We start from the raw sequence: 55,464 nt of genomic DNA on the forward strand, positions 1-55,464 counted from the left end.
GACCCTCAGGAGGTGGCCGCCTTCCGCAAGGAGTTCGGCGACATCATCGTCAAGCCGCTCTACGGCAATGGCGGCGCCGGCATCTTCCATCTGCACGAGGCCGACCGGAACCTGGCCTCGCTGCTCGAAATGTTCGGCCAGTTGTTCCGCGAGCCCTATATCGTGCAGCGCTACCTCAAGGACGTGCGCAAGGGCGACAAGCGCATCATCCTGATCGACGGTGAGCCCGTCGGCGCCATCAACCGCGTGCCGGCCGAGCACGATTCGCGCTCCAACATGCATGTCGGCGGCCGCGCCGAGAAGACCGAGCTGACGGAGCGCGAGCGCGAGATCTGCGCCCGCATCGGCCCGGCGCTCAGGGAACGCGGCTTCATCCTGGTCGGCATCGACGTGATCGGCGACTGGATGACCGAGATCAACGTCACCTCGCCGACCGGCATTCGCGAGGTGCAGCGCTTCGGCGGGGCGGATATCGCCGCCCTGTTCTGGGACTGCGTCGAGGGGAAGCGGGCCTAGGCTCGACCGCGCACGCGAGCCGTTGGTGATGCACATCGCAGCGACAGCAAGCACCTTTACGCTTGCCTTGAAGGCATCCTATTTTGCAAGGCAGTAGCCGCTCGTGGGCAAAGAATGTCGGTACTGCCTTTCCTAAGAATTTACGCGCCGCCCAACGCGGTGCTGGCTGCGCCCGGGCTTCTGGCGGTGGCTGCGCTCACGATACCGGACCTGTCCGGACGAAGCAGGCTGGCCCTGGCTGCCGTGCTCGCTGTCATTTGGGGCGCCTATCTCCTGCAGATGGCGGCGACGCTGCTCAAGCGGCGGGCGGGAGACATACGCAACAGGGCGCCGGCAATCGCCATCGATGTGCTCGCGGTCCTGGTTCCACTCGCCGCATTTCTGCTCGTCCGCACGCCCGACTGGAGCCTCTACTGTGCTGTCTGGCTGCTGAAACCGCTGCGCGACTCGACCTTCTTCCCTGTGCTGGGCAGGGTGCTGGCCAACGAAGCGCGCAACCTGATCGGCGTCACCACGCTCTTCGGCGTCGTTCTGTTCGGTGTCGCGCTCGCGGCCTATGTCATCGAGCGCGACATCCAGCCGGTAAAGTTCGGCAGCATCCCCCAGGCCATGTGGTGGGCGGTGGTCACGCTGTCCACCACCGGCTATGGCGACGCGATTCCGCAGAGCTTCGCCGGTCGCGTCCTTGCCGGGATGGTCATGATGAGCGGCATCGGCATCTTCGCGCTCTGGGCCGGCATTCTTGCCACAGGCTTCTATCAGGAAGTCCGTCGCGGGGATTTCGTCCGCAATTGGCAATTGGTCGCCGCCGTGCCGTTGTTTCAGAAGCTCGGCCCGGCCGTGCTGGTCGAGATCGTGCGCGCGCTAAGACCTCGCATGGTGCCGGCGGGCGCCGTGATCTGCCGCATTGGCGAGCCCGGCGATCAGATGTTCTTCGTCGTGGAGGGGCGTGTCAGCGTTGCGACACCAAACCCGGTGGAGCTTGGCCCTGGCGCCTTCTTCGGCGAGATGGCGCTGATCAGCGGCGAACCGCGTATGGCGACCGTCAGCGCCGCAACGGCGGTCTCACTCCTGTCGCTGCACTCGGCGGATTTCCAGATGCTGTGCAGCAGCAGCCCGGAGATCGCGGAAATCATCCGCAAGACCGCGCTCGAGCGGCGCGGCGCGGCACCGACGGCTTGACGGCACCAGGTGCGCGGTCACAGCCCCAGGATCGTCGCCATGCGGCGCCCCTATGTTCCCGTAATGTTCTTGCCTAAATCCGAAATCTGTGATTGTCTCGGATCGATATCACCCGCGGTCCGAGCAAGGGCCGGGGTGAGCCGGTATCCGGGGGCTTGATAGAAGATGGTGGCGCGGGTTCGCACGGTGGCTTTCCAGGGCATCGAAGCCGTGCCGGTCGACGTGCAAGTGATGATCGCGCCGGGCAAGGTCGGCATGCAGATCGTCGGCCTGCCGGACAAGGCGGTGGCCGAGAGCCGCGAGCGCGTGCAGGCGGCACTTCATGCGTCCGGTTTGTCGATGCCGTCGAAGAAGGTGACGGTGAACCTCGCGCCGGCGGATCTGCCAAAGGAAGGCAGCCACTACGACCTGCCGATCGCGCTCGGCCTGATGGCGGCGCTCGGCGCCATTCCGGGCGACATGCTGGCTGGCTATGTCGTGCTCGGCGAGTTGTCGCTCGACGGCACCATAGCTGCGGTGGCCGGGGCGCTGCCGGCGGCGATCGGCGCCAACGCCGAGGGCAAGGGCCTGATCTGTCCGTTCGCCTGCGGGCCGGAGGCGGCCTGGGCCGGCAAGGATTTCGACATCCTGGCGCCGCGCAGCCTGATCGCGATCGCCAACCACTTTCGCGGCACCCAGGTGCTGTCGCGGCCGGAGGCCGGTATCCAGTTGGCGGCGCGCGACCTGCCGGACCTTGCCGACATCAAGGGCCAGGAAAGCGCCAAGCGGGCGCTCGAAGTGGCTGCCGCCGGCGGGCACAATTTGCTCATGGTCGGCCCGCCCGGCTCGGGCAAGTCGATGCTGGCGCAGCGGCTGCCCTCGATCCTGCCGCCGCTGGCGCCGAAGGAGCTCCTGGAAGTTTCCATGATCGCTTCCGTCGCCGGCGAGCTCGGCGAAGGCAAGCTCACCGACCGGCGGCCGTTCCGCGCCCCGCATCATTCGGCCTCGATGGCGGCGATGGTGGGCGGCGGCCTGCGCGTGCGGCCGGGCGAGGTGTCGCTGGCGCATCACGGCGTTTTGTTCCTCGACGAATTCCCGGAATTCACGCCGCAGACGCTGGACGCGCTGCGCCAGCCGCTGGAGACCGGCGACTGCGTGATCGCGCGGGCCAACCACCGCGTCACCTATCCGGCGCGCATCCAGCTGGTGGCGGCGATGAACCCGTGCCGGTGCGGCATGTCGGGCGAGCCCGGCTTTCGCTGCCTGCGCGGCGACCGCTGCCGCACCGAATACCAGGCGCGCATTTCCGGCCCGCTGCTCGACCGCATCGACCTGAGGATCGAAGTGCCGGCGGTTTCGGCCAGCGACCTGATCCGGCCGGACCGCGCCGAAACCAGCGCTTCGGTGGCGCAGCGCGTGGCGCGAGCGCGGACCATGCAGCGCGAGCGGCTGGAAAGGCTGGGCGCTGCCGCCACCACCAACGCGCATTGCCCGCCGGCGATCGTCGAGGAGATCGCCAGGCCCGACGCCGCCGGGCTGACGCTGCTCAAGGACGCCAGCGAAAAACTCGCCTTCTCGGCGCGGGCCTATCACCGCGTGCTGAAGGTGGCGCGCACGCTGGCCGACCTCGACGCAAGCGAAACCGTCGGCCGCATTCATCTCGCCGAGGCGATCTCCTATCGGATGAGCGCCGAGCGGATGGCGCAGGCGGCGTGATCGCAAGAGGCATCGGCAAGCGCACAGGGTCCGCTTTTCCAGGCGACTGTCAGCCGACCGTCGATCGGTCCCCGGGGATCAGCTTCTGCAATGTCGGCGCCAGGATCATGCCGAACGTCAAGGTATCGCCGTAGGCTCGCGCAGAGAGCATTGCGCCATGAACGGTCGCCATGAAGGCCTCCGCCTCGACGCGCGGCGCGGCGGAGATTGTCAATTTCTTCTGCTCGGCGCCGCGCTCGATGACGCCGGCCAGCCACCCTGAGAGAAACCGAAAATACGCCCGGACCTCCACGGCAACCTCCGGCGGAAGAGCGGGAAGCTCGCTGGCGAGCAATGCGCAGACGGCCGGCTTGCCCGCCTAGCTGATGGTGTGCCCAATTAAACGAGCGATAAAGGGCCGAAATGGATTTTGCGACCCCATTGTTATACCGGAGCGTGGGTTAGAGCGGCCTCAAATCAATGAGTCTGTCGAGACAGCTACTCAGCAACAGCACGGAGAAGCAGGCGACGATCATGACGGCGAAGAGAGACACTCAACCCCCGAGCATTCGAGGACCGAGAGCATCAATGCAGTACTGCCATGTCCGCAGTGCCCCAGCGAACGGACGTGGGGCGGATATTTCAGAAACGATGCGTATGACCGATCTCAGAAGTCGGGCCGGATAGACTCTGGGCCAGGGTACCAATACAATCCCAATTGCCCGGCTTCTGAAAGTATTTAACCCACATGGCCGAGACTCGAACCCAACGCCGCCTTGCTGCAATTTTGGCAGCCGATGTTGTTGGTTATTCCCGCCTGATGGAACGCGATGAGGCTGGCACACTAGCCGCATTGAAATCACGTCGGCAGGCCGTGTTGTCTCCATTGGTCGTCCAGCACAATGGTCGCGTAGTCAAACTTATGGGCGACGGTGTGCTTGTCGAGTTCGCCAGTGCAGTTGATGCGGTACAATGCGCGGTTGAACTACAAAAGGGATTCACTGCTGCTAACGAAGGCATTCCCGAAGCCTCGCACATCGTCCTGCGTATCGGCATCAATCTGGGCGACTTGATCGTCGAGGGCAGTGATCTCTATGGCGACGGTGTCAACGTGGCCGCCCGGCTGGAGGGACTGGCTGAGCCCGGCGGCATCTACGTCTCCGCCACCGTGCACGATCATGTCACAGGCAAGTTGGCATTGGCGTTCGACGATCTGGGCGAGCACACACTCAAGAACATCGCGAAGCCAGTGCGGGTTTATCGCGCCGGAACAGGCGGGACCGGCAGACGTGCGGCGCAACCGGCGACTGCACTCCTGAAAAAACCCTCGATTGCGGTTCTGCCCTTTGCGAATATGAGCGGCGATCCCGAGCAGGAGTACTTTTCTGACGGCATCACCGAGGACATTATCACCGACCTTTCGAAAGCGTCCGGACTCTCCGTCGTCGCGCGCAATACCGTCTTTACCTTCAAGGGCAAGGCGGTATTGATCGAGGAGGTGGCGAAGAAGCTGAATGTCGCCTATGTCCTGGAAGGAAGTGTACGCAAGGCTGGAGGGCGAGTGCGTATCACGGCTCAGCTAATCAATGGTCGTGGTGGTGACCATATCTGGGCCGAGCGGTATGACCGGACGCTGGACGATATCTTTGCCCTTCAGGACGAGATATCCAAAAGCATTGTCGACGTGCTCAAAGTGAAGCTGTTGCCCGAAGAACTGGCGACAATTACAAACCGCTCGACCGACAACCCAGAGGCTTACGAGACGCTGTTGATGGGCAGGTCGTTCCTCAATAGGGGAGTCGAGACCAAGTTTATCAAAACAGCGCAGCGACTGTTTGCCAGAGCTGTTGAAATTGACCCAAATTATGCGCGCGCTTATGCCGCTTTGGCTGATTGCGAGTGGCTTCTGTTGACCTGCAACGATCCCGATGCCAGCTTCGAGGCAGTCCTTTCCAACAGTGCACGGGCGCTGGAACTTGAGCCAGGTCTCGCCGATGCCCACGCATCCCGTGGCGGGGCCTTGTTCGTAAGTGGCCGGTATGCCGAGGCGGAAGTGGAGTTCGAGCGAGCTTTAGAGTTAGACGCCAGTTCTTCCGATACCTATTTCTCTTACGGCCGGAATTGTTTCATTCAAGGTCAATACGAGAAAGCTGCCGCTCTGTACCAGCGTGCTGCATCGTTGTCACCGGAGGACTATCGGGTCTGGATCAATCTAGGGATGGTCTATGTTTCACTTGGCCGCAGCGACGACGCCAAGGAAGCAGCAAGGCAAGGTGTGCTGGGAGTGGAAAAGGAAGTCAAAGCGCACCCCGACAATGCCACCGCGCTATGTTACGGCGCCACGATGCTGGCGGAAATTGGCGAGATTGAACGCGCGCTGTCGTGGGTCTCCCGTGCTGAAATGTTCGCCGGAGACAATATTGCGGTTCAGTACAACATAGGCTGTTTTTATGCAAAGGTGGGCAAGACGGAGCAGGCTATCGATTGCCTGGAACGGCAGCTAACTGCATCACATGCCTACATCATTTTGCGCTTGCCTTGGATGCGTCAGGATAGCGACCTCGATTCGCTCCGCGCTCATCCCCGTTATGTCGCGCTTGTCAATCGGATGGAGGCCCAAATAGCCGCGACTGGTGTTCGAATATCAGCAGGCCACGAGGAGAATGAAGCAATAACTCTGAATATGAAGCCCGGAAAATGAGCTGATTGAGCGCAGGTCCGTTCCTGGCCCTGCTGCAACATGATAAGGGGCGCAGAATAGGGCTGCTGAGGGCCAGGGAGCCGATGTCGAACCGGGTCAGTTTTGCCCGGATACCAGCTGTGGGCGTTGGCATGGCTGGCCGAAACAAGACATACCCAGGCTAAATACCGCAGAAACCGACCCATGGTTTTGCCCCCTCATGCTCAGCCTATAGCATATTAGTGGGAACTATGTTTGGCTAAGGTCGCATAGCTCGGCGCAGAGGTCCGACCAAAACCCCCCGCAATCACGGTATCCGCAACCCGGCGGGCACAATCTGCTCATGGTCGGCCCGCCCGGCTCGGGCAAGTCGATGCTGGCGCAGCGGCTGCCCTCGGTCCTGCCGCCGCTGGCGCCGAAGGAGCTCCTGGAAGTTTCCATGATCGCTTCCGTCGCCGGCGAGCTCGGCGAAGGCAAGCTCACCGACCGGCGGCCGTTCCGCGCCCCGCATCATTCGGCCTCGATGGCGGCGATGGTGGGCGGCGGCCTGCGCGTGCGGCCGGGCGAGGTGTCGCTGGCGCATCACGGCGTTTTGTTCCTCGACGAATTCCCGGAATTCACGCCGCAGACGCTGGACGCGCTGCGCCAGCCGCTGGAGACCGGCGACTGCGTGATCGCGCGGGCCAACCACCGCGTCACCTATCCGGCGCGCATCCAGCTGGTGGCGGCGATGAACCCGTGCCGGTGCGGCATGTCGGGCGAGCCCGGCTTTCGCTGCCTGCGCGGCGACCGCTGCCGCACCGAATACCAGGCGCGCATTTCCGGCCCGCTGCTCGACCGCATCGACCTGAGGATCGAAGTGCCGGCGGTTTCGGCCAGCGACCTGATCCGGCCGGACCGCGCCGAAACCAGCGCTTCGGTGGCGCAGCGCGTGGCGCGAGCGCGGACCATGCAGCGCGAGCGGCTGGAAAGGCTGGGCGCTGCCGCCACCACCAACGCGCATTGCCCGCCGGCGATCGTCGAGGAGATCGCCAGGCCCGACGCCGCCGGGCTGACGCTGCTCAAGGACGCCAGCGAAAAACTCGCCTTCTCGGCGCGGGCCTATCACCGCGTGCTGAAGGTGGCGCGCACGCTGGCCGACCTCGACGCAAGCGAAACCGTCGGCCGCATTCATCTCGCCGAGGCGATCTCCTATCGGATGAGCGCCGAGCGGATGGCGCAGGCGGCGTGATCGCAAGAGGCATCGGCAAGCGCACAGGGTTCCGCTTTTCCAGGCGACTGTCAGCCGACAGTCGATCGGTCCCCGGGGATCAGCTTCTGCAATGTCGGCGCCAGGATCATGCCGAACGTCAAGGTATCGCCGTAGGCTCGCGCAGAGAGCATTGCGCCATGAACGGTCGCCATGAAGGCCTCCGCCTCGACGCGTGGCGGGGCGGAGATTGTCAATTTCTTCTGCTCGGCGCCGCGCTCGATGACGCCGGCCAGCCACCCTGAGAGAAACCGAAAATACGCCCGGACCTCCACGGCAACCTCCGGCGGAAGAGCGGGAAGCTCGCTGGCAAGCAGGGCGCAGACGCAGAACGGCCGGCTTGCGTCCTCGATGCACCGAGCCCAGAAGCCGGCGTAGGTTCGAAGCAGCTCTGGCGGCTCAGGCACATTGCGCTCAAGCTCTCCCATGCCCGTGACGGCATCCTCGAGGTAACGCCTGACCAGCGTTTGCACCAGGTCGACCTTGCTGGGGAAGTGGTGATGGATGCTGGCTTTGCGGATACCGATCACCTCGGCGATATCCGCGTAGCTGAACCCGTTGTAGCCGCCGGCGACGATGAAGGTTCGCGCGGCGGCCAGGATATCATCGGCAGTGTGCGAAGGCTTGTTCATGGACATGCCTAACGTCCAGCGGAGGAAAGCTCAACTCACGCCTTGCGGCGACTTCCGCACGATATCGCTTACCGAAAGCCACACCGCGGACACGAGGAAGTAGAAGGCGCCGAAACCGGCATAGGGCGCAACGTTGGCGATGCCGATGGCCTCCGTGCCGCCCGCCATCTTCACGAAGAACAGGCCGGCCAGCGCCGACTGGGCACCGCTCAGGATCATCGCCCACTGGGCGCCGTTGGTTTTCCAGCGACGCGCCGCGGTCAGAAGCTGAAACGCGCCGGAGACGACGGCCCAGACGCCATAGACCGCAAGCACCGCGTTCATGCTGCGGCCAAGCGCGACGGCGACCGCAACCGCGGTGACGATACTGGCGACGACGTTGAGCAGCTGCGACCTGTTGCGGCTGAGCCCGCCGGTGCGCTGCGCGTCGACATAGTTCGCGAGCGCGTCCCACACAGGGTAGGCCACCAGCATGACCGCAGCGAGCGGCGGACTGTCCTTCGCGACGGTGAAAGCCGCGGCAACCCAGGCCGCCGATACGGCAAACCGCAGATAGTAGTAGCTTTTGAGCCAGGCGTTCGAAGACCGGGCGCGGCTGTGATCGTTCATTTGTCCAGACATGGTGGGATCTCTCATTTAGCCTACCTACCAACTAGTAGGTAGATCGGGAGCCGTCAAGACGTTGAAGGCCGGTCGGCGATCACCTCGACATCTCATTTATGTGATCGGCGCTCACTGCCCCGCGGCTGGGCGACGGCAGTTTCGCGCACGAAGGTCGCGCACGATACGGTGGCGCGGATCCGGTCGGGGCATGGCGATGATTTCAGTTTTACCGGCGCGCAGCGCCGAAGAATTCGAGACGCTGGCAGAACTCTGCCGCAAGCTTGCGCAATGGGATGTCGACGCTTCGGCGCCCCATGGCGTCTCGGCAGAGGATGTGAGGGCTCTCTTTCATCCCGAAACAAGCGGTCTTCAGTTGGCGGCGCAGTTCGGCGCGTCGGACGCCATGGCATTCATTGCGCGATCGGCGGGCCTGCCGGCCGGCTGCCTGGCCTTCGACCAGTTCGGCGACAACACGGTGGAACTGCACCGGTTCTTCGTCGACGCATCCTTCCGCGGGCAAGGCATAGGCCGCGCGCTGATGGGCGCCGTGCTGACGGAGATCGAGAAAGGCCCGGCCCGCACGGTGCTGATCCACACGACCTACTACATGAGCAATGCCATTGCCGTGTACGAGGCGTTCGGCTTCAAGCCTTGCGCTGCTTTCCGCGAGACGCCAGAGCATGTCAGGCACACAGACGTCTTCCTGTCGCGTTCGATTCCGGGCGCTTGACGCGACGGTCGATCGACGCGTTGCACGAACCCCTCAGCGCGCCTTCGCCTTCAGCTCCAGGCGCCGCGCGTGCAGCACAGGCTCGGTGTAGCCGTTGGGCTGAACCGTCCCCTTGAACACCAGGTCGCAGGCGGCCTGGAAGGCGATGGAAGCGTCGAAGTCCGGCGCCATCGGCCGGTAGAGCGGGTCGCCGACATTCTGGCGGTCGACGATGGCCGCCATGCGCTGCAGCGAATCCCGGACCTGGATTTCCGAGCACACCTTGTGACGCAGCCAGTTGGCGATGTGCTGCGAGGAGATGCGCAGCGTCGCGCGGTCCTCCATCAGGCCGACATCGTTGATATCGGGCACCTTCGAGCAGCCGACGCCCTGGTCGATCCAGCGCACGACATAGCCGAGGATGCCCTGCGAATTGTTGTCGAGCTCGCGCTGGATCTCGTCCGGCGTCCAGTTCGGCCGCACCGCGACCGGCACGGACAGGATGTCGTCGAGCTTCGCCTTCGGCCGGCTCTTCAGCGCCGCCTGCACGGCTTGCACGTCGACCTTGTGGTAGTGCGTGGCGTGCAAGGTCGCCGCCGTCGGCGACGGCACCCAGGCGGTGTTGGCGCCGGCCTTCGGATGGGCGATCTTCTGCTCGAGCATGGCCGCCATCAAATCGGGCATCGCCCACATGCCCTTGCCGATCTGGGCATGGCCGGCAAGCCCGCATTCGAGCCCGATATCGACGTTCCAGGCCTCGTAGGCGGAAATCCACGCGGCCTGCTTCATGTCGCCCTTGCGGATCATCGGACCGGCTTCCATCGAGGTGTGGATCTCGTCGCCGGTGCGGTCGAGGAAGCCGGTGTTGATGAACACCACGCGCTCGCGTGCAGCGCGGATCGCCTCCTTGAGGTTGACGGTGGTGCGCCGTTCCTCGTCCATGATGCCCATTTTGATGGTGTTTTTCGGCATGCCGAGCAGCGCTTCGACGCGGTCGAAGATCTCGATCGCGAAGGCGACTTCCTCCGGCCCGTGCATCTTGGGTTTCACCACATACATCGAGCCGGCGCGGGAGTTGGCGCGGCGGCCGTTTTCGCCGACATCGTGCAGCGCGATCAGCGCGGTGAGCGCGGCATCCATGATGCCTTCCGGCACCTCGTGGCCGTCGCGGTCGGTTATCGCCGGATTGGTCATCAGGTGGCCGACGTTACGCACCAGCATCAGCGAACGTCCAGGCAAAAGCAGCTGGCCGCCATTCGGCGCCGTGTAGCGGCGGTCCGGGTTGAGCGTGCGGACAAAACTGTTGCCGCCCTTGGTGATCTCTTCGGCGAGATCGCCCTTCATCAGGCCGAGCCAGTTGCGGTAGACGACGACCTTGTCCTGCGCATCCACGGCGGCGACCGAATCCTCGCAGTCCTGGATGGTGGTCAGGGCGGCCTCGAGCACGACATCGGCGATGCCGGCCGCATCGGTCTTGCCGATCCCGCTGGCGCGGTCGATCACGATCTCGATATGCAGGCCGTTCTTCACCAAAAGCACGGCCTCCGGCGTGGCGGCATCGCCGCGATAGCCGACGAACTGTTTCGGGTCGGCAAGCGTGGTGGCGCCGGCGCCCTCGCCCACTTTCAGCGCCCCGTTCGCCACCGAGAGCCCGTTGACGCCGGCCCATTTGCCGGAGGTCAGCGGCGCCGACTGGTCGAGGAAATCCCTCGCCCAGGCGATGACCCTGGCGCCGCGCGCCGGATTGAAACCCTTGCCCTTCTCGGCGCCGCCGGTCTCGGGAATGGCGTCGGTGCCGTAGAGCGCGTCGTAGAGCGAGCCCCAGCGGGCATTGGCGGCGTTGAGCGCATAGCGCGCGTTCATCACCGGCACCACGAGCTGCGGCCCGGCGACAACCGCGATCTCGGGATCGACATTTTCGGTCGAGACGCTGAAGGCCGGACCCTCGGGCACCAGATAGCCGATCTCCTTCAGGAAGCTCTTGTAGCCCTCCATGTCGACCGGCGCGCCGTTCTGGCGATACCAGCCGTCGAGCTTTTCCTGCATGGCATCGCGTTTGGCGAGCAGCGCCCGGTTCTTCGGCGCGAGGTCGTGGACGATGGCGGAAAAGCCGGTCCAGAACTGTTCCGGGTCGATGCCGGTGCCGACCGCTGCCTCCTCGGCCACGAAGTCATGGAGCTCCCGGGCGATCTGCAACCCGGCGATCTCGATGCGGTCGGTCATCAGGGCTTCTCCAACTGGTAGGCTTTGGCCTTGCTAGCGGGGGCCTTTGGCATGTTTGGGGTTGCGGGGTCAATTCGGCTTAGGGTGAAGGATGGCGCCCGCTTTCCCTTCTCCCCTTGTGGGAGAAGGTGGATCGGCGCGCAAGCGCCGAGACGGATGAGGGGTGTTCCGGCGGAGTGAGACGCTGGCTTTCCCTGGAACACCCCTCATCCGTCGCCGTCGGCGACACCTTCTCCCACAAGGGGGAGGCTGCGCTCACACCGCAATCCGCGGCCTGCCCGAGGCCACCGCCACCACATGCGCCTCGATGAACATGCGCTGTCCCTCGATGGTCGAGACCTTGAACTCGGTGGCGACGTCGATCTCGGCGCTGTCGGTGCCGGCATCCTTGGCGCGCTCCGCCGCGATCGCCCGCACATCGGCTTCGGCTGCCGCGATGGCCTTCGCCTCGTCGGTGAAGTCGCGCACCGTCTGCCCCGAGGCGAGGCGGAACAGCCCTTCCTTGGGCTGGCTGACGCGGGCTTCGGCCGAGACGCGCACCTGGCCGACGACGGCGCCGAGCGCATTGGCGACGTCGGTATCCTCCGGCACGATGCAGCCATTGCCGACCAGCGCGGCCAGGCCGGCGTAATGCAGCGGCGCCGAGGCGCCGAGGCCGATGACCGGGCGGTCGAGCGCGACGGTGAGCCGGGCGATGCCGGGATGGGCGTCGACCGCGCGCTGCACCAGCGCATGGGCGACGGTTGCGGCGCCGTCCAGCCCGTCCTCGGCGAAGGCGGTTTCGAGGATATATTCGGCCGACCAGCGGGTCAGCGTGACCAGCACGCGCGCGGCGAGCACCTCCGGCGTCGCGGCGATCGCCTGGCCGCGGCCGTCGCGCCGGCGGGAGAACAGCTCGGCGCCGAGGCGCGCGGCGGCGGGGTCCCAATTGGCCTGCTTGCCGAGCACATGGGCGGCGTCCGACGGCGTGAAGCCGCAGATATGCACGAGGCCCCGCGCCACCAGCCGGTTCAGCGTGGCGTTCTGGGCATTGGAAGTGAGCAGCCGGTCGAGCGCCAGCGGCACCGCGCCGATCGCCTCGTAGAGCTTCGCTTCCGGCGCGGTCAGCCCCGCGGCGAGGCGGTCCGGCACGCCGGTGCGCACGGCGAAGCGCCCGTCCATGCGGCCGGGATTCGGCGCGCGGAGCTGTCTTTCCAGTTCGACAATTACCGCCTCGCCATGCACCAGGCCGGCCAGCGCCAGCGGCACCAGGCGGCGGGGTCCGAGCAGGATCTCCGGATCGAGCGCGCCGTCCTCCAGCGCCACTTCGGAATCGCCGCCGAGGCCGAAGGTGCGCATGGCGACAGCTTCCACCATGGTGCGGAAGCCGCCGACGGTGGCGCCTTCCGGATCGAGCCTAGGCCGGCCGCTATCGAGCACGGCGACATCGGTGGTGGTGCCGCCGATGTCCGAGACCATGGCGTCGTCGAGCCCGGTCATGTGGCGGGCGCCGACAAGGCTGGCGGCCGGGCCTGACAAAATGGTCTCGATCGGCCGCTGGCGGGCGAAGGCCGCCGACACCAGCGCGCCGTCGCCGCGCACCACCATCAGGGGCGCCGCGATGCCGCGCTGACCAAGAAAGCCTTCGGTCGCCGCCACCAGCCGGTCGATCATCGAGATCAGCCGGGCGTTGAGCAAAGTGGTGAGCGCGCGGCGCGGGCCGCCGAGCTTGGCCGACAATTCGTGGCTGGCGGTGACCGGCAGGCCGGTCTTTTCGCGGATCAGGTCGCGGGCCGCGAGCTCATGCGCCGGGTTGCGGGTGGCGAAGTAGGCGCAGACGGCGAAGCCCGACACCGAACGTCCAAGCTCCGGGAGTGCTGCCTCGAGGCCGGAGAGATCGAGCTTGGCGGCATTGCCGTGCACGTCATGGCCACCGGGGCAGAACACCACCGGATCGGTGCCGAGCGCCGTCTTCAGCCCGTCGCGGGCAAGGTCGGCCTCGGAAAAGCCGATCATGACCAGCGCCACGCGCCCGCCCTGGCCCTCGACCAGCGCGTTCGTGGCCAAAGTGGTCGACATCGACACCAGCTTGATCGCGGCCGGATTGGTCCCGGCCTTTTCCAGCACGGCATCGACCGCGCCGGAAATGCCGACGGCGAGATCGTGGCGCGTGGTCAGCGCCTTGGCCTTGGCCAGCACCTTGCCCTTGTTCGGCGTATCGAGGGGGCCGCCTTCCTCCGACCACAGCACGGCATCGGTGTAGGTGCCGCCGGTGTCGATGCCGAGGAAGAGGGGGGTGGGCTTGGCGGTCATTTTTGAAGGCAGTCCGGGGTCGAGGGCTTTGTTACGAAGCCCTTAGCCGATACGGGGTTGCGGATAAAGACGGGAGAGATGGGCCAAGGGAGGTGGAGAGCGTGATCTCCCCCCTCGTGGGGGAGATGGCCGGCAGGCCAGAGGGGGGCGCTGTCCCGCCGACCCTCCATTCGTCATCCTCTGGCTTGACCCGAGGATCCATGCCGTGAGCTTTGGCGTGGAGTGCAACGGTGCGGAATTCTGTAACCGCTGCAACGCCTTAACGTCACGGCATGGATCCTAGGGTCTGCGCGCGTCGCTTCGCTCCTTGCTTCGCCCTAGGATGACGAATTGCGAACGCCGCGTTCCATCGCTAGCCACCGCGACCGCCTACCCCACAAACCCCACCCTCTTATGCGACCCATCGCAGAACGGCTTGTTGGCCGAATGGCCGCAGCGGCACAGAAACACCTTTGTGGTGCGGGCGATGGTGTGGCCGGTGCCGGTGACGATCTCGGCATTGCCTTCGAGCTTCAGCGGACCGTTGGCGGTGGGCCTCACGTTCAGCGGGCCGTCCGGAGCCTCCAGCGCCTGCGCTTCCTTCAGCGGCGGCTCGCCGGTGGCGGAAAAACCGGCCTTGATGTGGCTGTTGTCGCAGAACGGCTTGTTCTGCGACAGGCCGCAGCGGCAGAGCGTGGCGCGATGGAAGGTCTCGCCGCCGAGCACGATCTCGGCATGGACCGCGAGCGGGCCGTTCTCGCGCAGGCGCACGGTGTTGACGACCGGCGGCTTCTCCTGCGGCCCGCCGTCCTTGCGGCTGTAGGTGATGGCGCCCGACGGGCAGTTCTCGGCCAGTGCCACGACCTTCTCGACGCTTGCCGCATCGGGGTGGATCCATTCGCCCTTGGCATTGGGCACGAAGACATGCGGGTTGCCGAGCACGCAACTGCGCGAATGGATGCAGCGCCTGCCGCTGAAGGAAACGTCGATCTTCTCGCCTTCGACCGTGCCTGCCATTTGAGTGGGGTCTCCTGTTGGGTGGAGACGAGGCTAGGGCGGCGGTGGGAAAGGCGTCAAGCTGGGCTTCTCCTTCTCCCCCTGTGGGAGAAGGTGGCTCGGCGCGCAGCGCCGAGACGGATGAGGGGTGCTCCAGCCTGGCAAGGACGCGTGTGCACCGTTACCGCCAGGGCTGCAAGCTCTCATCCCGCACATAGGCAATGATGGTATCGCACACCGCATCCAGCTCTTTCAGAACGTCGTCGTTCCAGAACCGGAGCACGCGAAAACCCCTCGCCTTCAGTTCGGCGTCGCGTTCCTGGTCATGGCGCGACTCGGCATGCTGGCTGCCGTCGATTTCGACGATGAGCCGAGCCTCGGCACAGACAAAGTCGGCCACGTATCGGCCCATCGGCACCTGACGCCGGACCTTGATGTTGTCCAGACGGCGGCCGCGCAGCTCCTGCCACAGACGGTCTTCCGCCTCCGTCGGCTCGCGATGCATAGCGCGAGCAAAGTTCCGTTTGGCTGGGGCGACGGGTTGGTGCGGCATGGTGGGGATTGGACACTCCTGGCGATTACTCAAACATCCGGCGCCTCACTCCGCTGGAGCACCCCTCATCCGGCCGCTTCGCGGCCACCTTCTCCCACAAGGGGAGAAGGAGAGGGCGCCACCTCACTCCTCCAGGTTGATCTCCTCGGTCTGGCCGCCGCTGCAGGTGTAGCAGCAGTCCTCGCAGGTTTCCTTGTTGTTGGGGCCGACGCCCCAATAGGTCTCCTCGTCGCCGTCGACCCAGGCGCCGTAGCAGATCTTCTCGCCCTCCTCGCAGGAGATCGGCAGCTCCTTGGTCTCGCCGTCGTCGAGATAGAAATCCTTGCCGTTGCCCGGCCAGACATAGTCGCGGTCCTGGCTGTAAAGCTCGACGCGCATGGCGTTGGGGTGGCTGTTCCTGATCTGGAAGGTGACGTCGCCGGCATGAGCGGCGGGCGTGAGCAGGACGGCAAGCGAGAGCGCGGCGGCGACGCGGCGCGCGATGGTGATGGACATGGAAGACCCCCGAGGTCGAATCGGCCCCCACGGCCGATTGCGGGATGATGGCATGGCGCGAGCCGATGCCAAGGGGTGGCGACAAAAATAGCTGACTGAATTTGCGGGAACGGAGGCCCCTCATCCGGCCGCTTCGCGGCCACCTTCTCCCACAAGGGGCCTGTTGCATAATTGGCTGGTTGTGATTCTCTGAGTTGGAACTCGGAGGGAATCGCGATGGCGGTGAAGCGGACGGGTCAGTTGAGCCTGGCGGAAGCATTTCTGGGCCAGAAGCTTGCTGGTGGATCCTCGCCGCTCGATCGGCTGTCCGGTCTGGTGAAGTGGTATCGCTTCGAGAAGGTGCTCAACCCGCTACGCGATGGCGGCCCGGGACGTGCGGCTTGGCCTCCGCTGGTTCTGTTCAAAGCACTGCTGCTGCAATCGCTCTATGGGCTATCGGATCGCGAACTCGAGGAAGCGCTGGGCGACCGGCTGTCGTTCCGGCGCTTTGTCGGGCTTGGCCTTGAGGAGAGCATTCCCGATCACTCAGTGCTGTCGCGCTTCCGCAACCTGCTTGTCGGCGAAGGGCTGATGGAAAGGCTGTTTGGCGAACTGGATCGGCAGTTGGAGAAGGTCGGCGTAATCCTGAAGCGCGGCACGATGCTGGATGCGACGCTGATCGATGCGGTCTCGGCGCCGCCGACAGCCGAGCGGCCCTCGAAGGATGCTGATGCCCGTCCCGTGCGGCGGGGCAAGGGCGGCTTTACCTTCGGCTACAAGGCCCATGTTGGGGTCGACGAGGGCTCTGGTCTGATCCGCACGGTGATCACCACGCCGGCCAACGTCAACGACACGGTAATGGCCGATCACTTGATCCGAGGCGACGAGAAGACGGTGTGGGCGGATGCCGCCTATGACACGCATGCCCGGCGTGCTCGGCTCAAGGCCGAGGGCAGGAAGCCGCGCATTGCCCGCCGCCCCAATAAGCACCATTCGCTGCCCGAGCGGCTCAAGCGCTACAATCGCCTGATCGCACGACGGCGGGCGGCGGTGGAGACGACCTTCGCCACGCTCAAGAACCGCATGAAACTGACCACAATCCGCTATGTCGGATTGGCCAAGGCCGCAGCCCAGGTGACACTTGCCGCGATCGCTTTCAACATGCGCCGATGGGCGGCAATCACAGGATAGGTGCGCCTAGCATCCAGCCTAAGGCCGCCCGCCACCATCAAACTCCACCCCAAAAGCCAAAAATGAGCGAGACCTCACGGGCCAAACCGCCTCGCGGGTCTGTTCGCGCTAACTGCGCAACAGGCCCACAAGGGGAGAAGGGAGAAGCGCCGCGCTACTCCGCCAGATCGACCGTCTCGGTCGAGTGCTCCACGCAGATGAAGCAGCAGGTGTCGCAGGCGCGGTCGTTGTCGGGGCCGACGCCGGCGGTGACGGAATCGTCGCCATTCACCCAGGCGCCCCAGCAGATGTGCTCGCCATTGTCGCAGGAGATCGGCACGGATTTCTTCGCCCCCGGACGGATGAGGAACACCTTGTCGCCGCCCGGCCAGACTTTTTCGCTGTCGCGGCTGAAGAGTTCCAGCGCCACGCCGTCCGAGCGCTGGTTGCGGACGAAGACGGACATGTCGGCGGCGAAGGCCGGCGTGGAAAGCAGAAGGGCGGCGAGCAGAGCGCGAATCATGGCAAGGTTCCCGGAGGGAGTAGAGCACGGGCGGAGAAGCCGCGCGACCTCCCCTTCTCCCCTTGTGGGAGAAGGTGGCCGAGCGAAGCTCGGACGGATGAGGGGTGCTCCAGGGGAAGCCAGCGTCTCACTTTGCTGGAACACCCCTCATCCGTCTCGGCGCTGCGCGCCGAGCCACCTTCCCCCACAAGGGGGGAAGGAAGAATCAGCGTCGCACCACCACATGCGGCGCGAATTTCCGCACCGCATCGACCATCTCTTCCCCGCGCGCGTCGAGCGAGGATATCTCCATATGCACGATGGTCTTGCCGAAGGGCATCAGGCCAAAGGCATTGGCGGCGGCATATTTGATGGCGTCGGGCGGCTCCTCGGTGAGCTCGAAATTGAGCATCGCCGCGCCCTTGCCGCCGGCGGCGAGGCGCACGCTCCGCACCTTCGCCCACGGCACCAGCACGTCGCCGGCGCGAGCATCGCGGAAGCCCTGGCTGTTCAGAACCACCTTGACCGAAGTGTCGAAGGCGCCACGCACGATGAAGAAGCCGAGCGCCAGGCACGCGGCGCCGAGCAGCGCGATGATCAGCACATGCCCGCCACTCGCGCCGGCAGCCAGGCCCTGCAGCGCGCCGAAGCCGAAAATGCCGCCGATCAGGAACGGCCCCAGCGCCGGGAGGATTTTTCCGGTGGGGCTGTTGCGGATTTCGAGCGGCGCGGCCATTTCCGCCCCGCTCACGGTTCCGATTTCAACAGCGTCCAGATCCAGCCGATGAAGGTGAGGACCAGGAACGGATAGCCGATCGCCGGCAGGGGCGAGGAGGTGGGCAGAAGCGGCGCGCCCCACAGGATCATCGCCGCCGAGACGGTGAAGAGCAGGGCCGCCACGAAAGCGGTGAGCCGTGTCCACAGCGCGAAGGTGCTTTGGGCGCTGACCATGACCAGCCCCGCCGCCCAGAGCGCAATGCCGCCGACATAGGACGGCACGCTCGCCTGCAGGCCTGCCGCATTGCCGGCCAGAAGCAGGGTCTCGCCAGCCAGGAAGGTGAGGAAGCCGGCGGCGACGAGGTCATTGGCGAGCCGCTGGTATTTCAGGGTGAGCAGCGCCGCCGCCACGACGATCGCGACGCCGTCGATGGTCCACAGCGTCTCGCGCAGCGCATCGCCGGCGACGAACGTGCCCGCCATGCCCAACGCGCCGCCGATGGCGAGGCCGATCGCGGCGACCGTGTCGAGGGTGGAGCGCATGTGATGTCTCCCCAAAAGGGGTGTACGATACTGCAGCGCGAGGCTTTCTCCAATCACGGCCCGACGCAACACGGAACTGGGCATCAATCACTGTGCTTCATAGTCAACGCCCGGGGAACCGTCCGATTCGCCATTTGCGCTACGCAAAAAGCGGAGCTGACATCACCTATCCACGCCAGCAGCGATCAAGTTATTTATAGTTAATCTGGCCAACCTTGTATGACAATCTACGCCATTCGGACGTTGTCACCAAAGTCGCCAGTTTTGCTCGTAGCTCCACGAGAATTGGATCTGAGAAATTTTTCAGCAATCTCTCGGTTTCATGGAAATATTTCTTCGCTGACGTGATGGCTTTATCCACCTGTCCATGTGACATCAAGGCATCGATGTGGTAGTACCCAAGAGTAACTATCGGGTATTCGTCCAAAGTGCCCTTCAACCTTTCCGCGCCCATTGCGACATGGCGTTCCATCAAACTAGTAACCGCTTCGTCGACAAGCCTCTGCGTTGCTGTGTTAAACGCGGTATGTTGGGCGGCAACGATTAGCTTTTGCTGGGCAAGCGCGTGTTGCGCAAACTTGTTGCCAGGGTATGCCTGAATTGACCGACCAAGCATCTCCAATGCCTCTTTCTGCCTTCCAAGGCGCCGCAGCAGAAGTGCATATTGAAGCCAGAAGTGCCCATCTAACTGGAGCGATATCTCGAAATTTGTGTAAAATTTGACGGCTCTGCCCTTATCGCCCGAGTTAGCGAAAATTTGGTATATGTTATTATTGTTCAATAGATACTTGAACAGCTGCCCATCATGCTCAGTCAGATTTCTTATGATCGGTGGCGTGAATTGCACATAGTAATTGACCATCGCAATCAAAACTGCTTCTAAGTCGTTCAAGGACGCATACTTTTGGACAACCTCAGATGCATAAATTTGATGCCTTGCTTGGTACCGGCCAGACTTCGAAATATCCACAATTCCTTGAAGCCCATTCAAAAGCTCGTCAAATGTATGAGGTGAATTCAAGTAACCCAATACAGTAGACGCCATCGATTTGCTGATTCCGACTCGGGGAACCGTCGCTATGGCGACCGTCAAGAAAAATTGTCGTCTATCTTGTTCAGAAATTCGAGAAAATTCGTCTTCAATAATCTCCTCGAAACCCTTTGATTCAGTTGCTTCGAGCATTGCAATGAGTAGTTGCTGCCTGCTCTTTGCAAACCTTTGACGTTTTTCTGCCACGTTTAGTTTATTAAACGCCGGTGCAGCGTAATTTCCTTCAATTGCCTTAATTATTACGTCTATATCGTCCGACTTAAACCTGTCAAATTTGACGATACCGACGTTTCCCATAAATAATTTTTCCAGCCTGTCGTGCCATTCCCCCGTACGCGCGCTCGTCAATATCGTTACACCTTCCATGGAGCGCTCGCCTAAGACTTCTGATATGCTCTCAGCAACGACATGAAGATCATCTATGACTACTAGACAGGTCGATCCTCCCTGAACTTTTTAAGGGAGTACATGACATCCTTGAAGGGCACGCCACTTTCGGTGTATTCAACAACCAAGGGGCTACCCTCAGAAGCGGATAGACGAAGAGCGTAGTCCATAACAAAAGTCGACTTGCCGGACCCCGCCTCGCCAAGGACAACAATTGCCCTTCTCTGATCCCTGCCTTGGTCGATTTCCGACCGAAGCCGTTGGAATTGCCCCAAAGACGCGAAAGAGGACGACGCGATGATTGGCCACGTAGGCCCATATCCCTCGTAAAACCTCCTCCTGTATTTGGCCAATTCGTTGCCATTGTTGGGGAATCTCTTTGCCAGAGCCTTGTGCGATACCGGAAATATGGCTCTGAGCGCTTCGACGTCGGCTCCGGTAAAGCGACTTTTTTGACTTGCTGCCGCTGCCGCACCTTCGGATTCTATGTCCCTTGGCATGAGACCGCCTGGGAAGCGCCGTTCTATTTCGGAGACGAAATTCTCAAGCGTCGCTTTGATATGAACTATGCCCCGATTTTGAAGAGAGCGGCTCTGGATTTCTGTAAGATCGCTTGGCGTTACACAGAAGGAACGTCCCGGGGTGGCGTCTTTGGTCAAAGCAGCCCGCACGCTTTGAAACAGAATATGCTCATTTAGAGACGTCCCGACGAACACCACGGTGTAGTCGATAAAATCCTCTCCAAGCTGTGAATACCACGCCGGATTTTTGGCTGACGCGTCTGCGTATTCAGTGGACGAGAAGATAAAGCCTGCTTCTGGATTCAGCGCACAACCATGCAAGTGCACAACCTGACATTCGGAATACCCACGCCACTCGACGCGCCGATCGCGAAGCGCGTTGTAGAATTGTAGCTTCTGCGACGTCTTCTTTCTTGGAATATTTTCTATGGTGTCGTCTACGTTGAAGGTATAAACTCGACGCCATGGCACGCTGAAAACTTTTACAAGAGCTTCGCTCGGAGTAGTTCCGGTGAAATTGCTTTCGAATATTTTTCTATACTTCACTGACCCGATCGACGCGCCTAGAGCTTCAAAGACCTCCTTTAGGTCTTCTCCGCCGTACGGAAGGTCCCCTGCCTCTGCGACCAGTTTGGCAATCTCGGAGGTACTCGCGATTGGTCGACCAAACTTGTTGGTTGCGTTGATACTTACACCAGCGCCGGTAACCAGTACGGCTCGACCTTCCCGAATATCGGCGAATATTGAATCTGGAAACAAGGCACCCCTCCCCTTTTTGGGTCAGACTGCACGATTCCCATCTCCTTTTCTAGGTGGAAAGATGACGGACTGCCAACGGATCGGCGAATACTGGAGCCGGGAACCTGCATGTACCGGTTGACCATCAGGTCCCGCCTTCTACATGCCGGCCAGCGGCACAGATTTCCCCTCAATCGCCCATCTTCAGCGCCTGGATAAACGCCTCCTGCGGGATATCCACCTTGCCGAACTGCCGCATCCGCTTCTTGCCCTCTTTCTGCTTGTCGAGCAGCTTGCGCTTGCGGGTGACGTCGCCGCCGTAGCATTTGGCGGTGACGTCCTTCCTGAGCGCCGAGACGGTCTCGCGGGCGATGATGCGGCCGCCGATCGCGGCCTGGATCGGGATCTTGAACAGATGCTGCGGGATCAGCTCCTTCAGCTTCTCGCACATGGCGCGGCCGCGCTTTTCCGCCGCCGTGCGGTGCACCAGCATGGATAGGGCGTCGACCGGCTCGTCATTGACCAGGATCGACATCTTCACCAGGTCGCCCTCGCGGTAGTTGGTCAGGTGATAGTCGAAGGAGGCGTAGCCCTTGGAGATCGACTTCAGCCGGTCGTAGAAGTCGAACACCACCTCGTTGAGCGGCAGGTCGTAGGTGAGCATGGCGCGCTTGCCGACATAGGAGAGATCGGCCTGGATGCCGCGCCTGTCCTGGCAGAGTTTCAGGATGCCGCCGAGATAGTCGTCGGGGGTCAGGATGGTGGCGCGGATCCACGGCTCCTCGATCGAGGCGATCTTGACCACGTCGGGCATGTCGGCCGGGTTGTGCAATTCCTTCGTCGTGCCGTCGATGAGGTTCATGCGGTAGACGACCGACGGCGCGGTGGCGATAAGGTCGAGATTGAACTCGCGCTCCAGCCGCTCCTGGATGATCTCCAGATGCAGCAGCCCGAGGAAGCCGCAGCGGAAGCCGAAGCCGAGCGCGGCGGAGGTTTCCATTTCATAGGAGAAGGACGCATCGTTGAGGCGCAGCTTGCCGACGGCGGCGCGCAGATCCTCGAAATCGGCGGCATCGACCGGGAACAGGCCGCAGAACACCACCGGCTGCGCCGGCTTGAAGCCGGGCAGCGCCTTTTGCGTCGGGCGGCGGTCCTCGGTGATGGTGTCGCCGACGCGGGTGTCGGCCACCTCCTTGATCGAGCCGGTGAAGAAGCCGAACTCGCCGGGGCCGAGCTCGTCGACATTGACGCGGGCCGGCTTGAAGACGCCGGTGCGCTCGACGAGATATTTCGCGCCGGTGCCCATCATGCGGATGGTCTGGCCCTTCTTCATCACGCCGTCGATGATGCGCACCAGAACGATGACGCCGAGATAGGCGTCGTACCAGCTGTCGACCAGCATCGCCTTCAGCGGGGCGTTGACGTCGCCCTCGCGCGGCGGCGGCAGCTGGTGGACGATCGCCTCCAGCACGTCCGGAACGCCAAGGCCGGTCTTGGCCGAGATCTGCACGGCGTTGGAGGCGTCGAGGCCGATCACCTCCTCCACCTGCTCGCGGATGCGCTCGGGCTCGGCGGCCGGCAGGTCGACCTTGTTCAGCACCACGACGATCTCGTGGTTGTTGTCGATGGCCTGGTAGACATTGGCGAGCGTCTGCGCCTCGACGCCCTGGCTGGCGTCGACCACCAGCAGCGAGCCCTCGCAGGCGGCCAGCGAGCGCGACACCTCGTAGGCGAAGTCGACATGGCCGGGCGTGTCGATGAGGTTCAGCACGTAATCCTCGCCGTTCCTGGCGCGGTAGTTCAGCCGAACGGTCTGGGCCTTGATGGTGATGCCGCGCTCGCGCTCGATGTCCATCGAGTCCAGCACCTGCTCCTTCATGTCGCGCTCCTCCAGCGCGCCGGTGAGCTGGATCAGCCGGTCGGCAAGCGTCGATTTGCCATGGTCGATATGGGCGACGATGGAGAAATTGCGGATGTGGTCGAGCGGGGTCGTCATGCGGCGCGCTTTAGCAGGGGCAAGGGTGAGGGGCAAGCGGGGCGCCCTTTTCCTCCCCCCTTGCGGGAGAAGGGGCGCCGCAGGCGACGGATGAGGGGTGCTCCAGCTTGGCAAGATCGCTGCCAAGCCATGGGCATGCCACTCACCACCGCCTCATTTCTTCCAACACCCCTCATCCGTCTCGGCGCTGCGCGCCGATCCACCTTCTCCCACAAGGGAGAAGGAGGGTGCCGCGCTCCGCTTAAACTTTCCTCCATCCCTTTAAGGCATAATTCTACCCTCGAGTGTAAGCAGGCTGTGCTGCCGACGGCGTCTGGGGGGTCAAGGAATGTTTTCGTCCGCAAGGGATTTCGTCCGCTCCCAAGACGGCTCGATGATGCCGATCATGGTCATAATGACGATCCCGCTGCTCATCGCGGTCGGCTTTTCCGTCGACTACACCTCGGCGGTGACGACCAGGAGCAACATGCAGAACGCGCTGGACGCCGCGATCCTGTCGATCACCACGATGGAGACCACGACCTCGAAGGCCGACCGGCAGGTCGCGCTGCAGCAGGCCTACACGGCCAACAGCGGGGACGGCACGGTAACGCTGCAGAGCGTCGATGTCGCCGCCGACGGCACGGCGAGCTTCAGCGCCACGGCGGCCTATCCGATGCCGACCAATTTCATGACGATCGCCAACATCAAGACCGTCGCCATCGGCGTCGGCGCGTCGGTGCGCAAGACGCCGGCGCTGACGCAGGCCGATTTCAAGGTGACGAAGGTGTCGGGCTACTGGAACAAGACCATGTATCTCTACGGCACCAAGTTCGCGCAGACGAACGCGCAGAGCCTGATGAAGATCGACTACAAATACGTCCCCTATCAATTCACCTATAAGGTGGGCAACAAGAGCTACACCGTGAGCGAGCCGAAAGGCTACGGCACCACCTCCGTCTACACGGTGAACGGAACCACGCAGACGCAGGTCCAGCAGCAGATCTGCACGACGACCGGCTCGCTCACCGCCTTCAGCAATCCGCCGACCGGCTCGATCCCCGGCAGCGTCAAGGACAGCAAATCCGGCAAGACGATCTACTTCAACACCACCTGCGCGACCACCACCTACCCGGCCAACGGCGCCGGCGCGTCGATCGACGTCAGCCAGATGGACAAGCTCTACCTGCAGATGGACGTTCCCTCGGGCAATCCGCAGACGCTGAAATCGGACGATGCCGCCACCTCGAACCGGCTTTATATCGGCACCAGCGAAACCGACATGCCCGAGGTCGCGACGGGCGAGAAGGTCGACATCTTCAGCGCCGTGCCCTGCAACCAGACCAGCTACCAGGCCTGGGAAGACGGCGGCAACCCCGTGCCGGCCGATGTCAGCAACGCCGACTTCTTCTACAACGTGACCGGCAAGTGCGCCTTCAACAAGCGCCAGTCCGAGACCGTGATGACGCAGTAGCGGCGCCTCTCCTTCCCCCCTTGTGGGAGAAGGTGGATCGGCGCGCAGCGCCGAGACGGATGAGGGGTGTTCCAGCGGAGTGAGACGCTGGTGTTCCCTGGAGCACCCCTCATCCGTCGCCTTCGGCGACACCTTCTCCCACAAGGGGAAAAGGGAAGGCGGCTCCTCAATCACAAACCGGTGAAGCCTGTAACGAAGCCTTCCGCCGCGGCGAAATCAGAGCATTGCCGCAACGGAGACTGCTTCTCATGACTGGACCAAGGACAACGCTCGGCAGGCTCGCCGGCGCCGCTTTTGTCGCGCTTGCCGCCACGACCGGGGCTGCTTCCGCGCAGCCGCTCACCGTGGTCGAACTGTTCACCAGCCAGGGCTGCTCGTCCTGCCCGCCGGCCAATGCCAATCTGATCAAGGTGAAGGACCAGCCGGGCGTGCTGGCGCTGTCCTTCAACGTCACCTATTGGGACTATCTCGGCTGGAAGGACACTTTCGGCCGGCAGGAATTCACCCAGCGCCAGGTCAACTACGAGCCGCCGCTCGGCCATGACGGGCCGTTCACGCCGCAGGTGGTGGTGAACGGCAGCACCGACGCGGTCGGCGCCAAGCCCGGCGAGATCCAGGGCCTCATTGCCAGGGCCGGCCGCGCCGAGGGTCCGGAGGTGTCGCTCGCCGGCGGCAAGGTGAGCATCGCCGCCGGCACCGTTTCCGGCGGAGCGGCCGACATCTGGCTGGTGCGCTACGACAAAGGCGTCGTCGAGGTGCCGGTGGCGCGCGGCGAGAACACCGGCCGCACGCTGCCGCATGCCAATGTCGTGCATTCGCTCGAGAGGCTCGGCCGCTGGACCGGCAAGGCCACGACGCTGCCGCTGCCCGCGGCAACCGGCGGCCTGAGCACCGCGGTGCTGGTGCAGCAACCGGGCGGTGGGCCGATCCTGGCCGCCGCCGCGAACTGATCGATCATCCCTTTTCGCGCGGCGCCGCAGGACGCGGCAGCGCACCATCCGGCCCGCATCGCGCGCCACAACCCAAGGAGACCACCATGACCCGATTCCTGACGGCGCTCGCGCTTGCGCTCGCAACCACGGCTTTCGCCGCCGGCGTCCGCGCCGACGACGCGACCAACGCGATGAAGCCCGCCAATGCGATGGCGACCGACGCCATGAAGCCGGCGACGGACGCGATGAAGCCGGCGGACGCCATGAAGCCCGCGGATGCCATGAAGCCCGATGCGATGAGCACCCAGGCGATGAAGCCGGCGACCGACGCGATGAAACCGGCGACGGATGCGATGAAGCCCGCCGACGCCATGAAGCCGGCGACGGATGCCATGAAGCCGGCCGACGCGATGGCTCCGGTGCAATAAGTCGGCGGCCGGCGGGGCTGACAATCGCAAGGGCGCTCCCCCGCTCCGTCTCGGCGCTGCGCGCCGATCCACCTCTCCCCCATTTCATGGGGGCGAGGAAATGCCAACCGCCGAGGCCGCCGCTGGCCGCCGCACGGCAAAGTGAGAACCCCACGGCGGTTTCCGTCGTATATATTGGAACAACGACAAGGAGGTCAGACATGACCGGGATCGAAAAGAAAACCGAACGGCGATCGCCATTGCTGGCCCCGCTCGCGGCGCTGGTGCTGACGGCGGCGGCCGCCGCCTTCTGGCAGACGCCCGCACGCTCGGCCGAGGACGCGGTGGTGATCCCGCCGCCGGCCCTGGATGAAAAAGCGGCCGGCGGCATGGAGAAGGCCGTCTTCGCCGGCGGCTGCTTCTGGGGCATGCAGGGCGTGTTCCAGCACGTCAAGGGCGTCAGCAAGGCCGTTTCCGGCTACACCGGCGGCAGCGCCGAAAACGCCGTCTACGAGGTCGTCGGCACCGGCCGCACCGGGCACGCCGAATCGGTCGAGATCACCTATGATCCCTCCAAGGTCACCTATGGCCAGCTGCTGCAGGTCTATTTCTCGGTCGCGCACAATCCGACCCAGCTCAACTACCAGGGGCCGGACCAGGGCACGCAGTACCGCTCGACCATCTTCGCCGAGAGCGACGAGCAGAAGAAGGTCGCCGAGAGCTACATCGCCCAGCTCGACAAGGCCAAGGTGTTCGGCAGGCCGATCGTGACGACGCTGGAGACCGGCAAGACCTTCTATCCGGCCGAGGACTACCATCAGGATTTCCTGACGCTGAACCCGACCTACCCCTATATCGTCTACAACGACCTGCCGAAGGTCGAGAACCTGAAGTCGCTGTTTCCGCAGCTCTACAGCGAAAAGCCGGTGCTGGTGCTGGCATCGAGCAAAAGCTGAGCGGGTTGGGGTTGGGGCAGCGATGTCCCCAACCCTTCGTCATCCTAGAGCGAAGCTCCGTCGCGGAGACCCTAGGATCCATGCCGTGACCGCGATGCCATGCTCCAGCGGTGCAAGAAACCGGGTGCCTACCAGCCGGTTCCACGAAAGAGCTCGAACCACTCCGGATTGGCTTTCTCGGATGACGAAGGGAGTGCCTTCCGCGCCCCTACCGCACCCCCTCAATCATACGTCAGATCCGTCGCCTTGCCGCCGAACACCCGGTAGGCATAGAAGGAATAGAAGATGATGATCGGCAGCACGACGACGGTGCCGACTAGGATGAAGGCGAGGCTCTCCGGCGCCGAGGCGGCCTGCCAGATCGTCAGCCTGTCGGGCACCACGAACGGGTAGAACGACCAGGCGAGGCCGGCGAAGCCGAGCGCGAAGATGGCGGCCAAGGTCAGGAACGGCGTCAGCGCATGGCTGTCGTCGGGCCGCGGCAGATGAAAGGTCTGCCGCCACAGCCACAGGAACAGCAGCGCCGACAGGATCGGCAGCGGCGAGAGATAGAGCATCTGCGGCCAGAGGAACCACTTGTCGAAGATGCGCGGGCTGGCGAAGGGCGTGGCCAAGGAGACCGCCACCATGCCGAGCGCCGTCAGCACCAGCGTGACGCGCAGCCAGCGCACGGCCTTGACCTGCAGGTCGCCCTCGGTCTTGTAGATCAGCCAGGCGGAGCCCATGGCGGCGTAAGCCGCCGAGAGGCAAAGCGCGACCAGCGCGCCGAAGGCCATGCCGCCGAGGCCGACATCGAGGCCGAGCACATAGACGCCCAGCATATAGCCCTGCGCCAGCGAGGCGGTCGCCGAGCCGATGAGGAAGATGCGGTTCCAGCGCTGCTTCTTGCCGGCCGGCACCTTGGCGCGGAAGTCGAAGGCGACGCCGCGCAGGATCAGCCCGACCAGCAGCAGGAACACCGGGATATAGAGCGCGGTCAGGATGGTGCCGTGCGCCATCGGGAAGGCGACCAGCAAAAGCCCGACGGCCAGCACCAGCCAGGTCTCGTTGGCGTCCCAGAAGGGGCCGATCGCGGCGATCATGGTGTCCTGCTCGGAGCTTTCAGCGACGCTGAACAGGATGCCGATGCCGAGATCGAAGCCGTCGAGGATGACGTAGATCAGGATGGCGAGGCCCATCAGGCCGGCGAAGATCAGCGGAAGCGCGGTCGGCCAGTCGAAGCTCATCGTTTCACTCCCCAGCGGCTTGCTGCGAAAGGGCCGCATTCATGGCGCCCGGCAGCGGCGAGGCGTCGCCGTCCTTGGCCGCCTTCAGCGCCAGATGCACCAGCACGCTGAGATAAGCGATCAAGAGCAGCACATAGAGGATGAGGTAGACGGCCAGGGTCAGCGCGACATGGCTGCCGGCGACCGGGCCGACCGCATCCGCCGTCTTCAGCACGCCGGTGACCAGCCAGGGCTGGCGGCCGATCTCGGTCGTGTACCAGCCGGCCAGCGTCGCCAGCCAGCCGGACAGCGCCATCGGCACCATGATGAGGGCCAGCGGTTTCGGCAGGCTGTGGCGGCGCTTGAGGAAGAAGGCGGCCGACCAGGAGACGATCAGCATCAGTATGCCGGTGCCGACCATGATGCGGAACCCCCAGAACACCGGGAACACCGGCGGGTGGTTGCCGGGATAGTCGTTCAGGCCGGGCACGACGCCGCTTGGCGAGTGACGCAGCACAACGCTGGCGCCATCGGGAATAGTGAGCTCGAACCGGTTCTCCTTGGCAGCCTCATCGGGCCAGGCGAACAGCACCAGCGGCACGTTGGGCCCGGTGTTCCAGTTGGCCTCCATGGCGGCGATCTTCTGCGGCTGATGCTCGAGCGTGTTCAAGCCGTGCTGGTCGCCGGCGAAGATCTGGATCGGGATCAGGATGGCGGCGGTGAAGATGCCGGTGCGCAGCGCTTTCCACATCGATTCCGAGCGGTCGCCGTAGAGGTAGCGCAGCGCCGACAGGCCGGCGATCAGGAACGAGACGGTGAGCCCGGAGGCGAGCAGCATGTGGACCAGCCGGTAAGGCATTGACGGATTGAAGACGACCGCCCACCAGTCGAGCGCATGCGCCTTGCCGTCGATCATCGCGAAGCCGGCCGGCGTCTGCATCCAGGAATTCAGCGCGATGATCCAGAAGGCCGAGACAGTGGTGCCGCCCGCCACCAGCACGGTCGCCAGCGTGTGGATGCGGTTGGAGACGCGGCGGAAGCCGAACAGCATGATGCCGAGGAAGGCGGCTTCGAGGAAGAAGGCGGTGAGCACCTCATAGGCCAGCAGCGGGCCGGCGATGTTGCCGACCGTTTCCATATAGCCCGGCCAGTTGGTGCCGAACTGGAAGCTCATGGTGACGCCGGAGACGACGCCCATGGCGAAGGACAGCGCGAAAATCTTCACCCAGGTGAAATAAGCGCGCATCCAGGCGGAATCGCCCGTGGCGTTGTAGCGTAGCTTGAAGAACAGCAGCACCCAGCCAAGTGCAATGGTGATCGCCGGAAACAGGATATGGAACGAAATATTCGCGCCGAACTGGATACGCGACAGAATGAGCGGGTCCATGGGCGACTCCGGCTGCTGCTATTCTTCGAGGATAGGCCTCGAAGGCACATCGGTCAAAGCGGCGCGGCGTCACGCGAGGCGCGTTGTCGCAGCGCCAGGCGGCAACCGTCCCGGACCGGATAGACCTGGCGCGTGACGGCTTCTCGACGCCGGGCGGGTTGCGCAACGCCGTTGTGCCGCCGGCCGGCGAGAGGCGCGTGGCCGGAACTGTCAGGAAAACCGTCGATTGCCGGTTTGCATAAAACGCCATCCGACCTATATCAGGTCACGTTTTCCAGCCGGCCGTTTTTCAGCATGTCATCCATCATCTCGATTTCCGGTGTCACGAAAACCTATGCCACCGGCTTCAAGGCGTTGAAGGAAATCAACCTCGATATCGAGCGCGGCGAGATCTTCGCGCTGCTCGGGCCGAACGGCGCCGGCAAGACGACGCTGATCTCGATCGTGTGCGGCATCGTCAACCGATCGTCGGGCACGGTCACCGTGGACGGGCACGACATCGGCAAGGACTACCGCGCCGCGCGCAACCTGATCGGGCTGGTGCCGCAGGAGCTCACCATCGACGCCTTCGAGACGGTCTGGGCGACGGTGAACTACAGCCGCGGCCTGTTCGGCAAGGCTCCGAACGCGGCCTTTGTCGAGAAGGTGCTGCGCGACCTCTCGCTGTGGGACAAGAAGGACGCCAAGGCGATCACGCTTTCGGGCGGCATGAAGCGCCGGCTGATGATCGCCAAGGCGCTGTCGCACGAGCCGCGCGTGCTGTTCCTCGACGAGCCGACGGCCGGCGTCGACGTCGAATTGCGCCAGGACATGTGGGCGATGATGCGGCGCCTGCGCGAGGACGGCGTCACCATCATCCTGACCACGCATTACATCGAAGAGGCCGAGGCGATGGCCGACCGCGTCGGCGTCATCAACAAGGGCGAGATCATCCTGGTCGAGGGCAAGGCCGAATTGATGCGCAAGCTCGGCCGCAAGCAGATGACGCTCGAATTGCGTGCGCCGCTCACCGCGCTGCCGGACCGGCTGTCGCGCTATGCGCTGGAGCTGTCTCCCGACGGCGGCCAGCTCACCTACACCTATGACAACCAGAGCGACCGGCCGGGCGTCGCCTCGCTGATCCGCGACCTCGAGGCCGCCGGCATCCAGTTCCGCGACTTCGACACCAAGAACAGCTCGCTCGAAGAGATCTTCGTCAATCTTCTGAGGCAAGAGCCATGAACCCGCGCGCGGCCATGAACCTTCGTGCAATATGGGCGATCTACCGGGTGGAGATGGCGCGCGCCTTCCGCACGGTGCTGCAGAGCATCATTTCGCCGGTGATCTCGACATCGCTCTATTTCGTCGTCTTCGGCTCGGCCATCGGCTCGCGCATCACCGAGATCGACGGCATCAGCTACGGCGCCTTCATCGTGCCGGGGCTGATGATGCTTTCGCTTTTGACGCAGTCGATCTCGAACGCCTCCTTCGCCATCTACTTCCCGAAATTCGTCGGCTCGATCTACGAGCTGTTGTCGGCGCCGGTCTCCTATCTCGAGATCATCATCGCCTATGTCGGGGGCGCGGCGACCAAGTCGATCATGCTCGGCCTGATCATCTTGGCCACCGCGGCACTGTTCGTGCCGCTCAGGATCGAGCATCCGTTCTGGATGGTCGCCTTCCTGGTGCTGACGGCGGTGACCTTCAGCCTGTTCGGCTTCATCATCGGCATCTGGGCAAAGACGTTCGAGCAGCTGCAGCTGGTGCCGCTGCTGATCGTCACGCCGCTCACCTTCCTCGGCGGCAGCTTCTATTCCATCCACATGCTGCCCGGCATCTGGAAGACGGTCACGCTGTTCAACCCGGTCGTCTACCTGATCAGCGGTTTCCGCTGGAGCTTTTACGGCAAGGCGGACGTCTCGGTCGGCGTCAGCCTCGGCATGACGCTGGTGTTTTTGGCCGCCTGCATCGGGATCGTGGCGTGGATCTTCAAGACCGGGTATCGGTTGAGGAACTGAGGGCTGCCGTGTTCCCGAAATGGAGAGCGCGCAAGCTTTCGTGATTGGCTGGAACTCCTGTCCTGTCGTCATCCTCGGGCTTGACCCGAGGATCCATGCCGTGATCTCGAAGCGCTGCCCCCGGTGCAAAATCTGCTTCGTAGTATTCCTCGGCTGATGTAACGGCATGGATCCCAGGGTCTCCGCGACGCCGCTTCGCGGCTGCTTCGCCCTAGGATGACGAAGTTGCGAGGATTCGGCCAACTGCGCGACGTTCTAAATCGCCTTCATCAGCCGCAGCAGCCCCAGCATCTCCATCAGCGTTCCTTTGCGGAAGGCGATGTAGGTCGGCTCCTCCTGGCCGTGGAAGCGGCGCTTGAAGGCGGCCTGGCCCTGCAGGTTGAAGCGCGAGCGGTTGACCCAGGGCGACTGGTAGGCGCGCTGGAAGGCGCCGCGCCAGAAATTCGATTCGGCATAGCCGCTCGGCTCCACGTCGAGCAGCGGCGACAGGCCGAGCGTGACGACCGAAATGCCCTCCTCGCGAAAGCGGTCGACGGCGTATTTGGTCAGGCCGATTTCGGCATGCGAGGTGGCGTCGACATGCTTGCGCTTGAAGGCGGTGGTGTAGCCGATGACCTCGCCGCCGCTGAACAGCGGATCGAAATCGAGGATGGCGACGAGCTCGCCTTCGGGGCCATGCAGGACGAAGCGGCGCATGTCGGCACCGAGATGGTCGGCGAAAGGACGGTTGAGGAAGCCCATCTCCCAGCGCTTGACGATGCGCTCGCCGCGCCAGTTCTCGGACAGCCGCGAAACCTCGGCCAGCAGCATGTTGGCCCTGTCCTCGGTGAAGGTGAAGCCCTTCTTCGCCAGCCAGCGCTCGGAATAGCGCACGGTTTCGTTGCGCTTGCCGGAAAAATCATGCGCCGGCAGGTGCAGCCGGGTGTCGATGCCGAGCCGGTTGACCTGATAGCCGAGCCCGGCCAGCACCTTTGCCGTGGCGGCGCCGATCTGGACGAACCAGGGGCCGCCGGCAGCCTCGACGAAGCGCTTGATGTAGCCGGGCCTGTCGGCCGGATCGACCACCGGATCGCCGAGGGCGAAATGGTGCTTCATCTTGGTGCCGAAGGCGATGTAGCCGTCGCCGTCGCTGAAATAGGACAGCTTCTGCTGCACGGCGGTGGAATAGGCGAGCGAGAAATCGCCATGCCGGCGAACCAGCGCCAGGCGCTCGAGATGCGTCAGCTCGCGGCGCGGCACCTTGGGCGCCGCACTTTCGAGAAACCTGTCGATATGGATACGCAGGGAGGGCATGAGCTTCCGCGTGCCGATGAACAGGGACCCGCGGCCCGCGGGCCTCGAATCAGTCGCCTGGCGCGACCGATCATGTCGCCAGCGCCATATAGGATGCTATCGACCGCGAATGAAGAGGGAATGTCCGCCGGCGGAAGCCGGCACCGACCATGCTCGCCGAGCCACCTTGCCAAATTCCATGCGATGTTATATATCAAGTTATTGTTCTGCTCCGGCGGGTTAACTATGGAAGACATTCTGCGGTCCCTCGGCTTTCTCTGCCTCGGCAGCAGGCTGAAGCGCATCGGCGAGCAGCTGCAGGCCGACACGCAGCGCGTGCTCGACCGCCTGGATGTGCGGATCCAGTCGAGCCAGTACCCCTTGCTCGCCACGCTCGACAGACTGGGGCCGCTGCCGGTCGGCGAACTGGCGCAATCCCTCGGCATCGCACAGCCGGGCGTGACGCGAAGCGTGTCGCTGCTGGCCGACCTCGGCCTGGTCGAGGTCATGCAATCGAACGACGACCAGCGACGCAGGATCGTCTCCCTTTCGGCGAGCGGCCGGCGGCTGGTCGACACCGCCAAGCGCGACGTCTGGCCACGCATCGAGGGCGCGGTCGCGGAACTGTGCGCGGACCTCTCCGGACCGCTGCTCGGCCAGCTCGCCGCCATCGAGGATCGGCTGGCGGCGACCCCGCTCGCCCGCCGCGTGGACGAAGCCGGTGCCAAGGCCGTCGTGCGATGAAACACGTTCTCGACCGTCCCATCTGGAGCGCGCTTGCGACGCGCCACCAGGCCTTCGCGGAAGGCGACAATCTTGCCCGGCGGTACCGGCCGTCGATCGTTCCCTTCGCCGCCACCGCGGCCGACGATGCGGACAGCCTGCTGGCCCTCGGCAAACTGCTCCCGCCGCTTGAAAGCTCGATCCTGGTCCAGACGGATCCGATCGCCCTGCCTGCCGCGCTTGCCGCGGTTTCGACCGCGTCCCTCGTGCAGATGGTTGCCGAGCGGCCGGTGCAGGCGGTGTCCGACCAGCGTGTGCAACCGCTGACGCGGGACGATGCGGCCGAGATGCTCGCGCTCGCATCGCTCACCAAGCCGGGCCCGTTCACACTGGAGGCCTTGAGCCTCGGCGAGTTCTGGGGCGTGAAGATCGACGGCAGGCTGGCGGCGATGGCCGGCGAGCGCATGAAGCAGCCCGGCTATTCCGAACTCAGCGGCGTGTGCACGCACCCGGATTTCCGCGGCGGCGGCCTGGCCAGGCTGCTGTCGCTCATCGTGGCAAACCGGATCATGGCGCGGGGCGAGGTTCCTTACCTCCACGCCTATGACAGCAACGCCGCGGCCGTCAGGCTCTATGAGTCCATCGGCTTCCGGTTAAGAACCACCCTGAACATGGCCGTGGTTCGACGCGCGGGGTAGCTGAGCTGCGGATGTCTATCGCTTCGCCGGGGAGGCCTCGGCCAATCCCCGACGTCTGCGATGGCTCTCCGTGCCCCAGCCGGTCACACCCCGATCTTGCCGCCGCCCTGCCTGGTGATGGCGACGACCGAAGGCCGCACCGGCATGTCCGGCTTGAAGTCCGGCCAGCGGGTCGATGGATCCTCATAGTAGGACGGACGGCCAAAGCCCTCCCAGTCCTCGCCGCCGTCGCCCGGATGCTGGACCGAGACGAAAGCGGTCTGGTCGTCCGGCGCGAACAGCGGGCCGCACATCTCGGCGCCGATCGGCACGCGGAAGAACAGTTTTGACGTCGCCCGCGCGGCGCCTTCCGTATCGACCGCCCACAGGCCGTCGGTGCGGCCGGTGGCCTTCGGGCCCTGGCCGTCGGTGGCGACCCAGAGGCGTCCGGCAGAGTCGACGGCGCAATTGTCCGGCATGCCGAACCAGCCATTGGCGGTGGTGGCGGTGGAGAAGGTGGCGCCGACATCGGCGACCGAGGGATCGCCGCATTTCAACAGCACTTCCCACTTGCCCTTGGTGGCGGCGAAGTCGCCGCCGTCCTCGACGATCTCGATGATGTGACCGAAGGCGTTGGCGGCGCGCGGGTTGGCCGCGTCGACCTGGTCGGCCTTGCGCTTGGAATTGTTGGTCAGCATGACATAGACCTTGCCGTTGCCGGCATTGGGCTGGATGTCTTCCGGGCGGTCCATCTTGGTGGCGCCGAGCAGGTCGGCGGCGCGGCGGGTCTCGATCAGCACGTCGGCCTGGCCGGCGAAACCGTTCTCCGCCGTCAGCGGGCCCTGGCCAAAGACGATCGGCATCCATTCGACCGAGCCGTCCTCGGCGAACTTCGCCACATGCAGCGTGCCGTCGTCGAGCAGGTTCATGTTGGCCGCGCGGTCGCTCGGGTTGAACGTGCCCTTGGTGACGAATTTGTAGACATAGTCGAAGCGCTCGTCGTCGCCGAGATAGAAGACGACGCGGCCATCCTTGGCGACGATCGATTCGGCGCCCTCATGCTTGAAGCGGCCCATGGCGGTGCGCTTCCTCGGCACCGAAGTCGGATCGTTGACGTCGACCTCGACGATCCAGCCGAAGCGGTTGGGCTCGTTCGGCTCCTTGGCAAGGTTGAAGCGGTCGTAGTGGGTGCCCCATTCATAGGCGCCTTCCGGAATGCCGAGGCGCTTGTAGTTGGCGGCTTCCTTGTGGCCTTCCGGCAATTCGCCCGAGAAATAGCCGTGGATGTTCTCCTCGGCCATCACATAGGTGCCCCAGGGGGTGACGCCGCCAGCGCAATTGTTGAAGGTGCCGATGACCTTGGCGCCGGACGGATCGGCATTGGTCTTGACGCGATCATGCCCGGCGACCGGGCCGGAAAGCGCCATTTCGGTGGTGGACATGATGCGGCGGTTGAGCTTGCCGTCGCGCACCACCTGCCATTTGCCGCCTTCCTTGCGGATCTCGACGATGGTGCCGCCATGCGCCGCCATCTCGACATCGACCTGCTCCTTCGAGAGCGGCGCCACCTCGGCGGCCTTCTTGCCGTCCTTCTCGACGATCTTGACGATACCGGGGAACATCAGATGCGGGTTGGTGTATTCGTGATTGACGACCAGGAGGCCATGCTCGGCCGAGCCATCGATCGGGATATAGCCGACATAGTCGTTGTTGTAGCCGAACTGTCTTGCCTGGGCCTCGGCCGACTGTTTGGTCGGATCGAATTCCGGCGAATCGGCGAAGAGCGGGTCGCCCCACCGCAACAGCACGTCGGCGTCGTAGCCCGGCGCAACATGGTGCTTGTCGTCGATGCCGGCCTCGAGCTCGTCGAACTTGAAGGCGGAACCTTCGGCGGCGCGCGCATCGTCTGCCGCGACGAGCGCAAGCGGGCTGACCGTGGCGGCAATGGCCGAGACGGCCAGCGAACCCTTGAGGAAACCGCGGCGCGAGAAGCGCGCGGCGATGATCTCGCCCATGGTGCGGTTGTCGGTGGGATTGACGGGCGGGCCGTCGTTTTCCTCGAGCAGGCTGGTGCGGAAGCGGTTCTCAGGGGATTGGGTCATAAGCTGTCCTCTGGCTCTTGAGGTGGCTGGAATGTGTGACCTGTCGATCCCTACAGGCGGCCGATCACATTTTCGTGACATCGGCACGATCAAGCAAGGTCGATTTGCCGACTGACGATTGTTCGCCTGCGGCCGCGCATGCGCCGGTGCCGATCACGGGCACGACAGCCCGGCGAGCCGACCCACGAGCGGTCTCGGCGCAAGGGCGCCAACCATGGCTGCGCGGCGTATTTTGCGACATCCGGCTTCGATCCCGTCGCGGCGCGCCTTGCCCGATGCGATCAGCTTGACGGCTTCGCGCGCTTCGGAAACAAGTGCGGCGACGGGCGCGGCGAAGGCCGCTTCAGGAGGGCTGAAAAGGTGAGTTTCTGGGGATTGGCGCAGCTTGGCGTTTCGACGGTGATCTTCCTGCTGGCGGCGATGGCGGCCAAACAATGGGGACTGGCGCCGAGCCTGACCAAGATCCTTTTGACGCTCGCGCTCTATTCCGCCGGCAATCTGATCATGCTCAGGCTGATCCGCGAGTTCGGCATGTCGGTGTCGTTCAGCCTGTCGGCCGTGATCCAGCTGGTGTCGGTGAATGTCGTGGCACTGGTCTTCTTCGGCGAGCGATTGAACGCATTGCAGGCGACCGGCGTCGTGCTGGCGATCGCCGCGGTCGCTCTGATCACGCTCGGGCCCTATATGCAGCGGCTGTAGCCAGACCCAGGGCACCCGAATGAAATCGGCCGCCAACGCGTTGCTCAACAGAATGGAATTCCCGGTGCTCCTGGCCGGACTGGCGATCGCCTGCGGGCTGTGGGGCCTGCTGGAACTCATGGAGGTGGCGCGCGCCACCACGCCGCACGCCTTCGACACGGAGATCCTGCTCGCCTTCCGCCATGCCGGACAGCCGGACAGCCCGATCGGTCCTCCCTGGCTTCAGGCCGCGATGCGCGACATCACCAGCCTGGGCAGTTCCAGCGTGCTGGTGCTGATCACGACCGCGGCGATCGTCTATTTTCTGCTGATGCGCCGACCGGCGACGGCACTGTTCGTGTTCGTTTCGGTGGCGGGCGGGCAGGTGGTGTCCAGCCTGCTCAAGCATGAGGTCGACCGTCCCCGCCCCGATCTTGTCTCGCACCTCGTCAACGAGACGTCGCTCTCCTTCCCGAGCGGCCACGCGATGCTGTCGGCGGTGACCTATCTGACACTGGGCTCACTCGCCGCGCGCTTCCTGCCGAACCGCAGGACGAAGATCTTCGTGCTCGGCCTCGCCGTGCTCACCACGGTGCTGGTCGGAACCAGCCGCGTCTATCTCGGCGTGCATTGGCCGTCGGACGTGCTTGCCGGCTGGTGCGCAGGCTTCGCCTGGGCCATGCTGTGCTGGCTGGCGGCGCGCCTGCTGCAGCGGCGCAAGGTGGTGGTCGACAGCGATTGATGCGCGCCCAAGCCAACTCTCGATGATGCTTGAGACATTGTAATATTTATATTATACATCGATATTGCACATACAGACTGGATTTCGGCCGATGATGACTGCCGCACAGATGCGCGCTGCGAGGGCACTGGCCGGCATCGACCAGAGAACGCTCGCCGAGCGCGCCGGGGTTTCGCTTCCGACCATACAGCGCATGGAAGCCAGCGAAGGCGTCGTGCGGGGCGTCGTCGATTCGCTGATGAAGGTCATCCAGGCACTCGACGACATCGGCGTGGAGCTGATCGGCGAGAACCAGGCCAGCGAGCGCGGCGGCAGGGGCGTGCGGCTCAAGGCAAGCGCGGCGCAGGGCTGACCCGCAACCGACAGCAAACGGAAACGACGTCGCGGCAACCGGCCGGCAGTGAGATGCTCAGACTGCCGCTTCGATCGGCTCGGCCAGTTTCGGGTTTGCACGCGCGGCGATCAGGCAGCCGGCGACGATCAGGCATGCCCCTGCCAGCGTGGTCCAGGCCACCTCCTCGCCGAAGAAGAACCAGCCAAGCGCGATCGCCCAGATGAAGGCCGAGTATTCCGTCGGGATCAGATATTGCGCTTCGGCACGGGCATAGGACCAGCTCATCAGGAATTGGCCGGCGAGCGACAGCCCCGCCACCCCGACCAGGGGGAGCCAGAGATCCCTCGGCAGCGCGACAGCGAGCCATGGCGCGGCGAGACCAAGGATGATCGCGACGTAAAGGTTCTGGAACAGCATGATCTCGACCGGCTTGGCCAGCAGCGCCTGTCGCCGGGAGAGGATCAGATTGTAGGCATAGAACACCGTCGATACGAGCACCGCCGCGGTGCCAAGCAGGGCATCCTGCGCATGGCCGGCCTCGCCGAACTGGCCGGCCAATATGATCGCGACGCCCGCGATGCCGGCGAGCGACGCCCACACGGCCTGCCGCCTTATACGTTCGCCCAGCAACAGCGCGGCGAGGAAAAGGGCGAACAGCGGCGCGACGAAGCTGAGCCCGATCGCCTCGGCGAGCGGCAGCCTGGCGAGACCCCAGAAGAACAAGAGCAGGACCGTGCAGACAATCGCGGCACGCAGCGCATGCAGCCTCAGCACCGGAAATGTCGGCTTCGAGCGCGGCCCTGCCGACCAGGCCGCGCCCGCGACCAAGGTCGAGACCATGCTGCGCCACAGCACCGTGTTGTAGACGCCCACCGCGATGACCAGGGACTTCATCGCCGCGTCCATCCCGGACAGCAGGAAGATCGCCAGCGCGCATACAAGCACCGGGATCGTCGGGGAAACGGCGCCGGCCAGGCTTGATCTATTCACGGCTTCGCTCATGGCAGCCGGATATCCCGCGGCGGACGGCGCGGCCAGATGGCAGCGCCGTCGATACGCCGGTCCAATCCCCGATATGGCGGCCAATCCCGGATATGGGGGCCAATCCTGGAAATGAGATCCAATCCTTATTGACGTCGTTCCCGCCGCGGCGGCTCTCAGTCGATCTTCAGCGCCGCGACGTCGCCTTCGTCCATCAGCGGCACCAGGATCTTCTCGCCGTCGGTGCCGATGTCGGCGCTGCCAGGCTTGAAGGTGGCGACGACCTCAGGCTTGCCGCCGGCATGGCAGCGGTAGAGCGCGCCGGTCATGTAGGCGGTGGCATAGATATCGCCGCCGATGGCGACGACGCCGTCGAGGTTGGCGAATTTCTGAGCGCCGGGCAGCGGCGTCACCTTCCTGCTCTTGAGATCGACCGCCAGCAGGCCGCCCGGCTCCGCGGTGCTGAAATCGGGCTTGATGCCCTTGCCCCAGGAGGCGACGATGAGCCGGTCGCCATCGGCGAAGACGCCGTTGGGCGAGGCAAGCAGCGCATCCTTCACGAACAGCTCCGGCTTGTCGCCGTCGATGCGGTAGATCGTGTCGGCCAGCATATCGCTGACATAGACCTTGCCCGAGGCGTCGGCGGTCATGTCGTTGAGGAAGACGGCGCCGGGCACATCGATGCTGGAGACCAGCCTGCCGCTGGCGAGGTCGACGACGCGGACCTTGGTGATGTCGGCGGCGTAAAGCCTGCCGCCCGAGATCGCCATGCCCTTGGGCGCGTCCATGCCGTCCACCCAGTGGCGGGTGATCACCTTGCCGTCCAGCGACAGCAGCGACAGGTAGCCGTTGCCGTCCGCTTCGCCGGGATTGCCGACGATGTTGGAGACGACGATGCGCTTGTTGGCGGTGTCGACAAGCGCCGATTCCGGCTGCTCGAAGCCGCCGGCGCGCCAGACCTCGCCAGCCTGAACGGCGGGAGCCGTCACGATGCCGGCTATGGCGAGAACGGTGGAAGCGATGAGGGTTTTCATGGTGCTCTCCTGTGATGACGGCGGAGAGCTAGGTTTTTCGATACTTTCCCGGAAGACGGTTCGAGCGTAGTATCGAAGATCGATACGAATTCATGCAAATGGGGCGCATTCCATGAACGGTCCGATCTTCGAGGCGCTGAAACGGACGCTGAAGGCCAAGGGCCTGACCTACCGGGCGCTTGCCGAGCGCATGGGCGTTTCCGAACCGACGGTGAAGCGAATCTTCCATGAGCGCAACTGCAAGCTCGACCGGCTGATGGAGATCTGCGCCGCGGCGGAAGTGGAACTGGAGAACGTGCTGGGCTCGATGAATCGGGGGCCGGGACCGGCCAACCACGTCGCGCCCGACATCGAGCGCAAGCTCGCCGCGCGGCCGGCGCTGCTCTTCGTCTTCATCATGCTGTCGGAGAAATTCACGCCCGAGGGCATCATGCGCTCGCAGGGCCTCAGCGAAGCCTCGATGTTCCTCTATCTGCGCGATCTGGAAGAGCTCGGCCTGGTCGCGCTCGGGCGCGGCCTGTCGGCAAGATTGCTGGTCGAGACGCCGATCCAGTGGGATTTCGAGGGACCGCTGAAGCCGCATTTCGAGACGACCAACAAGAACTTCATCGGCTGGGCGATCGGCCATATGGACGGCCAGGCGACCTTCATCAGCTTCTCGCGGCGGATGCGGCCGGAAACGGCGGAGATGGTGCGGCGCGAGGCGGAGGACCTGGCCGAGCGCGCAAGGCTGCTTGCCCACCATGACCAGCACACCACGCCGGAAGAGCAGCTCGTCGGCTACAAATGGACCTTTGCCTTCGGCGCGACGCCGTTTCCGGCCATCATGCCGATCGAGCCGCATCCGCGCGATGCGGGTGCGCGCGCCGAGGCCGTGAAGCGGCGGCTACCAGCCTGATGATTGAAGTCTAGCGCTTGGTACCCGCAATCCGGACACCCCGGGGAGAGTATTGGATGTCGTGGAAACTCGATGAGACCGTGCAAACATCCGCGGGCATAGTGGCAGCGGGTCGACTGGGCAGCGGGCCTGCACTCGTGCTGGCTCATGGTTGGCCGTGGTCCTCGTTCTCATGGCATCGGATTATCCCGGACCTTGCAGGGCGGTATCGCGTCCATTGGTATGATATGCCCGGATATGGGCAATCCGAGAAAGACGCGGGGCAGCGCACGTCACTCGATGTGCAAGGAAAGATATTCGCCGAGATGCTTGCGTCTTGGGATATCGAACGTCCGATCGTCATCGCCCACGATATGGGTGGAGCGACAACGCTACGGGCGCATTTGCTGCATGGCTGCGACTTCGACCGGTATCTTCTGATGAACGTTGTCGCGATGCGCCCTTGGGGATCGGAGTTCTTCGATCATGTCGGTCGCCATGTGGATGCCTTCCTGGGCCTGCCACCGCATATCCACAGAGCGGTCGTAGGGGCCTACATCAAGGGAGCCATCGTGAACGACATCGGTTCCGGAGATTTCGAGAAGCTTGTCGAGCCGTGGCTTTCTGAGGACGGGCGCGCGAGCTTCTATCGCCAATTCGCGCAAGCCGATGAAAGATACACCGCCGAAATCGAGCCGATGTTCGGGGACATACGCTGTCCGGTAAAGATAATCTGGGGCGAGGACGACCCATGGATTCCGCTGGCGCGAGGCAAGGCGCTTCATGCGCTGATCCCGCAGGCGTCGTTCGAAACGCTGCCTGGCGTCGGCCACCTGCCTCAGCTTGAAGCTCCAGATCTGCTGCTGAGGCGGCTGAGAACATTTTTAGGGGGATGACATCTCCGCGCGATGCCAAGCGCTCGGACGCGGCCTCTCCGCAAACAGTGCTGGGCGAGATCGCCACAGGCAGACCTACTCGGCGGCCTTTTCTTCCGAATCGGTCGCCGTGTCCCCCCACGCGACCGCCCGATAGTCGAAGCCATATTCCAGCGTCGGCTTGACGATGCGGAAATAGGGCGACAGGTCGAAGTCGCGCGGCGTGTAGAGCGAGTGGTGGCGGATGTGCAGGATCTCGCGCCGCATATAACTCGACTGCGCCGAGGCGCGGCCGGGCGCGCGGGTGATCTCGGGCAGGATCGGATAGCGGACCTGGCCATAGGCTTCGGCGATCAGTGTCGAGCAGATCGCCCGCGTCGGATCGCCGGAGCCGAACGCCAGCATGCGGCGGCGCCAGCGCACCGGCACAGGCGGTGTCGGCAGGAAAAAGCGCAGCATGTCGAAAATGTTCTTGAGATCGTATCTCAGGCCGAGCTTGCCGATCATGAAGGCAACGACCTTGTCGCGATCCTCCGGCGTCAGCCCGCTCGCCCGGCAGATACGGGTATTGTAGGTGCGGTAGCGCGAGAGCGGCACGGCAACGCAGCCTTCGCCGAGGGTCACTTCGATCAGACGCGACCGCTCCGAACCGTCCTCGGGCAGCGGCAAGGCATCGCCGACATAGAAGGCCGAATGCGACCATGTCGACTGGGTGAGATACTTGATTACCGCCGAGATCTTCTGGTTGCCTTCGACGAGCAGGATATCGCCGGGCTGCAGCGTGCGGCGCAGCGTATCGGCATCGGACGGCGTATAGGGCTCGTAGCCCGAAGACTCATCCTGCAGCCGGCCGGCGAGCCAGCGGCCAAGTCGGTCCAGCAGGGTGTCGGCCGGCGCAGTCATCCCAGACGCCGATTAGCACAGGCCGGCCACTTAGGCCATGATCATGGGGCCATGATCAGGCGGCCTTCGCTTCCTCAAGCGGCTCCGCGAGGTCGTCGCGGGCCTTGCGCGCGAGCTTCCTGGCCGAGCGCTTGGGACTGTCGCCGAACAGTTCGGCGGCCTCGGTGAGGCAGGCCTTGCTGAGGCTCTTTTCCGAACGCTTCAGGAGCTTGCGCAGAAGCTTGGTGTCTTCGGGCGGGCCGAGCGGCTCGCCGTCGGCGGCGAGCAGGCCGCGCATGACGAAGACGTCATGCAGGTCGCCCAGCAACTCGCCGAGCTTGTCGACCGCCTTGCGGCGCGCCTTGATCGGCGTCGGCCACAGGCGGCCGAGCAGCGACAGATGCATCGAGTGGGTCTTGGCCGCCTTGCGCAGATCGTGAAAGTCGTCCGCCTCGCCGCGCGAGCCCGCCTTGTCCAGCGCCTTCTTCGCCCGCCGCAAGGTGGCGCGGGCGCCTTCGGCCAGGATGTCGGCCGCCTGCTCCGGCTGATCGGGCAGCGACAGCCTGTCGATGCGCTCCAGCCCTTCCCGGCACGCGGTGACGGCGGCATTTATGGCCGCGTCGAGACCGGGGCCGGCGTGCAGCTCATGCTGGCGCAGCACCAGCCGGTCGCGGACGGCGTCGAGGCCGCCGCCGGCGCTCTGCTCCGGAAAGGCATTCGCCAGCCGATCGACGGTCTCGACAAGAGCGGTCGCCTCGCGTGGGCCGGCAAGCAGTGCCGAGACCTGCTTGTAACATTCGTTCTCAGTCTGGCAGAACGGTTCGTCTCCGGAACGAACCAGGCGCAGCAAGGCCCGCACGCTCTTCAGCCGCTTGCGGCACTTGTGCAGCCCCTGCTCCGGCTTGTCGCGCGCCGTCTCAAGATGGGCGAGCGCCCTGCCGATCTCGTCGGTCAATATGCGCCTGACCTCGCCGGTCAGCGGCAAGCGCGGATCGATGCGAAAGCTCATGCGGCGATCTCCGGAATCCCCCCGAGGGCCAGCGACGCGTTGTAGAACCTCGACTCGCCGGTGACCTCGCGACCGAGCCAATCGGGCAGCATTTCGTCAGGCACGTCCTCCGGCGTCTCCAGCTCCGCGACCACCAGCCCCGAGAGCACGCCGCCGAATACATCGACTTCATAGAGATAGCCGTGGTGTCTAACATGGTGGCGTGTCTTCTCGATGACACGCCCGATGGCGAAGGCCGCCATCTCCTCGGCCTCGGGAAGCGGGATCGGATACTCGAACTCGTCGCGCTCGCGCGCCCTGTCGCCGAACTTGAGTGTCAGCTGCGCCGAAGCACCGTCGCTGATGCGCACGCGCACCGTGCGGCCGGGCTGCGCGGCGAGGTAAAACTGGCGGATGCGAATATGCGCCTCGGCCCAGTCTCGCCAGGCGGAACCAGTGACCAGGAACTTGCGTTCGACTTCCTTGCCCATGGCCGCGCACTAAAGCCCGCGCGGGCGGAGATGGCAAGCCGAGTCGCGATTCAATTTGACTTTAATCAATCGATTGATTAACTATGTGCCATGAGCAAGCAGCCGAACACCAGAAGGCCGCAACGCGAAGCCTCTCCGGCCGATCAGACACGCGCGGCACTTGTCCACGCCGCGCTCAAGCTCTTCGGCCGGCAGGGCTTCGACGGCACCTCGACGCGCGAGATCGCGGCCGAGGCCAAGGCCAATATCGGCTCCATCGCCTATCATTTCGGCGGCAAGGAAGGCCTGCGCGCCGCCGCCGCCGATTTCATCGTCGAGACCATCCAGGGGATCGCCGGCCAGGCGCTCGGCGCACCCCAGGCGGCCGCTCCCGCAAACCGGGAAGCCGCGCGGGCACAGCTCTTTGCCGCGCTGGAGCGGATGGTCGGCTTTGTCGTCGCAAGCCCACAGGCCGGCGAGATCGTACAATTCGTACTCCGCGAGCTGTCGCACCCGACGGCGGCGCTCGACCGCATCTATGCCGGCGTGTTCGAACCGACGCATCGACGGCTCTGCCAGGTCTGGGAGCAGGCCACCGGCGAGCCGGCCGAGAGCGAGGCCACCAGGCTCACCGTGTTCACCATAATCGGCCAGGTCATCTATTTCCGCATCGGACGCGAGGCGGTGCTGCGCCGGATGGGCTGGCGCGAGATCGGCGACAAGGAGGCCGCCAAGGTCGTGGCGGTCGCGACCGACAACCTCAGGGCAATGCTGGCGGCGCGCGATCCGGCTGCCGGCAGGAAGGGCAAGTCATGAGCTTTTTCTGTTCGCTGCCGCTCGCGGCCCAGTTGTTCAGCGCCTGCGCGCCGTCCGCGCCGCTCGCCGTCGGCTATGTCGAGGGCGAATATGTGCTGCTCGCGCCGATCGAGGTCGCGCAGGTGACGACGGTCGGCGTCAAGCGCGGAGATCGGGTGACGCCAGGCATGCCGGTGGCGACACTGGAAGACGCCGACGCCGAGATTGCCGTGGTGCAGGCTCAAGCCGCGCTCGCCCAGGCGCAGGCGCAGCTTGCAGACCTGCAGGTGGGCAAGCGGCCGGACGAGATCGCCGTGCTGAAGGCGCAAGTGGACATGGCGAAGGCGCAGGCCGCGGACGCCAAGCGCAAATACGATCGCGCCAGCGACCTCTACAGGCGCGGCACCGGCACGCAGGCCGACTACGACACGGCTTCGGCTTCGCTGGAGACGGCCAACGCGCAGGTCGGCCAGGCCGAGGCCAACCTCGCCGTCGGCGGCCTGCCGGCGCGGCCGGAGACGATCAAGGCCGCGGAGAACCAGGTCCAGCAGGCGCAATCGGAGCTGGGGCAGGCGCGGTGGCGGCTGTCCAAGCGCGTTCTAGCGGCGCCTTCGGCCGGCCGCATCGACGACGTGATACGCAATCCCGGCGACACGGCCGGACCGACCGCGCCGGTGATCTCGATGCTGCCCGACGGCGCGGTGAAGCTCAGCGTCTATGTGCCAGAGACCGCTTTCTCCTCGGTGAAGGTCGGCACGCTGCTCAGCGTGCATTGCGACGGCTGCGGGCCGGATCTCAAGGCGCGCATCAGCTACGTTTCGCCCGATCCGGAGTTCACCCCGCCGGTGATCTACTCGCTTCAGAACCGGCAGAAGCTGGTCTATCTCGTCGAGGCACGGCCGGAAGGCGATACCGGTCAGCTGCAGCCCGGCCAGATCGTCGACGCCGATCTCGCGGACATCGGGGCGGACCTCGGAAAATGAGCGTCATCGACGTCCGCGGGCTGGTCAAGCGCTTCGGCGGCAGGACGGTCGTCGACCATGTGACGATGACTGTGGCCGAGGGCGAGATCGTCGGTTTCCTCGGGCCGAACGGCTCGGGCAAGACGACGACCATCCGCATCATGTGCGGGCTTCTGACACCGGACGAGGGCGAGGGCACGGTGCTCGGTTTCGACATCCGCTCCGACTCGCTCAGCATCAAGCGCGAAGTCGGCTACATGACGCAGAAATTCTCGTTCTACGAGGATCTGACGATCGGCGAGAATCTCGAATTCGTGGCCCGGCTCTACCAGCTGAAGCCGGTCGAGGACTATGTCTCGCGGACGCTGCAGGACCTCGGCCTGGCGACGCGCCGCAACCAGCTCGCCGGCACGCTTTCCGGCGGCTGGAAGCAGCGGCTGGCACTCGCTGCCTGCATCATGCACGAGCCGAAGCTGCTTCTGCTCGACGAGCCGACGGCGGGCGTCGACCCGAAGGCGCGGCGCGAGTTCTGGGACGAGATCCACAGGCTGGCGAGCGGCGGGCTGACGGTGCTCGTCTCCACCCACTACATGGACGAGGCCGAGCGCTGCCACCGCATCAGCTACATCTCCTACGGCAAGCTGCTGGCCACCGGCACGGTGGACGAGGTGGTGAGGAATGCCGGGCTGACCACCTTCGTGCTGCAGGGACCGAAGCTCGACCAGGTGGCCGAGGCGCTGCAGGGCCGTCCCGGCGTCGATCAGGTGGCGCCGTTCGGCGCCACGCTCCATGTCGTCGGCTCCGACAAGGCGGCGCTGGAAAAGGCGCTTGCCGATGTCGAGAAGGAGCACAAGGGGGTGACGGTGACGCCCGGCGAAACCAGCCTGGAAGACGTGTTCATCCAGTTCATGGCCGGCTCGAAGGACAACATGACATGAAGGATGGCTTGAGAGCGGTCTTTTCCTTCGCGAGACTCGGCGCGCTGTTGATCAAGGAGTTCATCCAGATGCGGCGCGACCGCATCACCTTCGCCATGATGCTGGGCGTGCCTCTGCTGCAGCTGGTGCTGTTCGGCTTTGCCATCAACAACGATCCCAAGAGCCTGCCGACGGCGCTGGTGGCGATGAGCAACGACCAGTATACGCGGGCCATGGTCTCCGCGCTGCAGATGACCGGCTACTACCGCTTCGACCATGTGTCCGAAAGCGCGGCCGAAGCCGAAATGCTGATGGCCAAGGGCGCCGTCTTGTTCGTCGTCACCATCCCGGCCGACTTTGCCCGGCGCGTCGAGCGCGGCGACAGCCCGCAGATCCTCATCGAAGCCGACGCGACGGATCCGTCGGCGGCAAGCGGCGCCATTTCGACACTGAGCAAGGTGGCGAGCCAGGCGCTGCTGCGCGCCCAGGGCATGCAGGCGACCGCCGCCGAAACCGCCAAGCAGCAGCTGCAGGTGGTGGTTCACCAGCGCTACAATCCCGAAGGCATCTCGCAATACAACATCGTGCCCGGCCTGCTCGGCGTCATCCTGCAGATGACCATGGTGATGATGACGGCGATGGCGCTGACCCGCGAGACCGAGCGCGGGACGATGGAGAACCTGCTTGCCATGCCGTCAAGTCCGACCGAGATCATGCTGGGCAAGGTGCTGCCCTTCCTTGTCGTCGGCGCCGTGCAGGTGACGGTGGTGCTGGCGGCGGCGAAGCTCTTGTTCGGCGTCCCCTTCGTCGGCAGTCTGACGCTGCTGCTTTCATCGGTGCTCGTCTTCGTGCTTTCGCTGGTGCTGCTCGGCTACACGATCTCGACCCTGGCCCGCTCGCAGATGCAGGCTATGCAGCTCACCTTCTTCTTCTTCCTGCCGTCGCTGCTGCTTTCCGGCTTCATGTTCCCTTATCGGGGCATGCCGGGCTGGGCGCAGATCCTGGGCGAGATCTTCCCGCTGACGCATTTCCTGCGCATCACGCGCGCCGTCATGCTGAAGGGCGCCGACTTCAGCGCGGTCGCCGCCGAGATCGGCTGGCTGGCGGTGTTCGTGGTGGCCTTCGCCGGCGCTGCCCTGCTGCGCTTCCGGCGGACGCTGGACTGAGCCGAGCGGCTGACACCCGGACGAGCGCGTCATATAGAATGGATGTGACCAGGCCAATTCAGGTTGACCAATGCGACTGCGGGGCAAACTCCATATCCTACCCTTAATGTTGGGCGAAAAAGACACGCCCCTGCGTGTCGGGGCCGATCTCGGTCCGATCCAAAAGCACCTTGGCTTCCCAAATGGCTTTATGTCTATCAGGATCAGCCGTGCGGTTTCCTGCTTGGGTATGGGGATCTGGAAATCGACATTTTGACCCGCCGCAATCGAGCGCTCGCCAATCGCATCAGCATCAAGCTATGGCATTTGCCAGATGAGGCTAAGCCGTTGCCTTTGAAATGGAGCGGAAATAGCCAGATCGATCTCGGCGGCTTCAGCCCAGCCATGACGCTCTCCTCCGTCAAGGCGCTGCTTGCCGATCTTGGCCTTCAGTGCGAAGAGTACAAAGTTGACAGCGTCTTTGAAACGGTGCGCCGTCTTGTGCTTCCCGATGCGGAACTGCATTTCTTCAAGGGACCGGAAGAGCCTATCCTGATGGAAATCCACTTCTTGCCCCGAGAGGAAATCCGGCGAACCAAGGGTGACTGGTCTTTCTGAGCGCCCCGCATTCGGACAAAGGCCGGCCACTCTGGGTCGGGCGCAACACTCGCTACGCCGCCGCCATGATCTCCGCATAAGTGCTGAAATCGACGTTGCCGCCGGAAAGCACAACCGCCACGCATTTGCCGGCAAGGTCGATCTCGCCGGATGCGAGCGCCGCCAGCGCGACGCAGCCGCCGGGCTCGACCACCAGCTTCAGATACGCCATGGCGTCGCGCATCGCCTGCGCGGCGGCCTTGTCGGAGACGGCGATGGCGCCGGCGAGATTTTTGCGGTTGATCTCGAAAGTGATGGCGCCCGGTTCGGCGGTGAGCAGCGCATCGCAGATCGAAGTGTGGCCAGGCTCGTTCGAGACCCTTTCGCCCTTGGCGAGCGAGCGGCGCGTGTCGTCGAAATGCTCCGGCTCGACCGCCCAAACGGCGGTCTGCGGCGAGGCGTACTTGACCGCGACGGAAATGCCGCTCGACAGCCCGCCGCCGCCGCAAGGCACGACTACAGCGTCGAGGCTGACGTCGAGCGCCTTCGCCTGCCGCATCAGCTCCAGCCCGATCGTGCCCTGGCCGGCGATGATGGCCGGGTCGTCGAAGGGCGGCACCAGCACCATGCCCTTCTCGATATAGGGGCGCACGACAGCCATGCGATCGTCCTTGTAACGGTCGAACGGCACCACCTCGGCGCCCATCTTGCGGACATTGCCCACCTTGAGCGCCGGCGCGTCGACGGGCATGGCGATCACCGCCCTGACGCCGAACATGGCGGCCGAAGCGGCGACGCCCTGCGCGTGGTTGCCGGAGGAAAAGGCGACGACGCCGCGGCTGCGCTCCTCTTCGGTGAGCGACGACAGTTTGTTGTAGGCGCCGCGGATCTTGAAGGAGCCGGTGCGCTGCAGCGTCTCCGGCTTGAACAGGATGCGGCCGCCATGGCGCTTGTTGAGCTCAGGCGATTCGATGAGCGGAGTCTCGACGACAAGGCCGGAAAGCCGCGCCGCGGCGGCGTGGATGTCGAAGATGCCCGGGATGGTGGTCATGGCGTGGCCTCGCGAAGAACGGGACTGCCCATGGTGCACGGAAATTATCCCTGCGCGCCAACGAAAAAATGTGACGGGGACAATATTGGCGTATCGCAGGGGCCGCTGGCGCAGCCGACGATGGCGATTGGCGATGCCCCGACCCTCCGTTATGGCTTCGGCTTTTCGCCCACCACGCGGACCGCTCCTCACCCCAGCAGCGTCGGCGTCCTTTTCTTGCCGCCGAGCTTGCGCCAGCCGTTGAAGCGGTGGCTGGCGGCGGCAAACGAGATCTTCATCTGCTGGGCGACCGTGTAGCGCGACTTGCCCTCGTCGAACATGCGGTAGCAGCATTCGACGCCTTCCTCGGTCAGCTTGCCTTCCGGCGTCTTGTTGTGCGGATTGACGGGATCGAATTTTTCGGCCTGCTGCTCGACCAGGCCCTTCAGCCGCTGCAGGTCGGCCTCGATGCCGGCGATGAGATCGAGAACGGGTTTCGGGTCGAATGCGTGCGGGGGCTTCTTGTCCGTCATCCCTTGTTTCCTTGGATTTGGCTTGTTTCGCTGGAATTGGCTGGCCACCCCATATAGGTGGACATTCGGCAATAATGAAGAGCGGGAACGCTGGACCGGCGAATTCCGCCGGCCACACGACGTCCGCGATTGACCCTCCGCCCGTGAGTGCCTAGTTTAGAACCATTCTAATCTAGGGTGATTTCCTCATGCTTTCCCGTGTTTTCGGCTTCGGCCGCCGCTCCTTCGATTCGCTGTCGGAGCAGGAGATCCTGGCGTTGGCGATTTCTTCCGAAGAGGACGACGGGCGTATCTATCGCGCCTATGCCGACGGGCTGGCGCAGGACTTTCCGCAATCGGCCAAGGTGTTCGAGGCGATGGCGGAGGAGGAAGACGGCCATCGCGATTCCCTCATCGAGTTGCACCGCAAGCGCTTCGGCGAGCGCATCCCGCTGATCCGGCGCGAGCATGTGAGGGGCTATTACGAGCGCAAGCCCGACTGGCTGGTGCGGCCGCTCGGCATCGAGCATGTGCGCCGCCAGGCCGAGGACATGGAGCGACAGGCCTATCGCTTCTATGTCGAGGCGGCCAAGCGCACGACCGATGCCTCGACGCGGAAGCTGCTCGACGAGCTGGCCGCGGCCGAGCTCGGCCACGAGAATTCCGCGCATGAGCTCGAACAGGAACATGTCCCGGGCGAGGTCAAGGAGGAGGAAGCGAGCGCCGAGCAGCGCCAGTTCATCCTCACCTATGTGCAGCCGGGACTGGCCGGGCTGATGGATGGCTCGGTGTCGACGCTGGCGCCGATCTTCGCCGCCGCCTTCGCCACGCACGCCACGTTCCAGACATTCCTCGTCGGTCTCGCCGCCTCGATCGGCGCCGGCATCTCGATGGGCTTCACCGAGGTGGCTTCCGACGACGGCAAGCTGTCGGGGCGCGGCTCGCCGGTGAAGCGCGGCTTGACGGTCGGCGTCATGACGACGCTGGGCGGGCTCGGCCACGCGCTGCCCTACCTCATCCCCTATTTCTGGACGGCAACCATCGTCGCCGCGATCGTGGTGTTCTTCGAGCTCTGGGCGATCGCCTTCATCCAGAACCGCTACATGCAGACGCCGTTCTGGCGCGCCGCCTTCCAGGTGGTGCTGGGCGGCGCGCTGGTGTTCGGGGCGGGTGTGCTGATCGGGAATGCTTAGGCGCCGACTTTCCCTTCTCCCCTTGTGGGAGAAGGTGTCGCCGAAGGCGACGGATGAGGGGTGCTCCAGGAAACGCCGGCGTCTCACTCCGCTGGAACACCCCTCATCCGTCTCGGCGCTAACGCGCCGATCCACCTTCTCCCACAAGGGGAGAAGGAGAAACTGTGCTCACCCGTTCACGGCCCGACTGTCCTGCGGCGCCTCGTCCCTTTCCGTCATCCCGTAGTCGCGCACGACATGGGCGATGCGCAGACGATAGCCGGCAAAGATTCCGCCGCGACCCGCCTGCTGCGCCTGCCGGTGCTCCTCGGTGTTGCGCCAGGCCTTGACCGCTTCCTCGTCGCGCCAGAAGGACAGCGAGAGCACGCGCTTCGGATCGGTGAGGCTCTGGAAGCGCTCGACCGAGATGAAGCCGTCGATGCCCTCGAGCAGCGGCTTGAGCTCCGCGGCGATGCCGAGATAGGCATCGCGCTTTCCTTCCGCCGGCTCGACCTCGAAGATGACAGCGATCATGCCTCTATCCCTTCCCTGACCGTTACGCTGGTATCGAAAACCTTCCGGGGGCCATGCGGCCCCGACGCCAGCCTGAGGAATATCCGGTCTTCCTTGAGGATGAACTTCTCGCGCCGCGCGAACTCGTAGTTTGCCTTGCCGGCGGGGTCGGCGGCAAGGCGCGCGCGATAGGCCTCGTAGGCGGCGAGGCTTTCGATGTTGTAGGCGGCGTAGGCGATCGTGGCCGAACCCTCATGCGGCGCGAAATAGCCGATCAGCTCGGCGCCGCAGCGCGGGATCGCCTGCCCCCAGGCCCGCGCATACTGCTCGAAAGCCGGCTTGCCGAACGGATCGATCTCATAGCGGATGAAGCAGGTGATGGTCATTTCGGTCTCCCCGTCGGTTAGCTTCCTGGGTCGGTTGGCTTTGCGGCGACGACGGTTCGATCGCGGTCGAACCATCGCTTCGCTCGGTGTGCTAGGCATTCTCCTGTCAGGAGCGTTCGCCGCGCTCCTTGAGCCGACCCGAGAATAGTGCTTCTCTCACCGGAATGCTTCGATAAGGATCGAACTATGCGTGAAGGACCCGACATCGCACGCATCGCCAGCCTGGTCGGCGACCCGGCCCGCGCCAACATGCTCAATGCGCTGATGGGCGGCACGGCGCTGACCGCATCGGAACTGGCCCTGGAGGCCGGCGTATCGCTGCCCACCGCTTCCTCGCATCTGTCGAAGCTGATGGATGGCGGATTGCTGACGCTCGCGAGCCAGGGTCGCCATCGCTATTACGGCCTCGCCGGCCCGCAGGTCGCGGGCATGATCGAGGCGATCATCGGCGTCGCGGAGGCGGTCGGCCCGAAGCGGGTGCGGCCCGGCCCGCGCGACGCGGCCATGCGCGTGGCTCGCGTTTGCTACGATCACCTCGCCGGCGAGCAGGCGGTGACCATGCTCGACCGCCTCGTCGACAGGAAGCTGCTGCTGCGCGAGGGGAACGAGATCAGGCTCTCACCCTCGGCTGTTTCGCATTTCGCCGCGCTGGGTATCGCGATCGACAGCAAAGCCAGGCGGCCGGTGTGCCGCGCCTGCCTCGACTGGAGCGTGCGGCGTTCGCATCTCGCCGGCGCGCTGGGCGCCGCCATCCTCGACAAGGTCATCGCCGAGAAATGGGCGCGGCGCGACAAGGACAGCCGCGCCGTGGTGTTTTCGCCGAAGGGCAAGCAGGACTTCGAGAGGGTGTTTCTGGCTTAGGCGGACAATCTCGCGATGCTGGCGGGACAGCGCCCCCCTCTGGCCTGCCGGCCATCTCCCCCACAAGGGGGGAGATCAGACGTCACGCCGTCCTTCGCCAATCTCCAACATTGCAGGAAAGGCGCCGCGGGTGAAACTGCCAATCTCCCCCCTTGTGGGGGAGATGCCCGGCAGGGCAGAGGGGGGCGCGAAGGATCGCGACGCTGCCGGCGCCTAGGCTCACCCCCGCTTCAGCACCTTCCCCAGCTTGAAGAAATCCTTCCACGGGTCCGCTTTCTTCAGCTCGCCCAGCGTCGTCTCGTCGCCGAGCGGGAAGGCGTTGGGCGCGAGCCCCTTTTCAAGCTCCGGCCAGGTCACGGGCATTGACACCGTCGCGCCCTTCTTGGCGCGCGACGAGTAGGGCGCCACCGTGGTCGAGCCCCTGCCGTTGCGCAGATAGTCGATGAAGATTTTTCCTGTGCGCGCCTTCTTCGACAGCGTCGCCGTGTAGCGGTCCGGTGCTGCCTGTTCCAAGGCGCGGGCGAAGTCATGGGCGAAGTCCTTGACCTCGTCCCAGTCCGCCGACGCCTTGAGCGGCACCAGCACGTGATAGCCCTTGCCGCCGGACGTCTTGACCAGGTTCGGCAGCGACAGCTCGTCAAGCTGCTTGTGGATGTCGAGCGCCGCCTGGCGCACCATCTTCACATCGACGCCTTCATCCGGGTCGAGGTCGAAGATCACCTGGTCCGGCTTTTCCAGTTGGTCGATGGTGGAGCCCCAGATATGGACCTCGACCACGCCATACTGGACGAGCGCCGCAAGCCCGTCGAAATCCTTGATGAACAGGATCTCCTCGCCATCGGTCGGATCCTTCATCCTGGCGATCCTGTCGCTCATGCCGGGCGAGGCGTGTTTCTGGAAGAAGCGCTGCCCGTGGATGCCGTCGGGCGCCCGCACCAGGCTCAGCGGACGGTTGACGACGAACGGCTCCATGCGCGGCCAGACCAGCGCGTAGTGGTCGAGCAGGTCCTGCTTGGAGACCTTTTCGTCGGGCCACAGCAGCTTGTCGGGATGTGAGAGCTTTATCGAGGTCATCGCCGTTCCAGCCGAGGCCTTCGGCGCGGCCCTGCCGCCGCCCGATCCTGCTTCGGCCTTGCCGCCGGTCTTCTTCGGCTTTTCCTGCACGACTTCCTCCGGCGGCTTGTCCTCACGCAACCCCTGGAACGAGGCGTGGCGGATTATACGGTCGGATGTCCAGCTGCGGAACTCCACTTCGCCGACAAGCTCAGGCTTGACGAAGGTCAGGCCCTTGCCCTTGGGCACGGCGCCGGAGAAGGACGAGTCTTTCGCCTCCAGGCGGTCGAGCTTCTTCTTCAAATCGGTCAACACCTTGCCGGAAAAGCCGGTGCCGACGCGGCCGGCATAGTTGAGCTTGCCGCCTTCATAATAGCCGACGAGCAGCAAGCGCAGGCCGCGCCCGGTCTTGTCCGAAGGCAGGTAGCCGCCGATGACGAATTCCTGGCGCAGCGTGCATTTCGACTTGATCCAGCTGAGGCCGCGTCCGCTGCGGTAAGGCGCGTCGGCGCGCTTCGACACCACGCCTTCGAGGCCCATGCGGCAGACATGCTGCAGTATGACCTTGCCGGGCTCGGAAAAATGGTCGCTGAAACGCAGCGCCGAATTCTGCGGCTGCTCGCCGAGCAGCTCGGCCAGCGCGTGCTTGCGCTCGACCAGCGGCTCGCGGCGCAGATCCTTGCCGTCGAGCCGCATCAGGTCGAAGACGTAGTAGATGAAGCGGTCGGTGCGACGGGCGGAGAGATCGGCCTGCAGCAGCGGAAAGGACGACACGCCGCTGTCGGCCAGCACGACGATCTCGCCGTCGATGACGGCGTCGCGGCATTTGAGGCCGGCAAGCGCCGCGGTGACCGGGCCTTCGAATTTCTTCGTCCAGTCGAGGCCGGCTCTGGTCAGCAGCCTGACGTCGCTGCCGGCGATCTGCGCCTGCATGCGATAGCCGTCGAATTTCACTTCGTGCAGCCAGTCGTCGCCGGAGGGCGCGTTCTTTTCCAGCGTCGCGAGCTGCGGCTCGATGAACTCCAGGCGCTTGGCGCGGCCGGCCTTTGCCTTGCGGGCGGCCGGTTTGTTGGAGTGCCAGACCTTCGGCTTCGCGCCCCTGGCGGCCTTGCCCTCGCCGACCTCCTCGACGGTGAGGCCGGACTTCACCGATTGCGGCTCA

53 protein-coding genes and 2 pseudogenes (2 of these 55 running past the window's edge) are annotated in these 55,464 nt (G+C 64.5%); 27 read left to right on the forward strand and 28 right to left on the reverse strand.

The features are described from left to right. The 3 genes from gshB to EJ067_RS16230 form a co-directional block, all read left to right on the forward strand. Positions 1-516 carry the 3' portion of a glutathione synthase gene (gshB, locus tag EJ067_RS16220; RefSeq protein WP_126086637.1) on the forward strand. The gene continues 426 nt to the left of window position 1, outside the view, so the window shows 516 of its 942 coding nt (coding positions 427-942); the start codon falls outside the window, past its left edge; it ends in the stop codon at positions 514-516. 114 nt (positions 517-630) lie between these two features. Continuing rightward, on the forward strand, positions 631-1,698 hold the full coding sequence (locus EJ067_RS16225; protein WP_126086638.1) for a cyclic nucleotide-gated potassium channel: 1,068 nt from the start codon (positions 631-633) through the stop codon (positions 1,696-1,698). Positions 1,699-1,863: 165 nt separating this feature from the next. Next, positions 1,864-3,393, forward strand: coding sequence for a YifB family Mg chelatase-like AAA ATPase (locus EJ067_RS16230; RefSeq protein ID WP_126086639.1), 1,530 nt, complete (start codon positions 1,864-1,866; stop codon positions 3,391-3,393). Between the two features lie 49 nt (positions 3,394-3,442). On the opposite strand, the pseudogene EJ067_RS16235 reads toward EJ067_RS16230, so the two are convergent. Beyond that, a pseudogene (locus tag EJ067_RS16235) lies at positions 3,443-3,751 on the reverse strand (TetR/AcrR family transcriptional regulator); the annotation flags it as partial. A gap of 369 nt (positions 3,752-4,120) precedes the next feature. Between EJ067_RS16235 and EJ067_RS16240 the strand changes: the two are divergent. Both EJ067_RS16240 and EJ067_RS16245 read left to right on the forward strand, forming a co-directional pair. Then, positions 4,121-6,073, forward strand: coding sequence for an adenylate/guanylate cyclase domain-containing protein (locus EJ067_RS16240; RefSeq protein ID WP_126086640.1), 1,953 nt, complete (start codon positions 4,121-4,123; stop codon positions 6,071-6,073). Between the two features lie 304 nt (positions 6,074-6,377). After that, a pseudogene (locus EJ067_RS16245) lies at positions 6,378-7,283 on the forward strand (ATP-binding protein); the annotation flags it as partial. Positions 7,284-7,333: 50 nt separating this feature from the next. Here the strand turns inward: EJ067_RS16245 and EJ067_RS16250 are convergent. Both EJ067_RS16250 and EJ067_RS16255 read right to left on the reverse strand, forming a co-directional pair. After that, the gene (locus tag EJ067_RS16250) at positions 7,334-7,933 is read right to left on the reverse strand and encodes a TetR/AcrR family transcriptional regulator (protein ID WP_126089643.1); all 600 of its coding nucleotides are present in this window, start codon (positions 7,931-7,933) and stop codon (positions 7,334-7,336) included. A gap of 30 nt (positions 7,934-7,963) precedes the next feature. After that, complete coding sequence (locus EJ067_RS16255) at positions 7,964-8,554, reverse strand: DUF308 domain-containing protein (protein ID WP_126086641.1); 591 nt, start codon at positions 8,552-8,554, stop codon at positions 7,964-7,966. A 196-nt stretch (positions 8,555-8,750) separates the two neighbouring features. Between EJ067_RS16255 and EJ067_RS16260 the strand changes: the two genes are divergently transcribed. Further along, positions 8,751-9,266 (forward strand): GNAT family N-acetyltransferase, encoded by a 516-nt coding sequence (locus EJ067_RS16260; RefSeq protein ID WP_126086642.1) that lies wholly within the window; start codon positions 8,751-8,753, stop codon positions 9,264-9,266. A gap of 33 nt (positions 9,267-9,299) precedes the next feature. Here the strand turns inward: EJ067_RS16260 and EJ067_RS16265 are convergent, their stop codons facing one another. The 5 genes from EJ067_RS16265 to EJ067_RS16285 all read right to left on the reverse strand — a co-directional run bounded on the left by EJ067_RS16265 (position 9,300) and on the right by EJ067_RS16285 (position 15,783). Beyond that, complete coding sequence (locus EJ067_RS16265; protein WP_126086643.1) at positions 9,300-11,468, reverse strand: malate synthase G; 2,169 nt, start codon at positions 11,466-11,468, stop codon at positions 9,300-9,302. Positions 11,469-11,723: 255 nt separating this feature from the next. Continuing rightward, the gene (locus EJ067_RS16270) at positions 11,724-13,760 is read right to left on the reverse strand and encodes a hydantoinase/oxoprolinase family protein (protein ID WP_126086644.1); all 2,037 of its coding nucleotides are present in this window, start codon (positions 13,758-13,760) and stop codon (positions 11,724-11,726) included. A gap of 369 nt (positions 13,761-14,129) precedes the next feature. Continuing rightward, positions 14,130-14,756 (reverse strand): CDGSH iron-sulfur domain-containing protein, encoded by a 627-nt coding sequence (locus tag EJ067_RS16275; protein ID WP_126086645.1) that lies wholly within the window; start codon positions 14,754-14,756, stop codon positions 14,130-14,132. 160 nt (positions 14,757-14,916) lie between these two features. After that, positions 14,917-15,288 carry an endonuclease domain-containing protein gene (locus tag EJ067_RS16280; protein ID WP_126086646.1) on the reverse strand — a complete coding sequence of 124 codons (372 nt, stop codon included), beginning with the start codon at positions 15,286-15,288 and terminating at the stop codon, positions 14,917-14,919. A 123-nt stretch (positions 15,289-15,411) separates the two neighbouring features. Then, on the reverse strand, positions 15,412-15,783 hold the full coding sequence (locus tag EJ067_RS16285; RefSeq protein ID WP_126086647.1) for a hypothetical protein: 372 nt from the start codon (positions 15,781-15,783) through the stop codon (positions 15,412-15,414). 216 nt (positions 15,784-15,999) lie between these two features. Here EJ067_RS16285 and EJ067_RS16290 point away from each other — a divergent pair, with 216 nt between their 5' ends. Beyond that, the gene (locus EJ067_RS16290) at positions 16,000-16,953 is read left to right on the forward strand and encodes an IS5 family transposase (RefSeq protein ID WP_126086648.1); all 954 of its coding nucleotides are present in this window, start codon (positions 16,000-16,002) and stop codon (positions 16,951-16,953) included. Between the two features lie 154 nt (positions 16,954-17,107). Here EJ067_RS16290 and EJ067_RS16295 read toward each other — a convergent pair whose 3' ends face one another. The 6 genes from EJ067_RS16295 to lepA form a co-directional block, all read right to left on the reverse strand. Further along, positions 17,108-17,455, reverse strand: a complete 348-nt coding sequence (locus EJ067_RS16295; RefSeq protein WP_126086649.1) for a hypothetical protein — start codon at positions 17,453-17,455, stop codon at positions 17,108-17,110. Between the two features lie 205 nt (positions 17,456-17,660). Next, positions 17,661-18,185, reverse strand: coding sequence for a hypothetical protein (locus EJ067_RS16300; RefSeq protein WP_126086650.1), 525 nt, complete (start codon positions 18,183-18,185; stop codon positions 17,661-17,663). Beyond that, complete coding sequence (locus EJ067_RS34600; RefSeq protein WP_189510645.1) at positions 18,182-18,694, reverse strand: hypothetical protein; 513 nt, start codon at positions 18,692-18,694, stop codon at positions 18,182-18,184. The genes EJ067_RS16300 and EJ067_RS34600 overlap by 4 nt, the downstream gene beginning before the upstream one ends. Positions 18,695-18,884: 190 nt before the next feature. Beyond that, complete coding sequence (locus EJ067_RS16310; RefSeq protein WP_126086651.1) at positions 18,885-20,111, reverse strand: tetratricopeptide repeat protein; 1,227 nt, start codon at positions 20,109-20,111, stop codon at positions 18,885-18,887. 62 nt (positions 20,112-20,173) lie between these two features. Beyond that, the gene (locus EJ067_RS16315) at positions 20,174-21,412 is read right to left on the reverse strand and encodes an SIR2 family protein (protein WP_126086652.1); all 1,239 of its coding nucleotides are present in this window, start codon (positions 21,410-21,412) and stop codon (positions 20,174-20,176) included. 169 nt (positions 21,413-21,581) lie between these two features. After that, positions 21,582-23,387, reverse strand: a complete 1,806-nt coding sequence (gene lepA, locus EJ067_RS16320) for a translation elongation factor 4 (protein WP_126086653.1) — start codon at positions 23,385-23,387, stop codon at positions 21,582-21,584. A 328-nt stretch (positions 23,388-23,715) separates the two neighbouring features. Here lepA and EJ067_RS16325 point away from each other — a divergent pair, with 328 nt between their 5' ends. From EJ067_RS16325 to msrA, 4 genes are all read left to right on the forward strand, one after another. Then, a complete protein-coding gene (locus EJ067_RS16325; RefSeq protein WP_126086654.1) occupies positions 23,716-24,840 on the forward strand; it encodes a TadE/TadG family type IV pilus assembly protein in 1,125 nt (374 codons plus the stop codon). A 248-nt stretch (positions 24,841-25,088) separates the two neighbouring features. Next, positions 25,089-25,790, forward strand: a complete 702-nt coding sequence (locus EJ067_RS16330) for a DUF1223 domain-containing protein (protein WP_126086655.1) — start codon at positions 25,089-25,091, stop codon at positions 25,788-25,790. An 86-nt stretch (positions 25,791-25,876) separates the two neighbouring features. After that, positions 25,877-26,200, forward strand: a complete 324-nt coding sequence (locus EJ067_RS16335) for a hypothetical protein (protein WP_126086656.1) — start codon at positions 25,877-25,879, stop codon at positions 26,198-26,200. A 200-nt stretch (positions 26,201-26,400) separates the two neighbouring features. After that, positions 26,401-27,135, forward strand: coding sequence for a peptide-methionine (S)-S-oxide reductase MsrA (msrA, locus tag EJ067_RS16340; RefSeq protein WP_126086657.1), 735 nt, complete (start codon positions 26,401-26,403; stop codon positions 27,133-27,135). A gap of 221 nt (positions 27,136-27,356) precedes the next feature. On the opposite strand, the gene EJ067_RS16345 is transcribed toward msrA, so the two are convergent. Together EJ067_RS16345 and EJ067_RS16350 are read right to left on the reverse strand one after the other, a co-directional pair. Then, positions 27,357-28,361 carry a cytochrome d ubiquinol oxidase subunit II gene (locus tag EJ067_RS16345; RefSeq protein ID WP_126086658.1) on the reverse strand — a complete coding sequence of 335 codons (1,005 nt, stop codon included), beginning with the start codon at positions 28,359-28,361 and terminating at the stop codon, positions 27,357-27,359. 4 nt (positions 28,362-28,365) lie between these two features. Continuing rightward, on the reverse strand, positions 28,366-29,727 hold the full coding sequence (locus tag EJ067_RS16350; protein WP_126086659.1) for a cytochrome ubiquinol oxidase subunit I: 1,362 nt from the start codon (positions 29,725-29,727) through the stop codon (positions 28,366-28,368). Positions 29,728-30,021: 294 nt separating this feature from the next. Between EJ067_RS16350 and EJ067_RS16355 the strand changes: the two genes are divergently transcribed. Both EJ067_RS16355 and EJ067_RS16360 read left to right on the forward strand, forming a co-directional pair. Beyond that, positions 30,022-30,948 (forward strand): ABC transporter ATP-binding protein, encoded by a 927-nt coding sequence (locus EJ067_RS16355; protein WP_126086660.1) that lies wholly within the window; start codon positions 30,022-30,024, stop codon positions 30,946-30,948. A gap of 14 nt (positions 30,949-30,962) precedes the next feature. Continuing rightward, a complete protein-coding gene (locus tag EJ067_RS16360; protein ID WP_126089645.1) occupies positions 30,963-31,724 on the forward strand; it encodes an ABC transporter permease in 762 nt (253 codons plus the stop codon). A 255-nt stretch (positions 31,725-31,979) separates the two neighbouring features. On the opposite strand, the gene EJ067_RS16365 is transcribed toward EJ067_RS16360, so the two are convergent. After that, entirely contained in the window at positions 31,980-33,017 is a 1,038-nt protein-coding gene (locus EJ067_RS16365) for a phosphatidylglycerol lysyltransferase domain-containing protein (RefSeq protein WP_126086661.1), read from the reverse strand. Positions 33,018-33,242: 225 nt separating this feature from the next. On the opposite strand from EJ067_RS16365, the gene EJ067_RS16370 reads away from it, so the two are divergent. After that, a complete protein-coding gene (locus EJ067_RS16370) occupies positions 33,243-33,740 on the forward strand; it encodes a MarR family transcriptional regulator (protein ID WP_126086662.1) in 498 nt (165 codons plus the stop codon). Beyond that, entirely contained in the window at positions 33,737-34,417 is a 681-nt protein-coding gene (locus tag EJ067_RS16375; RefSeq protein WP_126086663.1) for a GNAT family N-acetyltransferase, read from the forward strand. The genes EJ067_RS16370 and EJ067_RS16375 overlap by 4 nt, the downstream gene beginning before the upstream one ends. A gap of 83 nt (positions 34,418-34,500) precedes the next feature. Here EJ067_RS16375 and EJ067_RS16380 read toward each other — a convergent pair whose 3' ends face one another. Continuing rightward, a complete protein-coding gene (locus tag EJ067_RS16380) occupies positions 34,501-36,498 on the reverse strand; it encodes a PhoX family phosphatase (RefSeq protein ID WP_126086664.1) in 1,998 nt (665 codons plus the stop codon). Positions 36,499-36,858: 360 nt separating this feature from the next. Here EJ067_RS16380 and EJ067_RS16385 point away from each other — a divergent pair, with 360 nt between their 5' ends. The 3 genes from EJ067_RS16385 (at position 36,859) to EJ067_RS16395 (ending at position 38,270) form a co-directional block, all read left to right on the forward strand. Beyond that, complete coding sequence (locus tag EJ067_RS16385; protein ID WP_126086665.1) at positions 36,859-37,197, forward strand: hypothetical protein; 339 nt, start codon at positions 36,859-36,861, stop codon at positions 37,195-37,197. Positions 37,198-37,216: 19 nt separating this feature from the next. Further along, entirely contained in the window at positions 37,217-37,918 is a 702-nt protein-coding gene (locus EJ067_RS16390; RefSeq protein WP_126086666.1) for a phosphatase PAP2 family protein, read from the forward strand. Positions 37,919-38,009: 91 nt separating this feature from the next. After that, on the forward strand, positions 38,010-38,270 hold the full coding sequence (locus tag EJ067_RS16395) for a helix-turn-helix transcriptional regulator (protein ID WP_126086667.1): 261 nt from the start codon (positions 38,010-38,012) through the stop codon (positions 38,268-38,270). A gap of 57 nt (positions 38,271-38,327) precedes the next feature. Here the strand turns inward: EJ067_RS16395 and EJ067_RS16400 are convergent, their stop codons facing one another. Together EJ067_RS16400 and EJ067_RS16405 are read right to left on the reverse strand one after the other, a co-directional pair. Beyond that, a complete protein-coding gene (locus EJ067_RS16400) occupies positions 38,328-39,254 on the reverse strand; it encodes a DMT family transporter (RefSeq protein ID WP_126086668.1) in 927 nt (308 codons plus the stop codon). A gap of 155 nt (positions 39,255-39,409) precedes the next feature. Further along, positions 39,410-40,267, reverse strand: coding sequence for an ATP/GTP-binding protein (locus EJ067_RS16405; RefSeq protein WP_126086669.1), 858 nt, complete (start codon positions 40,265-40,267; stop codon positions 39,410-39,412). Positions 40,268-40,379: 112 nt separating this feature from the next. On the opposite strand from EJ067_RS16405, the gene EJ067_RS16410 reads away from it, so the two are divergent. Together EJ067_RS16410 and EJ067_RS16415 are read left to right on the forward strand one after the other, a co-directional pair. Then, positions 40,380-41,165, forward strand: a complete 786-nt coding sequence (locus tag EJ067_RS16410; protein ID WP_126086670.1) for a helix-turn-helix transcriptional regulator — start codon at positions 40,380-40,382, stop codon at positions 41,163-41,165. 56 nt (positions 41,166-41,221) lie between these two features. Further along, positions 41,222-42,040 carry an alpha/beta hydrolase gene (locus tag EJ067_RS16415; protein WP_126086671.1) on the forward strand — a complete coding sequence of 273 codons (819 nt, stop codon included), beginning with the start codon at positions 41,222-41,224 and terminating at the stop codon, positions 42,038-42,040. 75 nt (positions 42,041-42,115) lie between these two features. On the opposite strand, the gene EJ067_RS16420 is transcribed toward EJ067_RS16415, so the two are convergent. From EJ067_RS16420 to EJ067_RS16430, 3 genes are read right to left on the reverse strand one after another with little or no spacing between them, the layout of a single operon-like run. After that, positions 42,116-42,922: a lipo-like protein gene (locus EJ067_RS16420; RefSeq protein WP_126086672.1), complete on the reverse strand. Its 807-nt coding sequence runs from the start codon at positions 42,920-42,922 to the stop codon at positions 42,116-42,118. Between the two features lie 55 nt (positions 42,923-42,977). After that, a complete protein-coding gene (locus EJ067_RS16425; RefSeq protein WP_126086673.1) occupies positions 42,978-43,910 on the reverse strand; it encodes a CHAD domain-containing protein in 933 nt (310 codons plus the stop codon). After that, positions 43,907-44,380, reverse strand: a complete 474-nt coding sequence (locus EJ067_RS16430) for a CYTH domain-containing protein (protein WP_126086674.1) — start codon at positions 44,378-44,380, stop codon at positions 43,907-43,909. The genes EJ067_RS16425 and EJ067_RS16430 overlap by 4 nt, the downstream gene beginning before the upstream one ends. 90 nt (positions 44,381-44,470) lie before the next feature. On the opposite strand from EJ067_RS16430, the gene EJ067_RS16435 reads away from it, so the two are divergent. The 5 genes from EJ067_RS16435 to EJ067_RS16455 all read left to right on the forward strand — a co-directional run bounded on the left by EJ067_RS16435 (position 44,471) and on the right by EJ067_RS16455 (position 48,796). Then, positions 44,471-45,175: a DUF1956 domain-containing protein gene (locus EJ067_RS16435; protein WP_126086675.1), complete on the forward strand. Its 705-nt coding sequence runs from the start codon at positions 44,471-44,473 to the stop codon at positions 45,173-45,175. Then, positions 45,172-46,137, forward strand: coding sequence for an HlyD family efflux transporter periplasmic adaptor subunit (locus EJ067_RS16440; protein ID WP_126086676.1), 966 nt, complete (start codon positions 45,172-45,174; stop codon positions 46,135-46,137). The genes EJ067_RS16435 and EJ067_RS16440 overlap by 4 nt, the downstream gene beginning before the upstream one ends. Further along, the gene (locus EJ067_RS16445; RefSeq protein ID WP_126086677.1) at positions 46,134-47,054 is read left to right on the forward strand and encodes an ABC transporter ATP-binding protein; all 921 of its coding nucleotides are present in this window, start codon (positions 46,134-46,136) and stop codon (positions 47,052-47,054) included. Before EJ067_RS16440 ends, EJ067_RS16445 begins: the two co-directional genes overlap by 4 nt. Continuing rightward, on the forward strand, positions 47,051-48,199 hold the full coding sequence (locus EJ067_RS16450) for an ABC transporter permease (RefSeq protein ID WP_348639541.1): 1,149 nt from the start codon (positions 47,051-47,053) through the stop codon (positions 48,197-48,199). The genes EJ067_RS16445 and EJ067_RS16450 overlap by 4 nt, the downstream gene beginning before the upstream one ends. Before the next feature lie 252 nt (positions 48,200-48,451). Beyond that, entirely contained in the window at positions 48,452-48,796 is a 345-nt protein-coding gene (locus tag EJ067_RS16455) for a hypothetical protein (RefSeq protein WP_189510648.1), read from the forward strand. A gap of 52 nt (positions 48,797-48,848) precedes the next feature. On the opposite strand, the gene EJ067_RS16460 is transcribed toward EJ067_RS16455, so the two are convergent. Together EJ067_RS16460 and EJ067_RS16465 are read right to left on the reverse strand one after the other, a co-directional pair. After that, positions 48,849-49,826: a threonine/serine dehydratase gene (locus EJ067_RS16460; protein ID WP_126086678.1), complete on the reverse strand. Its 978-nt coding sequence runs from the start codon at positions 49,824-49,826 to the stop codon at positions 48,849-48,851. Positions 49,827-50,014: 188 nt separating this feature from the next. Next, on the reverse strand, positions 50,015-50,338 hold the full coding sequence (locus EJ067_RS16465; RefSeq protein WP_126086679.1) for a hypothetical protein: 324 nt from the start codon (positions 50,336-50,338) through the stop codon (positions 50,015-50,017). A 188-nt stretch (positions 50,339-50,526) separates the two neighbouring features. Between EJ067_RS16465 and mbfA the strand changes: the two genes are divergently transcribed. After that, positions 50,527-51,510: an iron exporter MbfA gene (gene mbfA / locus EJ067_RS16470; protein WP_126086680.1), complete on the forward strand. Its 984-nt coding sequence runs from the start codon at positions 50,527-50,529 to the stop codon at positions 51,508-51,510. Positions 51,511-51,678: 168 nt separating this feature from the next. Here mbfA and EJ067_RS16475 read toward each other — a convergent pair whose 3' ends face one another. Continuing rightward, the gene (locus tag EJ067_RS16475; RefSeq protein WP_126086681.1) at positions 51,679-52,023 is read right to left on the reverse strand and encodes an antibiotic biosynthesis monooxygenase; all 345 of its coding nucleotides are present in this window, start codon (positions 52,021-52,023) and stop codon (positions 51,679-51,681) included. Next, positions 52,020-52,388 (reverse strand): NIPSNAP family protein, encoded by a 369-nt coding sequence (locus tag EJ067_RS16480; protein ID WP_126086682.1) that lies wholly within the window; start codon positions 52,386-52,388, stop codon positions 52,020-52,022. The genes EJ067_RS16475 and EJ067_RS16480 overlap by 4 nt, the downstream gene beginning before the upstream one ends. A gap of 186 nt (positions 52,389-52,574) precedes the next feature. Here EJ067_RS16480 and EJ067_RS16485 point away from each other — a divergent pair, with 186 nt between their 5' ends. Beyond that, positions 52,575-53,249 carry a winged helix-turn-helix domain-containing protein gene (locus EJ067_RS16485; protein WP_126086683.1) on the forward strand — a complete coding sequence of 225 codons (675 nt, stop codon included), beginning with the start codon at positions 52,575-52,577 and terminating at the stop codon, positions 53,247-53,249. A 219-nt stretch (positions 53,250-53,468) separates the two neighbouring features. Here the strand turns inward: EJ067_RS16485 and ligD are convergent, their stop codons facing one another. Continuing rightward, positions 53,469-55,464, reverse strand: partial view of a DNA ligase D gene (gene ligD / locus EJ067_RS16495; protein ID WP_126086684.1) — the 3' portion only. The gene runs 521 nt beyond the window's last position; the window shows 1,996 of its 2,517 coding nt (coding positions 522-2,517); its start codon lies off the right edge, out of view; its stop codon occupies positions 53,469-53,471.

The organism is Mesorhizobium sp. M1D.F.Ca.ET.043.01.1.1 (genome assembly GCF_003952385.1).
Lineage (GTDB): Bacteria > Pseudomonadota > Alphaproteobacteria > Rhizobiales > Rhizobiaceae > Mesorhizobium.

Excerpts from the sequence above, each read along its gene's own strand:
- EJ067_RS16225 (WP_126086638.1), top strand. The coding sequence starts at position 631 with ATGTCGGTACTGCCTTTCCTAAGAATTTACGCGCCGCCCAACGCGGTG.
- EJ067_RS16230 (WP_126086639.1), top strand. The coding sequence starts at position 1,864 with ATGGTGGCGCGGGTTCGCACGGTGGCTTTCCAGGGCATCGAAGCCGTG.
- EJ067_RS16240 (WP_126086640.1), top strand. The coding sequence starts at position 4,121 with ATGGCCGAGACTCGAACCCAACGCCGCCTTGCTGCAATTTTGGCAGCC.
- EJ067_RS16250 (WP_126089643.1), bottom strand. The coding sequence starts at position 7,933 with ATGAACAAGCCTTCGCACACTGCCGATGATATCCTGGCCGCCGCGCGA.
- EJ067_RS16255 (WP_126086641.1), bottom strand. The coding sequence starts at position 8,554 with ATGTCTGGACAAATGAACGATCACAGCCGCGCCCGGTCTTCGAACGCC.
- EJ067_RS16260 (WP_126086642.1), top strand. The coding sequence starts at position 8,751 with ATGATTTCAGTTTTACCGGCGCGCAGCGCCGAAGAATTCGAGACGCTG.
- EJ067_RS16265 (WP_126086643.1), bottom strand. The coding sequence starts at position 11,468 with ATGACCGACCGCATCGAGATCGCCGGGTTGCAGATCGCCCGGGAGCTC.
- EJ067_RS16270 (WP_126086644.1), bottom strand. The coding sequence starts at position 13,760 with ATGACCGCCAAGCCCACCCCCCTCTTCCTCGGCATCGACACCGGCGGC.
- EJ067_RS16275 (WP_126086645.1), bottom strand. The coding sequence starts at position 14,756 with ATGGCAGGCACGGTCGAAGGCGAGAAGATCGACGTTTCCTTCAGCGGC.
- EJ067_RS16280 (WP_126086646.1), bottom strand. The coding sequence starts at position 15,288 with ATGCCGCACCAACCCGTCGCCCCAGCCAAACGGAACTTTGCTCGCGCT.
- EJ067_RS16285 (WP_126086647.1), bottom strand. The coding sequence starts at position 15,783 with ATGTCCATCACCATCGCGCGCCGCGTCGCCGCCGCGCTCTCGCTTGCC.
- EJ067_RS16290 (WP_126086648.1), top strand. The coding sequence starts at position 16,000 with ATGGCGGTGAAGCGGACGGGTCAGTTGAGCCTGGCGGAAGCATTTCTG.
- EJ067_RS16295 (WP_126086649.1), bottom strand. The coding sequence starts at position 17,455 with ATGATTCGCGCTCTGCTCGCCGCCCTTCTGCTTTCCACGCCGGCCTTC.
- EJ067_RS34600 (WP_189510645.1), bottom strand. The coding sequence starts at position 18,694 with ATGCGCTCCACCCTCGACACGGTCGCCGCGATCGGCCTCGCCATCGGC.
- EJ067_RS16310 (WP_126086651.1), bottom strand. The coding sequence starts at position 20,111 with ATGGAAGGTGTAACGATATTGACGAGCGCGCGTACGGGGGAATGGCAC.
- lepA (WP_126086653.1), bottom strand. The coding sequence starts at position 23,387 with ATGACGACCCCGCTCGACCACATCCGCAATTTCTCCATCGTCGCCCAT.
- EJ067_RS16325 (WP_126086654.1), top strand. The coding sequence starts at position 23,716 with ATGTTTTCGTCCGCAAGGGATTTCGTCCGCTCCCAAGACGGCTCGATG.
- EJ067_RS16330 (WP_126086655.1), top strand. The coding sequence starts at position 25,089 with ATGACTGGACCAAGGACAACGCTCGGCAGGCTCGCCGGCGCCGCTTTT.
- EJ067_RS16335 (WP_126086656.1), top strand. The coding sequence starts at position 25,877 with ATGACCCGATTCCTGACGGCGCTCGCGCTTGCGCTCGCAACCACGGCT.
- msrA (WP_126086657.1), top strand. The coding sequence starts at position 26,401 with ATGACCGGGATCGAAAAGAAAACCGAACGGCGATCGCCATTGCTGGCC.
- EJ067_RS16345 (WP_126086658.1), bottom strand. The coding sequence starts at position 28,361 with ATGAGCTTCGACTGGCCGACCGCGCTTCCGCTGATCTTCGCCGGCCTG.
- EJ067_RS16350 (WP_126086659.1), bottom strand. The coding sequence starts at position 29,727 with ATGGACCCGCTCATTCTGTCGCGTATCCAGTTCGGCGCGAATATTTCG.
- EJ067_RS16355 (WP_126086660.1), top strand. The coding sequence starts at position 30,022 with ATGTCATCCATCATCTCGATTTCCGGTGTCACGAAAACCTATGCCACC.
- EJ067_RS16360 (WP_126089645.1), top strand. The coding sequence starts at position 30,963 with ATGAACCTTCGTGCAATATGGGCGATCTACCGGGTGGAGATGGCGCGC.
- EJ067_RS16365 (WP_126086661.1), bottom strand. The coding sequence starts at position 33,017 with ATGCCCTCCCTGCGTATCCATATCGACAGGTTTCTCGAAAGTGCGGCG.
- EJ067_RS16370 (WP_126086662.1), top strand. The coding sequence starts at position 33,243 with ATGGAAGACATTCTGCGGTCCCTCGGCTTTCTCTGCCTCGGCAGCAGG.
- EJ067_RS16375 (WP_126086663.1), top strand. The coding sequence starts at position 33,737 with ATGAAACACGTTCTCGACCGTCCCATCTGGAGCGCGCTTGCGACGCGC.
- EJ067_RS16380 (WP_126086664.1), bottom strand. The coding sequence starts at position 36,498 with ATGACCCAATCCCCTGAGAACCGCTTCCGCACCAGCCTGCTCGAGGAA.
- EJ067_RS16390 (WP_126086666.1), top strand. The coding sequence starts at position 37,217 with ATGAAATCGGCCGCCAACGCGTTGCTCAACAGAATGGAATTCCCGGTG.
- EJ067_RS16395 (WP_126086667.1), top strand. The coding sequence starts at position 38,010 with ATGATGACTGCCGCACAGATGCGCGCTGCGAGGGCACTGGCCGGCATC.
- EJ067_RS16400 (WP_126086668.1), bottom strand. The coding sequence starts at position 39,254 with ATGAGCGAAGCCGTGAATAGATCAAGCCTGGCCGGCGCCGTTTCCCCG.
- EJ067_RS16405 (WP_126086669.1), bottom strand. The coding sequence starts at position 40,267 with ATGAAAACCCTCATCGCTTCCACCGTTCTCGCCATAGCCGGCATCGTG.
- EJ067_RS16410 (WP_126086670.1), top strand. The coding sequence starts at position 40,380 with ATGAACGGTCCGATCTTCGAGGCGCTGAAACGGACGCTGAAGGCCAAG.
- EJ067_RS16415 (WP_126086671.1), top strand. The coding sequence starts at position 41,222 with ATGTCGTGGAAACTCGATGAGACCGTGCAAACATCCGCGGGCATAGTG.
- EJ067_RS16420 (WP_126086672.1), bottom strand. The coding sequence starts at position 42,922 with ATGACTGCGCCGGCCGACACCCTGCTGGACCGACTTGGCCGCTGGCTC.
- EJ067_RS16425 (WP_126086673.1), bottom strand. The coding sequence starts at position 43,910 with ATGAGCTTTCGCATCGATCCGCGCTTGCCGCTGACCGGCGAGGTCAGG.
- EJ067_RS16430 (WP_126086674.1), bottom strand. The coding sequence starts at position 44,380 with ATGGGCAAGGAAGTCGAACGCAAGTTCCTGGTCACTGGTTCCGCCTGG.
- EJ067_RS16435 (WP_126086675.1), top strand. The coding sequence starts at position 44,471 with ATGAGCAAGCAGCCGAACACCAGAAGGCCGCAACGCGAAGCCTCTCCG.
- EJ067_RS16440 (WP_126086676.1), top strand. The coding sequence starts at position 45,172 with ATGAGCTTTTTCTGTTCGCTGCCGCTCGCGGCCCAGTTGTTCAGCGCC.
- EJ067_RS16445 (WP_126086677.1), top strand. The coding sequence starts at position 46,134 with ATGAGCGTCATCGACGTCCGCGGGCTGGTCAAGCGCTTCGGCGGCAGG.
- EJ067_RS16450 (WP_348639541.1), top strand. The coding sequence starts at position 47,051 with ATGAAGGATGGCTTGAGAGCGGTCTTTTCCTTCGCGAGACTCGGCGCG.
- EJ067_RS16460 (WP_126086678.1), bottom strand. The coding sequence starts at position 49,826 with ATGACCACCATCCCGGGCATCTTCGACATCCACGCCGCCGCGGCGCGG.
- EJ067_RS16465 (WP_126086679.1), bottom strand. The coding sequence starts at position 50,338 with ATGACGGACAAGAAGCCCCCGCACGCATTCGACCCGAAACCCGTTCTC.
- mbfA (WP_126086680.1), top strand. The coding sequence starts at position 50,527 with ATGCTTTCCCGTGTTTTCGGCTTCGGCCGCCGCTCCTTCGATTCGCTG.
- EJ067_RS16475 (WP_126086681.1), bottom strand. The coding sequence starts at position 52,023 with ATGATCGCTGTCATCTTCGAGGTCGAGCCGGCGGAAGGAAAGCGCGAT.
- EJ067_RS16480 (WP_126086682.1), bottom strand. The coding sequence starts at position 52,388 with ATGACCATCACCTGCTTCATCCGCTATGAGATCGATCCGTTCGGCAAG.
- EJ067_RS16485 (WP_126086683.1), top strand. The coding sequence starts at position 52,575 with ATGCGTGAAGGACCCGACATCGCACGCATCGCCAGCCTGGTCGGCGAC.